Genomic DNA, 55,979 nt, shown 5'->3' on the forward strand with positions numbered 1-55,979 from the left:
AGTTCACGTTTGATTATGTGCACTTGAGGGATGGTGTGGAGAGTCTGGTGGCTCGTGGGAAGCAGCGGATCGCGTGTATGCGTGGTCCGAACAACGCGACCGTGCCGACCAGGGTGCCCGTACAGCTCCGTGAAGCACTCGTCCCTTACACGGCCAACCGTGCCGCGGAAACGGCGGCCAGGCAGTCGGCGGGAGGCTGACGTGGCAAACGAACGTCACCTGTGGCCGGTCCAGCCTTCGGAGCAGGACCCCGAGTCGCCCTCGCCGCAGGACCTGCGGGAGGTCATGTCCAGCTTCGCGACCGGCATCACCGTGCTCACCGCGGCGGGGGAGCACTGCCACGGCATGACCGCGAACGCCTTCAGCTCGGTGTCGCTGGACCCGCCGATGGTGTTGTGCTGCATCGCGCGCACCGCACAGATGCACGAGGCCATCCTGCGCAGCCGCCACTTCGGGGTCAACGTGCTCAGCGCCGAACAGGAGGGCGTGGCCCGCTACTTCGCCAGCCGCGGCCGGCCAAGGGGCCTGGCCCAGTTCGACGAGGTCGAGTGGTCGCCCGGCCGCCGCAGCGGCGCACCACTGCTGGCCGGTTCCCTTGCCTGGCTGGAATGTGAGCTCGCCGAGGTCTACCACGGCGGCGACCACTCGATCTTCCTGGGCAAGGTGCTGGAGGCGACCCGGCGCCCGGGCGACGCGCTGCTGTTCTTCGCAGGCGGTTTCCACCAGGGGATGCCCTCGCAACGCACCGCCTGATCCGAACTGGGAGGGGAGCCCGATGGAGCCGAACCACGTGGCATACCGCAAGGCCATCCACAGCGTGACGACACTGGTGGCGGAGTATCCAGCACCCGAGGACCTGCCGGTCCCGTCGTGTCCGGAATGGACGGTCCGCGACCTGGTCTCGCACCTGGTGGGCATCAGCGCGTTCGCGATCGGCCGGATGTCCGGCTGGGCCGAGGTGGAGCGTTCGTCCGCGGGGCTGCCTGTCGACGGCCTCCTGGAGGAGTGGGCCAAGATGGGGGAGCGGCTGGAGCAGCTGCTCGAGACGCACGGTGGCCGTCGCGGCAGCATCATGGTGATGGACGCGTTCACCCACGAGCTCGACCTCCGCTACGCCCTCGGCGCGCCGCTGCCGGTCGACCACCCGGCGTACGACCGGGCCTTCGAGATCGTGCTGAACGGTTTCTCCGCCGAGGTCGCCGCCCACAACCTGCCCGCGGTGCTCATCTCCGTCGACGGGCAGGAATGGCGGGCCGGTGTCGGCGAGCCGGTCGCGACCCTGTCCGGCGACCGTTACGACATCTACCGCTCGCTCGCCGGCAGGCGCACGCACGAGCAGATCACCCGGCTGGGCTGGAGCCGCGACTCGCACCGCTGGCTGCCGGCGTTCACGTGGGGCCCGTTCACACCGCCGACCCAGCCGGTGGAGAACCTGGTCACGGTTGCGTAGGAAGTGCGCTGAAGGACGCCATCGTCGCGCAGGAGGTCGCGACGATGGCGTCCTTCAGCGCGTGGCGCTCGTCAGTCCTGGCGCGTTCGTGCGCGGACCGATGTAGACGAGGCCGAAACTGTCGTAGCCGTTGACGCGCATCTTGATCACGACGTCACCCTCGAGCAGGACGAAGAACTCGTTCAGTCGGTACTCGTCGTCGAGGACGTCGTGGGTTCTGAACAGTGAGCGGTCGGTGGTCGCGAACAGGGCCGCGTACACCACATCCTTGTCCCGCGGGGTCGCGTCGTCCGCCCATTTCTCCAGCACCTCGATCCCGGTCTCCATGCGCAGAAGAGGACGGTTCGCGTTGTCGACTGGCTCGAGGGGGCGGTTCACTGACACCTGCTCTCACTGTTCCATAACACTGTTGTACTAGTCATAAGCTAGCGCTGTTATGTAACAATGTCAAGGTGCCGAGAAAAGCAGACCCGAACGTCCGGACCACACTGATCGACGTCGCCGCCAAGCTCCTTGCCGACGAGGGGCCACGCGCGCTGTCCACCAGGCGGATCGCGGCGGAGGCGGACACCTCGACGATGGCCGTCTACACCCATTTCGGCGGGATGAGCGGCCTGGTCCGCGAGATCGTCTACGAGGGCTTCGCCCGCCTGCAGACGTACTTCAGCCAGGTGCAGCAGACCGACGACCCCGTGGCCGACCTGTGTGTGCTCGGGCGGGCCTACCGCCGCAACGCACTGGAGAACTCCCACCTGTACGCGACCATGTTCGGCGGCGAGTCGCTGTCCGGGTTCGAGCTGACCGAGGACGATCGCCAGCACGGCAGGTACGTACTGATCAACATCGTCGACTGCGTGAGCCGGTGCATCGACGCGGAACGCTTCCGCCACGCGGACCCGGCGATGGTCGCGCACCACATGTGGTTCGCCATGCACGGCCTCGTCAACCTCGAACTGGGTGACTACCTCATCGAACCGTGGACAGCCGACGAGTGCTTCGAGAGCCAGCTCGTCTCACTGGTCGTTGGCGCGGGGGACGACCTCCCCCTTGCCACCGACGCGGTGGCCACATCCGCCAAGCGCGCCGAGGTCGAGCTGGGCCATGACCGCGCCACCCTGCCATAGGCGGCGTCAGACCTGAGCTTGTTGTTCAAGGATCCGGCTGGTGGCACCCGGTTAATCATGAACGCAGTCCTTGGTTGACCATTTCCTCTTGCGACAGAAGGAAGACCGACCAAGGCTGCGTGATCAGTGCCACAAGAAGGGCACCAAACCAAGAAGGACGGCTGTCTGCCAGGTCAGAGCTCCGATGACTGAACAGCAACGGCATCGATCCCAGACGCCCGCAGCTTGCGCGCCAGAAACTCCATTTCGGGCATGGTGCCAGAGTAAGCACCGGTCACGACCTCGTTCAGTACGGCCCTGACGCCGACCAGATCAAGGCCGAACTCGGCCCGCAGAACGCGCATGATCACGACATTGCGCGCGGAGGGACCTACCTGGAGCAGCGCTGGGCCACGCTCGGAGAGCAGCCGATTCCGAAGCTCAGCAGGCAGATCGCCACCGCAGGCAGCCACCGCATGCCCGCAGGCCGGGCACCTGGACTCCGTATCCCAGCGCAGTGAGCCGTTCACCAGGGACTGAACACCCCAGCATGCCAACTCCGCACCACAGTCCTGACAGCTGGCCGAGTACCTGATGGACGCAAAGACCGTCTGCTCCATCCCCCAAGGTTAAACAAGCTGAGGCGCTGTCCCGAACGACGCTTTCGGATCGTTGAACGTCATCGGCGCGTCTTTCGAGACATCGGCGATGCTAGCCGGCGATGGCCTGGCGTGCCCAGGTGTTGATCAGGAACCGGGGGTCGTCGATGGTCGTGTCGCCGGTGAGGATGGCGCGGTGCATCTCGCGGAGCCGTTGGGACGGGTCGACGCCGAGGTGTTCGCGGATCGTGGTCACCATCTCGTGGTAGACCTCCAGCGCTTGGCCGGGGCGCCCGGAGCGGTACAGGGCGAGCATGAACTGCGCGCGGAAGTTCTCCATGTACGGGTGGCGGGCGCACAGCGCGGCGAGCTCGCCGAGCACCTGGTGGTGCCGGCCCAGGTAGAGGTCCGAGTCGATGCGCAGTGTGAGGTCGGTCAGCCGGCGCTCGGTGAGCTGCATCGACTCGATCTCCAGGTGCGGGCCGGTGGCGACGTCGACCAGCACCGGCCCCCGCCACAGCCCGAGCGCCTCGGACAGCAACCCCTCGGCCTTCACGTGGTCGCCTGCCAGACCCGCCGCCCGGCCGGCCGCCGCGAGCCGGGCGTAACGGATCGAGTCCACCGCCTCCGGCTCGACCTGCAGCACGTACCCGGTGTGCTTGGTCACCAGTAGCTTCCTCGACCAGGCCGCCGCCTGGTCAGCGGGCAGCGCGTCGCGGATCAGCTTGCGCACGTGCATCACGTAGGTGTGCAGCGTGGTGGTGGCGCTGCGCGGCGCGTTGGTGGCCCACAGCTCCTCCTTGAGCGTCGAGCTCGTCACGAGTTGGCCGACGTTCATGGCCAGCATGGCCAGGAGCTGCCGCGGCTTGCTCGCCGTTGGCACCACCGACGTTCCGTCGACCGAGACCTCCAGTGCGCCGAGTACCTTGATTTCAGCTCGCATTTGGTCAGCTCATTTCGCCGGGCGTGGTACCTGTCTCTTCACGAAGCGTACGACCATATGGTGCGAGCGAAAATCTCCTGAAATGCGACCGCTCGGAAATACGCGAATATTGGGCAACGTGGGAGACGCCGACACGCGGTTGTGGTTGGCACGCTGGAGAGTCCGCGCGCTCAGGTGCTCTGGAGAACTGTCGAGTCGCGGATTACCAGGCGGCACGGCAGGGTGTGTGTGCCGGGTGCGGGTTCTCCGTTGATGGCGGCGAGAAGTAGGTCCGCGGCGGTGCGGCCGAGTTTCTCGAGTTCCATGTCCACACTCGTGAGTGGTGGTTGGCAGGCGAGTGCCATCACGTCCCAGTTGTCGAAGCCGACCAGTGCCACGTCGTCGGGGACGCGGCGGCCGGCCGCACGCAGTGTGTCGGCGGCGCCTCGGGCGATCTGGTCGCTGCCGCAGAAGACCGCGTCGAACTCACGGGACGTGCCGAGCAGGATCTGCACCGCCTGCCGGCCCCACGCCTCGCTCCACTCGCCGAACAGGGGCGGGCTCACCAGGTCGAGGCCGGTCTCGGCGAGACGGGCCTCGGTCGCCGCGGCGCGGATCGCGGCGGAGTGGTGGTGTTCCGGACCCGTGATGTGGGCGATCCGGCGCCTGCCGACGCCGACCAGGTGGTCGACGGCCTTGTGCGCGCCGCCCGCCTCGTCCGGCACGACCGAGCAGTCCCCGGGGTCGGCGGAGCTGATGAACGCGTACACCACCGGGATGGGCAGGCCGGTGCCGATCGGCGGGCGGGCCTGGGTGCGGCGGCCGGTGACGATGATGCCGTCGACCCGGCGGCTCAACAGGGTCCGCAGGTAGTACTGCTCCCGGATCGGATCGTCGCGGGCGTCGCACAGGAACACCGACATCTCGCCTGCGCCGAGCGCGTCCTCGGCGCCCATGAGCAGCGGGATGCTGAAGCGGCCGATGGTGTCGGTCGTGATCATGCCGACCGTGTAGGTACGGCCGGAGTTCAGCGCCACGGCCGCCTTGTTCGGCTGGAACCCCAACTGTTCCGCCGCGGACAGCACCCGGCGCCGGGTCTCCACGCGCAGTGAGCCGCGGCCGTTGAGCGCCTTGGACGCGGTGCCGACCGAGACCCCGGCCAGGTTGGCCACGTCGCTGATCGTGGCCGGCCGGCTGAGGTTTCCGGGGCTTTCCGCGACTTTCCTGGGTGGCATCATCGCATGCTACCTCCCGAAACCGCTTGATCAGGCCAAACCGAGTCTTGACACCGCCGCGCGGGCGCGCCTAGCGTGAGGAAACCGGTTTCCGAAGTTTCCTCGTCACTCCTCGAAGTTCCGCTCTGTTCGGGAGGCACGATGGGTTTACGAACGCCGACCGCTCTACTGGCGGGGTTACTGGTCCTCGCCGCGTGTCAGACGGGTCCGTCCACAGCGTCCGGTGACGACACCGGGTCGGTGGACGACGGCACGACGATCACCATGTGGACGCGGGCGCCAACCGCCACCTTCAGCCAGACCCTGATCGACGCGTACAACGCCAGCCACAAGAACAAGGTGGAGCTGACGGTCTTCCCCGCCGACTCCTACCAGCAGAAGGTCGGCACGGCCGCGGGCGCGAAGCAGCTGCCCGACGTGCTCGCCGCCGACGTGGTCTACGCACCGAACTACGCCTCGAAAGGCGTGTACCTCGACCTCACCGCCCGGGTGAACACGTTGCCGTTCAAGGACACGCTCGCGCCCGCGCACATGAAGACGGCCACCCACGATGGAAAGAACTACGGGGTGCCGCACGACATCGACCTCTCCGCGGTCTTCTACAACAAGGTGCTGTTCACCCGCGCCGGCCTGGACCCGGAGAAACCACCGACCACCATGGCCGAGATGGTCGACTACGCGGAGAAGATCTCCGCGCTCGGCGACGTCAGCGGCTACTTCTTCGGCGGCGCCTGTCCTGGCTGCCAGCTGTTCACGAGCTGGCCGATGATCTGGGCCTCCGGCGGCGAGGTGCTCAACGAGGAAGGCACCGCGTCCACAATAGACAACTCGACCGCCGCGCAGGTGTACGGGCTGCTGCGCAAGATGTACGCCGACGGTGTTGTCCCGCCTGCGGCGAAGAACGAGTCCGGGCCGACGTGGACGGAGCTGTTCGGCCAAGGCAAGATCGGCATCCAGCCGATGGGCGCCACCGGGCTGCAGGGCATCGAGGAAGGACCGAACCTGCAGGTCGGGGTCGCGCCGATCCCCGGGCTGAACGGCGGCAGCTCATCGTTCGTCGGCGGTGACGTGCTCGGCATCAGCTCCAACAGCCAGCACGCGGCCGCGGCGTGGGACTTCATCTCATGGACCCTGTCGGAGGACGCGCAGGTCGAGGTCATCGCGAAGAGCAAGAACATCACCGTTCGTTCCGACCTCGCCGACAACACCTACGCGAAGCAGGATCCGCGGCTCGGCGTGTTCAACAAGCTCGCGAGCGAGGGACAGACCCCGATCTCGGTCAACTTCGGCAAGACGTACAACGACCCGAACGGACCGTGGACGGCGACGGTGATCGACGCCGTGTTCGGCACAGCGGACCCGGCCACCGCGTTGCGCGAACACAACTCGGCCATCACCGAGTCACTGTCGAGCGGCGGCTGACCGTGGTGCAGCTTTCGCCGCCGAAGGCGTCGGTGCGGACCCCGACCGCACCGGCGCCGCGTCACCGGTGGGCGGCGGTCAACCGGAGCAGGCGGCGCCTTGGGCTGCTGTACTCGGCCCCGATGGCGGCGCTGGTGGTGGTGCTGTTCGTCGTGCCGCTCGTGTTGCTGCTGTGGATGTCGGTCAACCACTGGCCGCTGATCGGCGCGTCGAGCCCGAACGGCGTGGCCAACTTCGAGGCACTGCGGGATCCGTTGTTCCTGAGGGCGGTCTGGTTCACGCTCAAGTACACGGTGGTCACCACGGTCGTGCTCGGTCTGGTCGCGTTCGGACTGGCGTTGCTGGTCCAGCGGGACCGGCCGGGCGTCGGCGCGTTCCGCACCATCTTCTTCCTGCCCAGCGCGGTCGGCCTCGCGTCGACCAGCCTGCTGTTCTACGGCCTGTTCAACACCGAGGCCTCGCCGCTCAACGAGCTGGTGGGCTGGCTCGGCCTCGGCCAACCCGACTGGCTTGGCTCGAACGGCAGCACGCTCGGCTCGACCGTCGGCATGATCACGTGGCGGTTCGCCGGCTTCTACATGCTGATCCTCATGACCGGGCTCCAGAGCATCGACCCGGAGCTGTACGAGGCCGCGCGGATCGACGGCGCGAGTCGCCTGCAGATCCTGTGGCGGGTGACGCTGCCGCTGCTGCGGCCCACGCTCGCGCTCACCATGGTGCTGTCGGTGACGGGTTCCCTGCTGGCGTTCGACCAGTTCTTCATCCTCACCGGCGGCCGGCACGACACCGCGACCGTCGTCATCGACATCTACCGCGAGGCGTTCCTGTCACAGGACCTCGGCCGGGCGGCCGCGGTCTCGGTGGCGACCCTCGTCGTCCTGATCGTGCTCAACATCGCCCAGATGCGGCTGATCCGTCGGGAAGGGCGGTGATGGCCTTGCGCAGAACGGGTTTCTACGTCACCTGTGCCGCCCTTGCCGTGCTGTTCCTGCTGCCGATGCTGTGGACGGCGTACTCGTCGGTCAGCGGTGACGGCGTCGACAACTACCGCCGGCTCGCCGTCTACGGCGGTGGCCTGGGCCTCTACCTGTTCAACACGACGGTCGTCGCGGTGGTCGCGGTGGTCGTCACCGTCGTGACCACGACGCTGGGCGGCTACGCCATGGCGCGGCTCGCGTTTCCCGGACGGAACCTGCTTTTCCTGGTCACGCTGTCGATCCTCATGGTGCCGTACACGACGATCCTCGTTCCGCTGTACATCCTGCTCGGCTGGCTCGGCCTGCAGAACTCGCTCATCGGTCTCGGGCTCGTGATGGCCGTGCTCCAGCTGCCGTTCGGCCTGTTCATGATGCGCAACTCGTTCGAGGCGCTGCCGGTCGAGCTGGAGGAGGCGGCGCTCATCGACGGCTGCACGGTGAGCGGCGCGTTGCGGCGGGTGCTGCTGCGTGGCGCACTGCCCGGCATCGTCACCATCGCGTTGTTCTCGTTCCTCGCGTCGTGGAACGAGTTCGTCGCGCCGCTGATCTTCCTCACCGACGGGGAGAAGTTCACGCTCCCGGTCGCGTTGTTCAACCTCCAGTCCGGCAACCTCGGCTCGGTCGACTTCGGTGCACTGCAGGCGGGTGTCGTTACCTCCGCATTGCCGTGCGTGGCGGTTTTCCTGATCCTGCAACGGTACTACGTACGCGGTTTCACCTCGGGCGCCCTGAAGGGCTGAAGGAGCCACGATGACCGGACCCGTCCACCCCACGCCCGACGCGATCTCGACGCTCCGGCCACTTCCGCTGACCGACCTCACGTTCGCCTCCGACGGCTTCCTCGGCGCCTGGCAGCGGCGCAACGCCACCCGGTCGCTGCCGTACTGCATCGGCCAACTCGACGCCGCGGGCGCGCTGGACAACCTGCGCCGCGTCACCGGCGAGGCAGACGGCGAGTTCCAGAACATGTGGTTCGCGGACTCCGACGTCTACAAGACCCTCGAGGCCGCGGCATGGCAGCTGGGCCGGTCGCCGGACGACGCCGAACTACGGGCCTTTGTGGACACCACGGCGGCACTGCTGGCCAAGGCGCAGGGCGAGGACGGCTACCTCAACTCGTACCTGACGCTGGTCGAACCGGACCAGCGGTGGCGGAAGATGCACTGGAGCCACGAGCTGTACTGCGCCGGACATCTCGTCCAGGCCGCTGTGGCCGCGGCCCGTGCCGGCGTCGGCGCGGAGGTCGTCACGGTCGCCCGCCGCTTCGCCGACCTGATCGTCGAGCGGTTCAGCAAGGTCGACGACGTCGACGGGCACCCGGAGATCGAGACCGCGCTGGTGGAGCTGTACCGGGTGACGGGTCACCGGCCGTACCTGGACCAGGCCAAGCGGTTCGTGGACCTGCGTGGGCACGGGTTGCTCAACGACGAACACTTCGGTGCGGCCTACCTCCAGGACCACGTGCCGGTGCGGGAGGCGGACGGGGTGGCCGGGCATGTGGTGCGGCAGCTGTACCTGCTCGCCGGCGTCGTGGACGTCGCCGTGGAGACACACGACGAGGAGCTGCTGGCCGCCGCGCGCCGGCTGTGGGACGACGCGTACGGCGCCAAGACCTACCTCACGGGCGCGCAGGGATCGCGGCACCGCGACGAGGCGTTCGGCGACCCCTACGAGCTGCCGCCCGACCGCGCGTACGGCGAGACGTGTGCCGCGATCGCGGGTTTCCACTGGAACTGGCGGATGCTGCTGGCCAGCGGGGAGGCGAGGTACGGCGACGAGATGGAACAGGCGCTGTACAACGTGATCGCCGGCTCGACCGCCCTGGACGGCACGCACTTCTTCTACTCCAACACCCTGCACCTGCGCACCGGACATGACGGTTCGCACGAGGACGCGCCGTCGGGCCGCCTGCCGTGGTACTCGTGCTCGTGCTGCCCGCCCAACCTGGCCCGGCTGCTGGCTTCCCTGTCCGGCTACGCCGTCACCGCCGACCACAGTGGACTCCAGGTTCACCTGTACGCCGCCGGCGAGCTGCGCACCACCGTGGACGGGGTGGACGTCCACGTCGCCGTACGCACCGAGTACCCGTGGGACGGCCGGGTCGAGCTGACCGTGACCACGCCCGCGCTGATCACGCTGGCGCTGCGGATTCCCAGCTGGGCCACCGAAGCCCGGATCGACGGCCAGCCGGTCGCCGCCGGCGACGGCTACGCCGAGGTGCGCCGGGACTGGTCCGCCGGCGCCACCGTCATTCTCGACCTGCCCATGCCGCCCCGCGTCGTCCGCCCGCACCCGAGGATCGACGCCGTCCGTGGCTGTGTCGCGCTGGCCAGAGGGCCGCTCGTCTACGCGCTGGAGCAGGCCGACCTGCCGGACGGCGTCACGCTGGAGGACGTGCGGATCGACCCGACCGCGCCGATCATGACCGGTCGGTTGCCGGACGTCCCGCGCACGCTCATCGCGGGCGGCACGGTCTCCCCACCCGCGTCGGACGAGCTGTACTCGTCCGGTGTCGACACCGAGGAGCGCGGCGGCCCGCTCGCCTTCACCGCCATCCCGTATTTCCTGTGGGGCAACCGGAAACCAGGCCCGATGCGGGTCTGGCTCCCGGTCGCCGCCACGAGGTAGCCCCTGCAACCCTGCATGTAGGTGAGGTACCCGATGTCACGACGAGCCCTCGGGATCGCCGTCGCGGTCGCCATGTCGGCCGCACTCCTGTCCGCACTACCGGCCCAGGCAGCGGGCCATACGCTGGTGGTCAACGTGGCTGCCCCGTTCCGGCCGGTCACGCACGCCGCGTCCGGCGGGCTGTACGCGCTGGCCGAGAACAACCGGCCGGCCGACAGCACGCTGCTGCCCATCAAGATGCACACACTGACCCAGCCACCGCCCGGTGTCGGGCAGCGGCCCAACGGGCAACCCCCCGGGGGCGACGCCCTGCTGGTCGCCCCGCAGGCTGACCGGGTCGGCGCCGCCCAGGTGATCCGCATGCCGGACATCTACCCGAACTTCCCGTACCAGTGGGTCAGCTGGGACGACTGGCTGTCCAAGGTGGACACGATGGTGTCGCGGCGGCTGGCCGCCACCTCGGTCAGCAACGTGGTGGCGTGGGAGATCTGGAACGAGCCGGACTGGACCTGGAACACCGCGGCCGCCGGTGACTTCAACGCGGGCTGGACGAGGACCGTCCAACGCATCCGGACCCGCGACACCACCACCCCCGTCGCCGGCCCCGGGTACGCGGGCTGGGACGCCAACCGGATGCGCGCGTTCCTGACGAACGCACGCAACACCAACACCGTGCCGGACCTCGTGATCTGGCACGAGCTGAACCACTCCAGCGCGTCGATCGCCGGGAACGTCGCCGCCTACCGCTCGCTGGAGTCGTCGCTCGGCATCAGCCCGCGACCGATCTTCATCAACGAGTACGCCTGGACCGACGAGGTCGACGTGCCCGGCCGGGTCGCCAACTACATCGCGAAGCTCGAGCGTGCCAACGTGTGGGCCGCGGACCGCGCGTTCTGGTTCGAGTACGGGACGGTCAACGGCCTGACGGTCAACAACCAGCCGACCGGCACATGGTGGCTCTACAAGTGGTACGGAGACATGGCCGGCCGGATGGTGACCACGACCCCGCCCGCGCAGACCGGGATCGACGGGTTCGCCTCCTACGACGCCACGAGGCGGCGCGTGGACGTCGTGTTCGGCGACGAGTCGGGCACCAACTCCGTCCAACTCACCGGCCTCGGCGCGCTGGGGTCGAGTGTCCGGGTCACCCTGGAGTCGACGCCGTCGTCGGGTCGCTTCACCGCGGTGACCGCGCCGACCACGATCTCCAACACCACCGTCACGGTCGCCAACGGCCAGATCACGGTGCCGGTGCCGAACATGTCCGCGACGAGCGCATACCACCTCGTGGTCCAGCCCACCAGCGGTGTGCCCGCCTTCCAGCAGCGGTACGAGGCGGAGAACGCCTCAGTGTTCCGCGCGCAGCGGTTGACGAACTCGACCGCCTCCAACGGCGGCTACGTCGGGCGCATCGACAACGCCGGTGACCCACGCAGTGACAGCTACGTGGACTTCATCGTGAACGTGCCCACCGCACGCGCCTACACGATGGCGATCGGCTACGCGAACGGGACCGGCGCGACAGCGACCCACGGCCTGGCCTCCAACGGCGGCGGCTGGTCGACGGTGAGCTATCCGCCGACCGCCGGCTGGGCCCAGTTCGGCACGGTCTCCACGACGGTCAACCTCCGTGCCGGCTACAACGTGATCCGGCTGGCCAAGGGCGCGCCCTTCTTCAACGGTGCCACCGGTTTCGCCGAGCTGGACTACATCCAACTGACCTGATCCGCCACGCGAGAGCGCCGGCCCGTGTCCCGGGACGGCTTCTATCCACTAAATGTTAGCGCTAACATTTCGAGAGGACTCGATGATGCGTCCACTCCTTATCGTGCTGTGCCTCGTGGCCGGCATGCTCTCGGTGTTGTCCGCGGGGACCGCGGCCGCGGCGACCACGTTCACCAGCACGGTGGCCAACCAGGGCAACGGCAACTGCGCCACCGTCCCCGGCGGTGCCGGCACCAGCGCACTGCGGCTGACCCAGACGTCCTGCGACTCCAGTGCCAGCCAGTCGTTCACGTTCACCCCGCTGGCCGGCAGCGACGACACCTACAACGTCCGCACGCTGACCTCGGGCAGCTGCGTGGACATCAACGGAGCGTCCGGTTCGGACGGTGCGGCGGTGATCCAGTACGCGTGCCACACCGGCACGAACCAGCAGTTCCGGCTGCGGTCCGTGAGCGCCACCACCTTCCAGCTGGTGGCGGTCGGCTCCGGGAAGTGCGTCGCGCCATCGGGCGACAACCCGGCGAGCAACACCCAGCTGGTCCAACTGCCGTGTTCCACCGCGGGCAGCCGGGTCTGGCGGCTCGCCGGCTACCCGAGCGGCGGCGGGACACAGGACCCGCCGACCAGGACTGTTCGGGTATGGCTGCTGCGCCCGTCCGACGTGCCCTACGACCAGCGCTACCCGGACGGCATCGCCGCCGTGATGCGTGAGGCGCAGCGGTACTACCAGCAGGAGCTGGGCAGGACGTTCCGACTCAACGAACCCGTGGTGCAGGTCGTGACCGGCGAGCACGTCAAGAGCTGGTACGAGAACACGCCGAACGGCCCGGACCGCTACTGGTGGTCCGTGTTCAACATGCAGCAGGAGCTGCTGCGCAGGTTCAACATCGGGGCGCCGGACAACCGGTGGATCAACGTCGGGGAGGTCATCGCCGAAGGCCCTGGCGCGGGCGGCGGTGGCGGGAACGGCTGGGTCATCCTCTGCCAGCACGACGCGGACGGGGCCGCGGGTATCAACGGGCCGATGAACCGGTGGTACGGCGGCATGGTCCACGAGCTGGGCCACGCGTTCGGCCTGCCGGACTCCACGTCCACCGACGGCACACCGATGTCCGCGTCCTTCTACAACTACCCGAACACCCACTTCAACCAGAGTCAGAAGAACGCGATCCTGAACGGCCTCTACGGCAGTTTCCTGTTCTGAAAGGCGCGACGATGCGCGAGTCATTCTTCGACAGACGTACCCTGCTCAAGGCCGCCGGCACCATCACGGCCGGCGCGGCCCTGACACCGGCACTGGCCGGCACGGCCACCGCGGACCGCACCGACGTCGGCGTGTCCGTGTTCCCGTTCCCGCTGAGCGCGGTGCGCCTGTCCCCAGGCCCGTTCCTGGACAACATGAACCGTCAGCTGGCGTACTTCCGGTTCGTCGACGCCGACCGCCTGCTGCACACCTTCCGCACGAACGCCGGACTGTCCAGCTCCGCGCAACCGTGTGGTGGCTGGGAAAGCCCGACCACCGAGCTACGTGGACACTCGACCGGTCACCTGCTTTCCGGGCTGGCGATGGCCTACGCGAACACCGGCGATGTGCAGTACAAGACCAAGGGCGACTACCTGGTCAACGCGCTGGCCGCCTGCCAGGCCAGGTCGCCGGCGCAGGGCTTCCGCACCGGCTACCTGTCCGCCTTCCCGGAGAACTTCTTCGACCGCCTGGAAAGCGGCGGCTCGGTATGGGCGCCGTACTACACGCTGCACAAGATCTACGCGGGCCTGCTCGACCAGTACCAGCTGACGGGCAACCAGCAGGCGATGGACGTGTTGCTGCGCAAGGCCGCGTGGGTCAAGGCACGGACGGATCCCTTGTCCACCAGTCAGATGCAGCAGGTCCTGCGTACCGAGTTCGGCGGCATGCCCGAGGTGCTGGCCAATCTGTACCAGGTCACGGGCACCGCGGACCACCTGACCGCGGCACAGCGGTTCGACCACGCGCAGATCCTCGACCCGTTGGCCGCCAACCAGGACCGGCTCGCCGGCTTCCACGCCAACACCCAGATCCCCAAGATCATCGGGGCGATCCGGGAGTACCACGCGACCGGGAACACCCGCTACCGGGACATCGCGGTCAACTTCTGGCGGATCGTCATCGACCACCACACGTACGTGATCGGCGGCAACTCCAACGGCGAGTACTTCCAGACCCCGGACGCGATCGCGAGCCAGCTGTCGGACAGCACGTGCGAGGTTTGCAACACCTACAACATGCTCAAGCTGACCAGGCAGCTGTTCTTCACGTTCCCGAACACCGCAGAGTACATGGACTACTACGAGCTGGGACTGTACAACCAGATCCTCGGTGAGCAGGATCCCAACTCCGCGCGCGGGTACGTCACGTACTACAACCCGTTGCGTGCCGGCGGCATCAAGACCTACTCCAACGACTACAACAACTTCACCTGCGACCACGGCTCCGCCATGGAGTCCCAGGTGAAGTTCGCCGACAGCATCTACTTCCACTCCGGCGAGACGTTGTACGTGAACCTGTTCATCCCGTCCGTGCTGACCTGGCCGGGACGCGGGATCACGGTGCGGCAGGAGACCACGTACCCGACGTCACCGAGTACACGCCTCACCATCACCGGTGCCGGGCACATCGCGCTCAAGGTCCGCATTCCGAAGTGGACATCCGGGGCGGTGGTCCGGGTCAACGGTGTCGCACAGGGCGCCACCACGCCAGGCACGTACGCGACGATCGACCGGGTGTGGGCGTCCGGCGACGTCGTGGACGTGTCGGTGCCGGCGACGCTGACCTTCCCGCGTGCCAACGACGACGGCAATGTCGGCGCGGCGAAGTACGGTGCGATCGTGCTGGCCGGGCAGTACGGCACGACGAACCTGAACGCGCTGCCCACGTTGCAGACGGGCACGCTCGTCCAGGACAGTGCGAACCCGTTGCGTTTCACCGGCACGGCCAGCACGGGCGCGGTCACGCTGCTGCCGTACTACGCCACCCACGGCCAGCGGTACACGGTGTACTGGCGGCTCAGCGGTGGTGGCTCGTCCGGCACCTCGTACGAGGCGGAGGCGAGCGGCAACACGCTCGGCGGGCAGGCGGCCGTGCGGACCGCGTCCGGTGCGTCCGGCGGCGCGGTGGTGGGCTACGTCGGCAACGGCACGGCGAACTACCTGCAGTTCAACAACGTCACCGCCACGGCGGGCGCCCACCAGGTCGCGATCCACTACGCGTCCGGCGAGAACCGCTCACTGACCGTGAGCGTCAACGGCGGCGCGGCGACAACGGTGAACACCCCGAGCACAGGCGGCTGGAACACAGTCGGCTCGGTAACAACAACCCTGACACTGACAGCCGGCACGAACACGATCCGCGTGGCCAACCCAACAGGATGGGCCCCCGACCTAGACCGCATCGTGGTCAGTTGACTCGCGAGTCTCGCGTTCAGCCCCCGCGAGTCTCGCGGTCAGCACCCCCGAGTTTCGTTTTCGTGTACGCGCGGGGCGTTCCCGAAAACGTAACTCGCAGGGGCCGAACGCGCGACTCGCGGGGGCCGGAAGCGAGACTCGCGGGGTTAGCTTGCTGGTTCGCCCGAGGGGACCGGGAGTCTGGTGCCCGCTGCTGCCGGGGTGCCGAAGTTCGGGGTGCCGTCGGCGTTCCAGGTGAACTTCTGCGCGCGGGTGCTGCGGTTCATGTCGCAGCCACCGTTCGCGGAACTGTTGGCGTGGTAGACGATCCAGTCCTCCGTGCCGTCAGGGGACTTGAAGAACCCGTTGTGTCCTGGGGCGAACACGCCGGCGGCGTTGTTGCGTTGGAAGACCGGCTGACTGGACTTGACCCACGACGACTGCTGCAACGGGTCGCCGCCGTTGTAGGTCAGGATGCCGAGCTTGTAGTCGGGAGTGGAGCAGTGACTGGCCGAGAACACGATGAAGGTCCTGCCGTTGCGCTGGATGACCTCCGCGCCCTCGTTGACCGCACCGCCAACGGTTTCCCAGCTGAAGGTCGGCGTGGACAGGATGCGCCGGGTGCCGCTCGCGGTCCACGGGTTGGACAGCGGCCGGATGAAGTTCGGCTGCGATCCGTTGTAGAACGTGCCGAGCAGGTAGAGCTGGCCGTTCAGCTGCAGGATGCTCGGGTCGAGCTCCCACGTGTTGTCCTGCTGCGGGTCCAGCATGTCGGCCTTGAACGTGTACGGCCCCATCGGGTCGAGCCCGGCGCTCTCCAGCACGTGGATACGCTGGCTGCCGAGGTCGAACGGCTCCCGGCCGGCCGTGTAGTAGAAGTACCAGCGCTGCCCGTTGGGTCCGTTGAGCAGGTGGAACTCCGGCGCCCACATGGTGCCCGCGCCGTTGGGCCTGGTGAGGTTGAAGATGACGGTCTCCGGCGCGCTCGTCAGCCCGGCCAGCGTGCGCGACTTGCGCATGGTGATCGTCCGGTTCCACGTGGTCGTCGCCAGGTAGTAGAAACCGTTGTAGTACTGGAGCCACGGGTCCGGTCCACGCGCGACCAACGGGTTCGCGAACGTGGCCCCGCCGCCGGGACCGCTGGTGTAGTTGGGAATCCGCCAGACGCGGCTGGTCGCGGTGGAACAGGGCAGCTGCACCAGCGTGATGTTGTTCGCGGAGCTGTCCCCGGACGGCGCGACGCACTTCCCGGAACTGACCGCCACGACGTTGAACGTGTTGCCACCACTGACCGGCGCCAGCCGGAACTGTTGGTTCGTCCCGGAATGGCACGCGTACTGTATTACGGCCGCGTTGTCACCGCTGGACGCGCCGGAGATGTCGATACAGCTTCCGGCCGTCAATGTCCCGATCGAATAGACGTCACCGGACACCTGAGTGAACGCGAACGACTGGCTCGTGCCACCGTTGCACGACGACTGGGTGAGTTGCAGGGCGCTGGTGGGGGCGCCGCCGGGCACAGTGGTGCAGTTGTTGTTCCCTTGGTTGACGATGGTGCTGGTGAAAGCGACGGCCGCCTGGGCCTGCTCCGCGGGCACCCACGTGACCAGCGCGGCCGCCATTCCCACGACGGTGAGCCAGCGCAATGGTCTTGACCGGACAGGACGCATCATCGAGTCCTCTCGTCTTCGCGCAGAAAGGAAGTAGTCTGAAAGACAGCTAGCAGGGTGTACCGGTTCAGAATTCTACGGTACCCCGCACATATTGTGAAACGCGTGAATGCTCAGTCGCACTGGTGAGCATTTTGGATGATTTCGTGGTTTACCCGGGAAGGAGAGCTTCGTGCGATCTTTACGCGTGACCGCCGCTCTGGCGGCTTTCCTGGTCGCCCCGCTGTTGGCGCCGACCGTAGAAGCGACACCCCGGCCGCTGGTCCATTCGGCCGGCCGCACGGTGTTGGCGGACGGGGCACAGCGGTACAGCTGGCCGGGCGTCTACTTCGAGGGCCGTTTCCGTGGTACGGCAGTGGGAATCGTCCTCAACGACGCGGCCGCCGACTACGACGTCCAGATCGACGGCACGACCGTGGTCACCCTCGTGATGCCCGGTCAGACCACGCACTGGGTCAGGAACCTCCCCGCCGGCGTGCACGACGTCCGACTCGTCAAGCGTTCCGAAAGCCCGTGGGCGGTCAGTGAGTTCGGTGGTTTCGTGGCCGGTCCCGGCGGTGCCCTCCTCGGCGGCCCGCGCGCCAGGAGCCGCCAGATCGAGTACATCGGCGACTCCTACACCGCCGGCTACGGCAACATGTCGAACACCCGCGAGTGCACGGGGGAGGAGGTGCACCGGACCACCAACGCCGACCTCAGCTTCGGCGCCCTCACCGCGGACCGGCTCGACGCCGACTACCAGCTCAACGCGTTCTCCGGCCGTGGCGTGGTACGTAACTACAACGGCGGCGAGCCGGGCACGAGCTACCGCACCTACTACGACCGCGCACTGTTGAGCGTGGACGGCGACGTGTGGCCGAAACCGAGGAGCTGGCGGCCGCAGGTCGTGGTGATCGGGCTGGGCATCAACGACTTCTCGACCGCGATCAACCCCGGCGAGGCGTGGACCCCGGAGAGCCTGGCCGCCGCGTACCGCACCGCCTACCACGGCTTCCTGGACAAGATCCGCGCCAGGTACGGGCCCCGCACGTACGTCGTGGTGACCGCGACGCACATGTCCAACACCACGGCACTGACCGACCTGACCCGCCAGATCGTCCAGGAACGCAACGCGGCAGGCGACAACCGGGTCCGCCACTGGCACTACGACGGTCTCGACTATCTCGGCTGCCACTGGCACCCGTCACTACGCGACCACCAACTCATCGCGGACAAGCTCACGGCGTTTCTGGCAACGCTGCCGCTTCGTTGGTAGCTGTGCCGAACACCTCGTTGTTGCGGCCCTTGCGTTCCATGTAGGTGCCGTCCGGTTCGGCGAACCCGAACTTCCGGTAGAGCTCGTGCGCGTCGAGCGTGTGCAGCATCCACCGGAAGTACGGGCCCGGTCCTTCCTCGATCATGGCGTGCACGAGCGCCTTGCCGATGCCCAGCCCGCGGGCCTGTTCGACCACGAACACGTCGGCCAGGTAGGCCTGTGCCTCCCCGTCGGAGACGGCGCGTGCGTACCCGATCATGGCGCCGTCGGAGGTGCGATAGGCGGCGACCACCCGCCACGCGCCATCGAGCTGCCGCTCCACCTTCGCGCGGTCGCGGAAGCGTCCCCAGTAGGCCTTGGTGGACAGGAACTCCCAGAGCACGTCCCGGTCCACCCTTGTCCGGTCCTCGTCGATCTCGAACTCAGCCATGCGGGTCAATCTAGGCGAGCGGAAAGTTGCTCCGGAACAGATTTTCCGGGTCGTTGCCGTGCTTGATGTCGCGCAGGCGCGTGATCACCTCGGGCGCGAAGGCGTCCGCGACCGTCTCGCCGGGGTTGAGGAACGTGAAGGGCTTGCGGCCGCTGGTCGGGAGTGCCTCGGCGAGTGCCTGCTGTTTGGCGGTGACGGCGGCCGGGTCGGTGGGAATGCCGAACAGGTAAAGCATGTACGGCTCGGTGAGCGGGCCGTGCGGGCTGTCGGACGGCTGGGTGAACGCGCCGCCGAGGTGGCGGACCTGAACGCTGAGCAGTGGCGCGATCGGGTCGGCCAGCAGCGCCTTGGCCGTGGTGTCGGTCAGCTCCGTGAGCAGTTCGCCGCGCGACAGGCCCGGGCTCGGATCCGTCGGTTCCGAGGTGATCGAGCCAAGTTCGGAGACCGGCATGATCCGTCGGCTGTCGGACAGTGGCTGGGGGAGCCGGTCCAGCGGGGCGAGCAGCTCGCGTGCGTCGCGCTCGGCGCCGAGGTAGGTGGCGTCGAGCGCGACCATCGGGTCGGCGCCAGGGAAGTGCAGCAGGTCCAGCCAGACGGTCAGCTCGTTCGGTGCGGTGGCGGTGATCTCCCGGAAGACGTCCATGACCGCCGGTGCGTGGTCGCCGGTCCACAGGACGCGGCCGCCGTACAGGTGTGGCGCGGGGTGGAGGGCGAGTTCGAGTGCGGTGACGATCGCGAAGTCGCCGCCCGCGCCGCGGAGGGCCCAGAACAGGTCGGGGTCGGTGTCGGCGGTGACGTGCCGCTGCCGCCCGTCGGCATCGACGACGTCGAAGGCGGTGACGCTGTCGGCGACCCAGCCGTGGGCGCGGCCGAACCAGCTCAGCCCGCCACCGAGGGCGACACCGGTGACGCTGACGACGGGGGAGCTGCCGGGCAGCGCGGTCAGACCGTGGGGCGCCACGGCCGCCTGGAGCCGGCCGGACGGCACCCCCGCACCGACACGAGCGCGCCGGGCACCGGGGTCGACGTGCAGAGAGTCGAGCTTGCGGGTGCGGAGCAGGATCGTGCCGTCCGCGCGGCCGGTGGCGCCGTGCCCGTTGGGCTGGGTGGCGATGCTCAGGTTCGCGTCGCGGGCAAAACGGACGAGCGCGGCGACGTCATCGGCGTCGGCCGCCTCGACCACCGCCATCACCGGCTGCTCGATCGCGAGGTTCCACGGCCGCCGCACCTCGTCGAACCCGGGCTGACCCGGCAGCCAGACCTGACCGCGAACACTATTCTGGATAGTTGACATCTAGAATATCTCCCTAAACAAAGCCCTTCCGTACGGGAAGGGCTGCTTCAGACTCCGAGTGCGGTGAACCGGTTCACGGTGTTGTTGGGGGTCGCCGGTAGGTCTTCTCGACCTGGGCCTTCAGGTCGGCCAGCGTCTGGCCCGCCAGCTCCCGCCGCCAGGCCAGGTCGGCGCGCCGCATGGCCTGCGAGACGAGGCACGCCTGCCGATAGTCGACGGCCGCGTCGGCACCCGGCCCCTGCTTGAGCAACTGCTCACAGCGAAAGGCCTCGTCGCCCCCCTCGATGGCGACGACCACGTCGAGCAGTGTGATCTTCTCCGGGCTCCGCGCGAGCCGGAAGCCCCCGCGCGGTCCCGGCGTCGAAGAGACGATGCCGGCACGAGCCAGGGCCTGCAGCTGCTTGTTGAGGTAGGCGGCGGGCAGCTCGTAGTAGGCGGCCAACTTCGCCGCCGGCACCGCCTGCCCGGCCGGCAGCCAGGTCAGGTTGAGGCAGCTGTGCAGCGCCCACTCGACACCCTCGCTCATCCGCATATCTGGACACTACATATCCAGGATTAGTCACGCAAGATCAGGTCCAAGACGTGTCCGCCGTGATGCGGGCCAGTGTGCGGCGTCCCAGTTCGCTCATGACCGGGTTGCTCTCGGCGTAGTACCAGACAAGTCCCATCGCCTGTTCGAAGGCCCACGCCCTGCCACGCTCCCACTCGAGGTCGCCGCAGCCGAGTGCGGTCCGGAAGGCCTGTCGCGGACCGTCCTCCAGGAGGTGCCAGGCGCCCACGAGGTCCAGCGCGGGGTCGGCCGGTCCCAGCCCGCCGACGTCGATCACCCCGGTCAGGCGGCCGCCGGACACCAGCACGTTGCCGGGGATCAGGTCGCCGTGGCACATCACGTCGTGCGGCGTGGCGCGGGGGAGGTCCCGCATGATGTCCCACAACCGGCGCAGGGGCGGCACGTCCAGGAAAGGCTCGCTGTTGCGCAAGCACGTCCGCATCCAGCTGTCGTGCGACCGTAGATCACCGCCCCGCCCGCCGCCGCCGAACGTCCGGCCCCGTGTGTCGATCGCCCGCACCCCGAGGACGAACTCCGCCAGGTCGTGCGCGAACGCGACGGATCCACCCGGATCCTCGACGGTGGCGGGAATCCCCGGCAGCCAGGTCTGCACCGACCAGGGGAGCGGGTAGCCGGCGCCCGGCTCACCCAGCGCGACCGGCTCCGGCGTGGCGAACCGCGTCCGCCCGACCAGTTCGCGCGCCGCGTCCACCTCGGACTGAAGGGACCGCCGCACGGACCCGATGTCCTTCGGCTCCAACGGAAACCGGGCCGCGTACCGCGCGCCGACGCGGAAGATCGCGTGGACCGTCCCCTCCGCGACGACCGGTTCGACGGGCAGGCCACGCCACTCGGGGAACTGTTCGTCCACCAACTCGCGCACCGTCGTCGGCGACACGGTCAGCTGGCCGGCATGCATCTTCATACCGACATCCTGCCCACCAGGCGTGTTCAGCTCACCGTGACCGTCGCCATCATGGCCATGTCCTCGTGTTCCAGGTTGTGGCAGTGCATGACGAAGGCGCCCCGGTAGTCGGTGAACCGCACCGCGACCTCGACGACCTCGGCCGGTCGCACGTCGACGGTGTCCTTCCATCCCGTGTCGTACGGGCGGGGTGCGCGGCCGCTGCGGCGGAGGACCTGGAACGGGTCGAGGTGGACGTGGACGGGGTGGTGCACGTCGGAGACGAAGCGCCAGGTCTCCACTTCCCCCAGCCGTGAGTCGGCGAGGGAGGTCGCCGGGTGGAACGGCCTGCCGTTGATCGTCCAGCCCGTGTGGTCGTTCGTCCGGCCACGGGTGAACCTGAAGGTGCGTACCGGTGCGCCGGGTGGCGGGGTGAGGCGTTCGAACTCGGCCAGGCGATCGGGAATCCGACTGTCGTCGGCCGCCTGACGCACCACTGTGAACCGCATCACGTTGGCCGTGCCGCCCGAGCCGAGGCCGTTGACCATCGTGACCTCGGTGCCGACCGGCAGTTCGGAGAAGTCCACGACCACGTCGAACCGCTCCGCAGGCGCCATCTCGATCGCCTGGTGCCGGACGGGTGCGGCGAGCAGGCCGCCGTCGGAACCGATCTGGGTCAGTGGCAGGTCGGGGCCGTTCGGCACGGTGAGCGCGATTCGGTAGCGCCTCGCGTTCGAGGCGTTCAGCAGTCGGAGGCGGTAGCGGGCCGCGTCGACCTCGTGGACCGGCCACGGTGCGCCGTTGACGAGCACGACATCGCCGAGAACGCCTTCCATCCACTCGTCCTCGACGCCCGGCACCGACCGCATCTCCTGGTCCAGGCTGGGATAGCGGAACGAACCGTCCTCGGCGAAGGCGCGGTCGCAGATCATCAGCGGCAGTTCGCGGTCGCCGCTGGGCAGGGGCAGCGCGTCCTCGATCTCGTCGCGGACCAGGTGGAAGCCGGCGAGTCCTCGGTAGACCGCCGGGCCGGTGAAGTCCATGCGGTGGTCGTGATACCAGAGCGTGGCCGCCCGCTGGTCCATCGGATAGCGGTAGTCGCGCTCGCCCTCGACGGTGTCGCCGGTCAGCCCGTGGCCGGAGCGCCAGTCGCGGGTGTTCCCGACCGGCAGCACGAGGTCCAGTGGCCAGCCGTCGTGCTCGTGCGGGGTGTGTCCGCCGTGCAGGTGCACGACCGTGGGCACGTGTAACTCGTTGCGGTGCCGGACGATCACGGGCCGGCCCCGCCGGGTCTCGATCGTCGGGCCGGGGAAGATGCCGTCGTAGCCCAGGATCGGCGTGCGGACGCCGGGCAGGATCTCGGCCTGGGCCATCCGCTGGGTGATCTGGTAGAGGTCCTTGCCCATCGGCTTCGCCACCGGCGGGACCGGCAGCGGCACGCGGAACGGTTTCGGCAGCGGGAGTGCGCTGGTGAGCTGTTCCCCGGTCTGGCCTGACGCGCTGCCCAGCCCGCAGCCGGCGACGGCCGCGCCGGCGACGCCGAGCAACCCGAGGAACGACCGGCGTGACAGGCGGCTCATCGCGCACCTCCCCTGGGACGAGCGGCTGACGGTGACCACACCCAGATGGCCAGCAGCACCACCGACGTCACGATCGCGACCCCCAGCGGGATGTGGATCTGCAGCGTGCGGGCGTACCCCATGCCGACCTGCAGGCCGACCGAGAGGAACAGCACGACCATCGCCGGCAGCACCCACAGCCGGCCGCGCCGCAGGACGTAGACCAGCGACGCGGCGATGAGCACCATCCCGAACGCGGCCAGCGCGGAGCCGACGGCGGCGTGCACCGAGATCGCGTCGACGTCCCCGGTGAGGAACAACCCAGCCAGCACGGGTTGGCCGAGCACGGCCACGAGGTAGGCGGTGACCAGGATCCGGAGGACCAACAGCGAGAGCCGGGGCCGGCGCTCGGCTTCCGCCGGTCGAACGAGTGTGTCCATGTCCCGGGACGTTATATGTAGTCTTCCTACCGGTACATCAGGGCTTCCCCTGATTCTGTCCCCGACGCTTCCCCGCCACGCTTCGGTAGAATCCCTACCTATGAAACCCGCTGCCGTCCACGGCCACCTGGACGGGCTGATCCTCGCCGTGATCGAGGACGGTCCGCTGCACGGCTACGCGATCATCGAGGCGCTGCAGAACCGCAGCGGCGGCGCGCTGGACCTGCCGACCGGCACCGTCTATCCGGCGCTGCGCAGACTGGAACGGGCGGCGCTGCTGTCCGGCTCGTGGAGCACCGTCGGCGGCCGCGAACGACGCACCTACACCCTCACTCGTGCCGGACGGCACGCGCTGGCCACGCAGCGGGCGGAATGGAGCGAGTTCACGGCGGTGGTAGAGGCCGTGCTGCGCCCCGCGACGGGCACGGCATGAGGACGGCGGACCCGATCACCAGCCACGTGGCGGCGCTCGAACGCGCACTGCGGGGTCCACAGCGGACACGCCGAGGCATGATCGCCGAGGCACGTGCTGGGCTGATGGACGCCGCCGACGCCTACCGGGCAGACGGCCTGCCACCCGAGCAGGCGGCCGCCAGGGCCGTGCGTGACTTCGGCGCCGTCGGCGAGGTCGCACCGTCCTTTCAGGACGAGTTGACCGCCCGCCAGGGCCGGCACTCGGCGTTGCTGTTCACGTTGGTGTTCCCCGCGATGCTCTTCGGCTGGGACCTGCTGTGGTCGAGCGGCCTGGTGCGCCGTGGTTTCGACCCCGCGGCCCCGGGTCTCGTCGTGGCGCTGGCCAGACTGCAGGACGTGGTGACCGCACTCGTCGGTCTGGCGGCGATCGTGCTGCTCGTCGCCACCTTCCTGCGCAGCGTGCCCCCACGCCGCGTCACACGGGCGATCGGCCTGACCGGCACGGCAGGCGCGGTCGTCTGCGGCGGCCTCGCGGTGGCGATGAACGTGGCAGGCGGACACTCCACCGCCGTGTTGCTTGGCACGAACATGGCCGCGGTGGTCGCGTTCGCCGGCAGCGCGGCCGTGCTGGCCCTGATCATCTGGCAGTCGATCCGGACCCTCAGGGTCTGCTCAGACGCTGCGTAGTACCGACACGACGATGCCCAGCACGACCGCGTGGTCGCCGTCGATGACGTCGTAGTTCGGGTTGCGTGGTTCGAGGTAGACGTGGCCGCCGGTGCGCCGGTACACCTTGACCGTGGCCTCGCCGTCGATCATGGCGGCGACGATCTGGCCGGTGTGGGCCTCGTGTTGCTGGCGGATCACGACGATGTCGCCGTCGCAGATGGCGGCGTCGATCATCGAGTCGCCGCGGACTCGGAGGCCGAAGACGTTGCCCCGGCCGGTGAGTTCGCGGGGGAGCGTCATGATGTCGTCGACGTGTTCCTCGGCCGCGATGGGAACGCCGGCGGCGATGTCGCCGACCACCGGGACCGGCACCGAGTCCTCGGCTGTCTCCCGATCGACCGGCTGCTGCAGGAACGCGCGCACGTCGATCGGCCGGGACACCGTCTCGCTTCGCCGCAGGAAGCCCTTCTCCTCCAGGCTTGCCAGGTGCTTCGACACCGACGAGGTCGAGCGCAGTCCGACCGTGTCGCCGATCTGGCGGGTGCTCGGCGAGTACCCGTACCGGACCACCCAGTCCCGGATCGCGACCAGGATCCGCTGCTGCCGCGCCGGCAGCGTCGAGGTGTCCAGGTGCTCGAAAAGATCGTCGTAGGCGGTCACCGGCCGAATATAGCGGTGTGTCACCGGTGGGGCGCTGCCGACTTGTCCGTGTCGCTCTTCGGTCCGTAGGCGTCGAGGAACCGGTCGCGGAAGGTGTCCATCTTCCACTCCGGTGCGTCCGGGGCCGGGTTGATGCCGTTCTGCCAGCCCCAGCCGTCGATCCGGTTCATGACGGCCTGGTCCCGGGTGACGATGCTGATCGGCACGTCCCGGCTGCCTTCCTGGCTGGCGACGATGGGCGCCGGCTGGTGGTCGCCGAGGAAGACCAGCACGAGATCGTCGTCGCCGTAGGTCTCCACATAGGACAGGAGCGACTTCAGCGAGTAGGCGATCGAGTCGGTGTAGACGCCGCGGACCTTGGTGGGGTCGGGCCACACGTCGCCGGGTTGCGTGCCGGCTGCGGCCATCGGGTCGTAGATCGAGCCGTCGCCCACCTCGTCCCAGCCCACGATCTCGGGGATCGGCGTGAACGGGGTGTGGCTGGAGATGAGGTTGATCTGGGCCATGATCGGCTCGGGGTTGGGCGCCCGCTCGGTGCGCTCGAACTGTTCGAGGGTGTACTGGTCGGGCACGGTGGCGTAGGAGAACCGGGGACCGCGGTAGCCGACGTTGCGGGAGTCGTAGACCTTGTCGAAGTGGTACATGTTGCCGTCGGGCCAGTCCTCGGTGTTGGCCGGCACGACGCCGACGGTCCGCCAGCCTGCCCGGTTGAACGCGATGGACAGGGTCGTCCGGTCACGGCGGTTGAGGCTGTCGCGGCGCTGCTGGTTGTCGACCCACAACCCGGTCTGGAACGTGGCGTGCGCGAGCCAGCTGCCGCCGCCGAAAGTCGGGGACGTCAGAAACGCGCTGCGGGAGTCGAACCCGGCCGCGCGAAGCCGTTCCGTGCCGTCGTCCAGGATCTTGTCGATCTGCGCCGCGCCCTCGGAGCGCTCGATGGCGACCCGGCCGTAGCTCTCGACGAACACGAACATGACGTCCTTGCCGCGCAGCGCGGTCAGCAGGTCCTTGCCGGGGGTGTAGCGGTAGTCGTCCTTGGCGACCTCCGCGGAGAAGGTCTCGTCGTCCACCAGGCCCTGGCGCACCTGCCGCACGTCGTCGTACACGTGGTCGGCCGCGCTGCGGGCGGCGACCGGTTGTTCCGGCGCGAACCGCACCCCGGCCAGAGCGCAGACCAGCCAGAGCACGCCGAGCGTGGCCAGGATCCGCGTGGCGGCGGTGCGGTGCCCGACCGCGACGCGGGTCAGGCGCCGCACCGCCAGCGTCATGCCGACCAGCAGCGCGAGGACCAGCAGCGCGACGCCGACCACCGCGAGCACGGCGCCGACGTGACCGTACGAGGTCTCGACGAAGTCGACGGCGGGGACGAGGAAGGGCCAGTCGAACACCGGATGGAATGGCCGGTCGAACACCTCGTAGAAGCCCATGTCCAGGAACTTCACGATGGTGAGTAGGCCGAGCCCGGTGCCGATCAGCACGATCGCGACCCGCCGCGCCCGGACCGGCAGGACCAGCACGAGCGCGGCGCCCATGAGCCCTTCCACCGGGATGCGGGTGAACGCCCAGAGCGACAGCTGGCCCAGCTGGTTCGGGCCGACGAGCGCGACCAGCACCAGCAGTCCGGCCAGACCGGTGAACACCCACCCGGCCACGCGCCGTCGGTTGAGTTCGCCGGCCTTCTCCGCTGCCGGCTCCGCCGTCCGGTTCTGGGCCAGCCACCGGACGTCCTGCGCGAACGACCCGATCAGCGCCAACAGCGCCAACCCGGCGAGGACGACCGCGACCGAGGTGGGCAGCACCCCGGTGGCCACTGCCGTCAGGACGACCCCCTGCGCCGTCCCGACGACACTCCGTACCCGGCTCGGCGGCAACGGCGCACGCAGCCACGGCAGCACGCGCCCGACGCCGGCGAACACGTACCGCAGCAGTCCGATCGCCATGACCCACACGCCGACGAAGGTCGACGCGAACGCGCTGAGAACCAGGACGAAGACGGCGCCGACCTCCATGGCGAACCGGGTGTCGAACGCCTCGGTGGGCGGGGCGACGCTGCCGCCGAGCGCGGTCAGCGCCAGCACCGCCACGGAGAGCACGACGATCGCCATGACCGGGTCAGGTCGAGGGTCGGTGGTCTCCACGACCAGCGCGGCCACCCCGCCGACCAGCACGGCTCGTCCCAGCGTGAGCCTGCCGGCCGGCGTGAACGACCGCGCCTCGAACCGACGCAACCCGTCCGTGAGCGCGGCCCAGCCGAGCACCGCGAACGCGAGTCCGGCCAGCCAACCCGCCGGGCCGAGCCCGGTCGCCACGGTCAGCCCGACCAGCAGGATCAGAACCGCTTCCACTGCCGTGAGCATTGCCCGCACCGGAGATTGCGGTCGTCCTGGCACGCGTCCTCCCATGATCTGGTCTCGTACTCGATACGAGCCGACGCGTGACCGGGTTCTATTCAGGAATGAACCAAAGTAGTTGAATGTTGAACGTCTCGTGATCAGCAACTACCAGATGGCGGAGGCACTGTTCGAGTTCAGGGACTACGCGGGCGCCGCGAAGCTCCTGGTGGAGGTGGTCGAGGAGGCGCCGAACCTGGTCGCTCCCCGGTTGCTGCTGGCCCGCGCGTACTACCACTCGGCGCAGCTCGGACGTGCGGAGGAACAGTTGCGCGAGATCATCACCCGCGACCCGGTCGAGCCATACGCGCACCTCATGCTGGGCCGCACCCTGGAACGCCAGGGCCGCCACGACGAGGCCGCGCCGCTGCTGCGCTTGGCCGCCGCGTTCACTGGCGACTGAGCCGCGTCTTCTGTCAGCCGGCCACCGGACGGTGGCCGGCTGACGCTCCCCCTCATCCCCCAGCTTCGATCAACACACACGTCGTACCGGACAACACACGTCGTACCTGACCACTCACGGCGGTGTAGTGGAAGGTGTACTGCGCCGACGCGTTCGCCTCGGGATCAGCCGGATCCCGCCAGCCTGCCACCACCAGCGTCATGCCCTCGACGTCCGCCGGCCACAGGGTGAAGCTGCTGTTGCTGTCGGCGACCCCCATCACCACCGACCGCACCTGGGGCTGTTCCTCGTAGCGAGGAGGTGAGATCCGGCACTGCTTACCCGGCGGGCTGAAGTCGACCTCGGCCGTGATGCCGTGCGCCGCCAGCTCACGTTCCAGTCCTTCGGGATCTTCGAGGCGGTTGAGCATGACCGTGACCGTGCCGTCGTCGTTGTTCGTGACCGCGTAGGCCGGGGAGGTCCGGTCGCCGTACATGGCCGGGACACCGATCAGGAGTCCGGCCGCGAGCAGGCCGACGCCGGCGGTGGTGAGCGCGAGCCGCCCGCGTAGCAGGGCGCGCCGAGGGGGTGGCACGCTGGCCTGCTCGGCCACGACCTCGCGAAGCTCGGTCAGCAGGTTCTGTTCGAACTGTCCCAGCTGGTTCATGACGCGACCTCCGACGCGATGGCGATCTCGGTGATGGTTGGTGGAGTGAGGTGCTCGCGCAGGGCGCGTTTGGCCCGGTGCAGGCGCACGCGCGCGGTGACCGGCTGGATGTGCGGTGCGTGTGCGGCGTCGGTGACGGTGAGGCCGTCGAGCACGACCAACTCGAGCACCGCGCGCTCGCCCCCGCTGAGCTGGTCCATCGCGGCACCGAGCTTCCTGGCGTGTGCCTCGGCGTCGATCCGGTCCTCGATGCGGGCCACGTCCTCGCCGGTCAGCTCCCGCCGCCCGGCGGCCTGCTCGTGCGCCCGGTGCTCCCGTGCCCGGCGCCGCCGCTCGGCGGAGACGACGTTGTGCGCGACCCCGTACAGCCATCCGACGACGCTGCCGCGATCCGCCCGGTAGGTGTGCGCCGACCTGATCACCGCGAGGAACACCTCCGCGGTCAGGTCCGCGACAAGGTGCGGGTCCGCCGCTCGGCGTGCCACGAAGCGCTGCACCGCCTCGACGTGATCGCGGTAGAACGCCTCGAACCGGTCCGGATCTCGGCCTATGCCCGCCAGATCCTGGTTTTCCTCGGCCACCTGTGCCCTCCGTTCCCCTTTGCCCGTACTTGGGGCGGGGCGAACGGGAGCGTTACACGGGGTGGTCAGGTGAGGTCGTCGCGTGTGACCTGCTCGGGGCGCACATCGTGACGTAGCCCGCGCCACGCGGTGTGGCGGAGGCGGTGGTCGGTGGTGAACTGCCGGTAGACGACCTGGCCCACGAGCGTCGGCGCCACCCAGAGCGCGCCGCGGCGGTGGTCGGCGGGCACCTCGTCGTGGAAGGGGCTCGCCGGCCGTGCCAGCGGGGTCAGCAGGTCGAGCAGCTCGTCCAGCGCCCGCTCGGTGAAGCCGGTGCCCACGTCGCCGATGTAGTGAAGGTGGCCGTCGTGGTCGTGGGCGCCGAGCAGCAGCCCGCCGACACGGCCCGAGCGGTTGCCCCTGCCCGGCCGCCAGCCGCCGACCACCACGTCCTGCGTCTTGGTGATCGGTCGCTTGATCCAGTCGCGGCTGCGCCGGCCAGGGTGGTAGCGCGAGGCGAGCCGCTTCGCGACGAGCCCTTCCAGCCGCTGCTCCTCGACGAAGGCGAGCAACTCGGTGGGGTCGATGTCCTCCGCCGTGAAGTGGCGGGGGACCGCGACCCGCGGGTTCGTGAGGGGCAGGTCGGTCAGCAGCTCGCGGCGGCGGGCGTAGTGGGCGTCCAGCAGCACCTCGTCGCCCAGCTGGAGCAGGTCGAACGCGATGTAGGTGACCGGCGCGGCACGCAGCAGCTCGGTCGTGGGGCCGCGTTGGTGGCGGAACTGCATGAGGTGGAAGTCGGGCCTGCCGTCCGGGGCCAGCGCCACCAGCTCCCCGTCCAGCACCGCGGCCTGGCCGTCGAGGGCGTCGGTCATGACGCCCTGCATGTCCGGGTACACCATGGTGATCTCGTTGCCGAGCCGGCTGGTCAGCCGTGTCGTGCCGTTCGGGCCGACGCGCATGCAGCAGCGGAAGCCGTCCCACTTGGTCTCGTAGGCCCACCCGCTGCCGACCGGCAGCGGGCCTTCAGCGGCCAGCATGGGCGCGACCGGCGCGGGCACACCATCCACAGTGGACTCCTCTCGGAGCGAGGGTAACCCCGTAAGTCCAGGTCAGCGAGTGCCCGGCATAGTGGACGCGTGGCGAATGGTGTCGAGCTGGTCTCCGTGGCCGCGCCGGGGCGGCGATGTGAGGACTACGCGGCGGCGGTGGACGGGCTCGTGGTGGTGCTCGACGGGGTGACCCCGCCGCACGACGGTGATTCCGGATGCGTGCACGACGTGCCGTGGTTCGTCGACCTCCTCGGGCGCACGCTCCTCGAGGTCGGACAGCGGCACGGGTCGCTCGCGGACTGCCTCGCCGAGGCCATCGAGCGCACGGCCGCCGCGCACCGGACGACCTGCGACCTGTCCCACCCACGCACCCCGCAGGCCACCGTCGCGATGCTGCGCTGGGACGACGTTCGCGTGGAGCACCTGGTGCTCTCCGACGCCGCCGTGCTGCTCGGCGGCCAGGACGGCACGGTGACGGCGGTGCTCGACTCCCGCCTCGACGAGCTACGCGCCCGCCCCTACCTCGCCGCGCTACGGGCCGGGCCGGAGGTCGGCGCCTACCGCACCGCACTCGAGGCCCTGCGCAACGTCCCGGACGGCTTCCACACCGCGGCCGCCGACCCGGCAGTCGTCGCCCACGCTGTCACCGGGGCGACCCCGCGTGCCGCCGTGCGCGCCGCGGCCGCACTGACCGACGGCGCCACCCGCTGGCGGGACAAGTTCGACCTTGGTGACTGGGCCGACCTGCTCGAGGTGCTGCGCAGCGCCGGACCGGCGGCGCTCGTCGAGCAGGTGCGGACCGCCGAGACCGCGGACGCGGACCGCCGAAACTTCCGCCGCGGCAAGGTCTTCGACGACGCGTCCGCCGCGTACGTCGACCTCGGTGACGGGGTTTAGCTCGGACCGACAACTCGCTCGTCGCCATCCACACCGGCGAGGCCCCGCGGTTTCGCATGCCCCAATTCCGCACGGCCTACGTCGTCTCCGGGCTATCGCTCGCACCCGTCGTGATCAGGACACGTCGCGTCGTACCGCGATCCAGGTGCCCGCGGTCGCGAAGACCAGGCCGTAGGCGACCAGGAGCAGGCCGCCCTGCCAGGGTTCGAGGAGTGTGACGCCCGGTTGTTGCGCGCCGACGAGTGCGCTGTTCGCGCCGCCCGGGAAGTACTTGTAGTAGTCCCGGATCGTCGGTAGCGCGGACACGAAGCCCTCGACGATGAACAGGTACACGAGTGCCCCGACGATCGCGGCGATCTGGTTGCGGATCAGGGCGCCGAGGCCGACGCCGAGCAGCGCGTACACCGCGACGCCGGCGACCACCCCGGCGAGGGTGCCGGGGATCCCGTTCTCGGTCAGCGACAGGTCGATGTCCCGCGCCGACACCCACGGCAGCGCGATCGCGATGGCCAGCAGGACGACGGCGACGCCGTACCCGATGCCGGCCAGCGCGTACGTGACGAGCTTGCTGATCACCACCCGGCCGCGGTGGGGCGTGGCGAGGAAGGTCGGCGTGACGGTCTGGTGCCGGAACTCGCCGGTGATCCCGATGATGCCGAGGATGAGCACGAAGACCCCGGCGGACCCGGCCACCGCGAACAGGTTGCGCTGACCCGTCTCGGTGGACAACGACGGGTTCGGGTTTCCCTCCGTGCCGTCGAAGCCGATCGTGAAGCTCATGAAGATGGCCGTGATGGCGAACGCGCCCAGCAGCAGCCACAGCCACAGCTTGGTCGTGAACAGCTTGCGGATCTCGCCGCGGACCAGGCGGGTCATGGCGTGCCTCCGAAGTGGTCGACGGGTCCAGCATCGGCGGTCAGTGCGAAGAAGATGTCCTCGAGGTCGCCTCGTTCGGTGGTGAGCTCGTGCAGCTCGATCCGCTCGACGAACGCCAGATGGCCGACCTCCTCGGTGGTCAGGCCGGAGACCCGCAACGCCCCGTCCCGCCGCTCGACCTCGATCTCCGCCGGCAGCACGCCCGCGAGCCGGTCCAGTTCCGGGCCACGCACGATGACGCTGTGCCCGTGGTGATCGGCCAGTTCACTGATCGTGCCCTGGCGCACCAGCGAACCGCGGTTGATGATCACCACGTTGTCGACGGTCTGCTCGACCTCGCTGAGCACGTGGCTGGAGACGAGGACCGTGCGGCCCTGTTCGGCCATTGTTCGCAGAAAGCGCCGCAGCCAGGCGATGCCCTCCGGGTCGAGCCCGTTGGCCGGCTCGTCGAGGATGAGCACCCTGGGGTCGCCGAGAAGCGCGGCGGCCAGCCCGAGCCGCTGTCGCATGCCCATCGAGTAGCCACGGACCCTCTGGTTGGCCGCCTTGCCCAACCCGACGAGGTCCAGCACGTCGTCGGCACGCCGATCCGGGAACCCGTTGACCGTGCAGTACACCCGCAGGTGGTTGCGTCCGGTGCGGGCCGGGTGAAAGGACGACGCCTCGAGCATCGCGCCGACCGTCTCCGCGGGCCGCGCCAGGTCGCGGTACGCGCGCCCGCCGATGGTCGCCGTGCCGCCGTTCGGCCCGACCAGTCCAAGCAGGCAGCGCAGTGTGGTGGTCTTGCCGGCGCCGTTCGGCCCGAGAAAGCCGGTGATCGTGCCGGTGGGGACCGAGAAACTCAGGTTGTCGACGGCCTTGACCGTGCCGAACGTCTTGGTCAGCCCGGACACCTCGATCCGGCCTTCTTCAGTAGTCACCGAACCTCCCCAGTTTGGCGATACGTCATCCTGCACCCGTAACCGAGTTGGTGCCAGCGGAAACCACACACTTACCCGCGGCACACCTCGCGATTGGTTGACTTGTCGCCTACTCGAACCGGAGCGACCCTGGGGGTGCGATGAGTCTGAGCGGGTTCAGTGCTCCGTGGTGGTTGCTGCTGTTCGCCGTGGTCGCCGCCCTGGCCGTCGGGTACGTGGCGGTGACGCGGGGTCGCAAGCGGCGGATGATGCGGTTCGCGAACCTCGAACTGCTCGAACAGGTGGCGCCGAAGGAGCCGGGGTGGAGCCGGCACCTGCCCGCGGCGTTGCTGATCGCGGCGCTGAGCCTGTTCGTCCTCGGGATGGCCGGGCCGACGGCCGAGCAGAAGGTCCCGCGCAACCGCGCCACGGTGATGCTGGTGATCGACGTGTCGTTGTCGATGGAGGCCGTCGACGTGCGACCGAGCCGGCTCGCCGCGGCCCAGGCAGCCGCCACGTCGTTCGTGGAGGGGATGACGCCGGGCGTGAACCTCGGGTTGGTCTCGTTCGCCGGGACCGCGACGGTACGGGTGTCGCCGACGACAGAACGCGCCGGTGTGGTGAAGGCGATCCAGGACCTGGAGCTGGCCGAGTCCACCGCCACCGGTGAGGCGCTTTTCGCCGCCCTGCAAGCGATCGACGGTTTCTCCTCGGTGGTCGGCGGGGCGCAGGGCCCACCACCGGCCCGGATCGTGCTGATGACCGACGGCAAGCAGACCGTGCCGAACGGCGACCCGAACGACCCGCGCGGCGCCTACACCGCGGCACGCAAGGCCAAGGAGCGTGCCATCCCGATCTCCACGATCTCCTTCGGCACCGAGGCCGGCGTGGTCACGATCAACGGCAAGGACCTGGAGGTCCCGGTCGACGACGTCGCGATGGCGGAGATCGCGCGGCTGTCCGAAGGCGAGTTCCACAAGGCGGCGACCGCGGACGAGCTGAAACGGGTCTACGCCACCCTCGGCGAACAGATCGGTTACGAGATCAAACACGCCGATGCGAGCCGCCCGTGGCTGATGCTGGGCACAATGGTGCTCATCGGCGCGGCGAGCAGCTCGTTGCTGATCAGCCAGCGCATGCCATGACCCCGGGAGTCGAGGGGGTTCGGTGCGATTCAGAGTGCTCGGACCGGTCGAGGTGCGGCACGAGGACCGACTGATCTCTCTTGGCAGCGGCCGGCGGCGGTTCGTCCTCGCGCTGTTGCTCCTCAACGCGGACCGGCTGACCCCGTTGAGCCAGCTGGTCGACGCGCTGTGGGAGATCCCGCCGCCGACGGCCAAAGCCCAGCTGCACAACGTGATCAGCGATCTGCGCCGCCGGTTGGGGGAGCCCGACCTGATCGTCACGCACGCGGCGGGCTACGAGCTGCGTCTCGGCTCGCACGACCTGGACCTGTCCACGTTTCGCCGGCTGGTCGAGCAGGCGCAGCGGGTGGCGTCGGACGGCGATCACCCGCGTGCCGCCATATTGCTCGCGCGGGCAAGGGACCTGTGGCGTGGCCCGGCGCTGGCGGACGCGGCGGGTGACTCCGTGCCGGCCGTCCGCCAGGCGCTGCACGAGGAGCGACTCGCCGCCACCGAGGCCGGGTTCGACGCGACGATGATGTCCGGCCGCTACGACGACGTGCTGCGTGAGGTCGACGAGCTGATCGCCGAGTACCCGTACCGGGAACGGCTGCACGAGATCAAGATGATGGCGCTGGCCTGCGCCGGTCGGCGCGCCGACGCACTGGCCGTCTACCGGGAGGTCTACCAGCGGCTCACCGAGGACCTCGGCGTCGAACCGGGGCGCTCGCTGCGGCAGCTCCACGAGCGGATCCTCCGCGGCGAGAGCACGGCACCGACCCGCGTCACGGTTCTGCCCAAGCCACAACAACTTCCGGCCGGACCGATCGTCTTCGCTGGCCGGGACAAGCTCCTCACGGACATCTGCGCGGCCCTCCAGGTCACTGCCCTGGCCGTCCTCGTCGGGCCGGGCGGCGTCGGGAAGACGACCCTGGCGCTGGCCGCCGCCCATCGGTTCGCCGAGTCGTTCCCCGACGGGCAGCTCTACGCCGATCTGCGTGGCAGCCATTCCGCCGCCGTCGACCCGCACACCGCGATCGGGCGGCTCCTGCGCACGTTGGGGGTGACCAGCGTTCCCGACGACCGGGAGGAACGGATCGCCCTCTACCGCAGCCATCTCGCGGAACGCCGCATGCTGCTCGTGCTCGACGACGCCGCCGGTGAGGAGCAGGTACGCCCGCTGTTGCCAGGAACGGCCACCTGCGCCGTGCTGGTCACGTCCCGTCGGCAGCTCGCCGGCCTGGTCGGCGCCACGCGGTGGACCGTGCCGGTGCTGTCCGGGGACGACGCCGTGCGGCTGCTGGCAGCCCTGGTGGGCACCGAACGTGCCGGACACGAACCGGAAGCCGCCGTGGCGATCACGGACCTGTGCGGGCGGCTGCCGCTCGCGGTGTGCGTGGCCGCGGGACGGTTGTCGGCGCGGACCGAGTGGACGCTCGAGGAGTTCCGGCAGCGCCTCGCCGAGGAGCGTGGCCGCCTCGACGAGCTGACCGTCGGCGACCTGGACGTGCGCGCGAGCATCGCGCTCAGCTACCAGGCGCTCGAGCCGCCGCTGCGTGGCCTGTTCCGGTTGCTGGGCCTCGTGTCGGCGCCGGACTGGCCGATCTGGGTGGCCGAGCGGCTCTTCGGGGGCGAACCGGTCGCCAGGATGCTCGACCAGCTCGTCGACACGCACCTGATCGAGCCGCTCGGCCTCGACGTGGCCGGGCAACCACGGTTCCGGCTGCACGACCTCATCGCGGACTTCGCCAGGGAACGCGCGCTCGCCGAGGACGAGCCGGCGGCACGCGACGCCGCGCTCACCGGTCTCCTGACCGACTGGCTGTCGTTGGCCGGCATGGCCGACGAGCGGCTCGGCCACGGCATGCTGTACGCCGACGGCCTCGACGGCCCGCCCGCACCGCCGCGAACTCCCGCCGCCGTAAGGGAAAACCCGGCCGCGTGGTTCGACGCCGAACGGGTGAGCCTCGCCCATGCCGTGGACGAGGCCCGCCGGTTGGGCGAGGCCGGGCTCGCCGGAAGGCTGGCGTTGCGGCTGTCCGGGTACCTCAGCATGCGTTCCTACGACGACGACCGGGAGCACACGCTGCGCGGCGCGCTGGCCTCCGTTCGCGGGCACGACCTCGACGACGTCCTGATGCGCCTGCTCGGCGCGCTGTTCGCGGCGCGTGCTCAACGGGACCAGTACGCCGAGCTGCCCGCGCTCGCCGAGGAGGAACTGGCCGTGGCGAGACGGCTGGGGGACAGGCGCGGCGAGTTCCAGGCACTCACACACGCGGGCAGGGCGGCCCGCATGCTCGGCCGTTACGACGAGGCGGCGAACTGGCTGGCACAGGCCCTCGCCGCGGCGCGTGGCTCGGGAGCGCCGCCACAACTGGTTTCCCGTGCCCTGTATGCCTTTGCCACCCTGCAGGCCGACCGTGGCCGGTCCTCGGCGGCCCTTCCTCTGCTGGAGGAGGCCGTTGCCATCGCCCGCGAGGAGGGAAGTGCCCGCCTGACGGCCATGCAGCTGCACAGCCACGGGCTCAGGCTGATGGAGGTGGGCCGGCTCGCCGAGGCCGAACAGGCACTCGCCGAGGCACTGGCGACGACCCGCGACATCGGCGACGACCGAGGAACCGCGTGGCTCCAGCAGGCTCTGGCCGACGTGGACCTGAGGTCGGCGCGGTGGCCTGCCGCCGCGGACCGGCTCGACCGCTCCCTGGCGGCGATGCGCCGGGTGGCTGACCAGGAAGGCATCGCCGAGGTCCTGCGCTCGCTCGGTGACCTGGCCGTCGGGCAGGGCCGGCCCGCGGACGCCATCGAGGCACTGCGGGAGTCGCTGGCCATCTGGCGTCAGCTCGGCGCCCGCCTCGAGCAGGCACGCACCCTGCTGCGCCTCGACCTGGTCCTGCACGCGGTGGGAGACGCCGACGAGGCGGCCGCCTGCCGACGCGAGGGCAGGCGCGTCCTCACCGAGCTCGACCTCGACGAGAGCAGCCTGCGGTTCCCGCCGTTCCTCACGCAACGTAGTTAGCGACCGGTTAGTGCTGACGGGCAGTATTGGGTGAGTAGGGGAAACACATACCACAGGGGGATCACATGGGTATGAAACGTGGGCCGAAAGGGGTGGTGGTGGCGGCCGTGCTGGCTGCCGCCGCGTTACTTGGCGGCGCCAGCACGGCTATCGCCGAGCCGACCAACGGACGGGAGTGGGTCACGCGGGAGGTGCCTCCGCCGGGCTGGTGCCACTGCGACAACCCGAACGACCCGCCGTCAGAGCCATCACGGCGCGGCGACGGCGGTGTCCTCGACTGCGCTGGATGCGGTGGCGCGGTGACGGCCTGACCCGCTGCGGCCCGGCCTGGGGGCGGGCCGCAGCCCCGGCCGGCTACTCGGTGACCACCCGGTTCGTGAGAGTGCCAAGGCCCTCGACCGCCACGGTGATCGTGTTTCCAGGCTCGACCGGACGGACACCCTCCGGGGTGCCGGTGAGGATCACGTCGCCGGGGCGGAGCGTGGTGAACCGGGTGATGTACTCGATCAGGTAAGGGATCGGGAAGATCAGGTCCTTGGTGCGGCCGTCCTGCCGGCGTTCGCCGTCGACCGTGCACGAGACGGCGACGTCGGTGGGGTCGAAGTCGGTCTCCACCCACGGGCCGACCGGGCAGAAGGTGTCGAAGCCCTTGCCGCGGGTCCACTGGCCGTCGGACTTCTGGATGTCGCGGGCGGTGACGTCGTTGCCGCAGGTGTAGCCGCCGATGACGTCCCACGCGTCGGCGGCGGCCACGTTCCGCGCGGTACGGCCGATCACCAGCACCAGCTCGGCCTCCGGGTCGACCCGCCCCGACAGCGCCGGGTACACCACGTCCGCGCCGGGGCCGACCACCGCGGACGGCGGCTTGAGGAACAGCAGCGGCTCGTCGGGCACCTTGTTGCCGAACTCCTCTGCGTGCGACCGGTAGTTGCGCCCGACACACAGCACCGTGCTCGGCGTGACGGGGGCGAGCAGCCGCAGCTCCGCCGCTGGGCCGACGGCGTCCGATGTGGACAGCAGGTCGACGAACGGGGTGCCCCGCGCGGCGTTCACGACGCCATGCTCGAGGTCTCCTTCGAGAACTCCCCAGGCGGCGCCGTCTGCGGTCTCGTAGCGAACGATCTTCACGCGAAGTCCCTTTCGTCAGCAGCCGTTGTACTCGTTCGTCCACAGTGCACCCTCGGCCGCGTCGCCCGACGCCGGGGTGATTCCCACGTCGTGCATCGTGGTGAGCGTGGTCCGGATGGCCGCCATGTCGAAACAGCCGTCCGTGGACAGCGCGGGCAGCAACGCCTCCAGCGTGCGCCGGAGGATCGACACGTCGTCCTCCGACATGCGTTCGGCGATCTGCTCCGCCGTGGTGGCGGGGTCCCCCTTCACCTTCGCCATCGCGGTGTTCAGCGCCCTGGTGAACGCGCGGACCGTGTCCGGGTTCGCGCTCGCCCACTCACGGTTGGCGGCGAAACCGGTGTAGGCGAAGTCCGACAGCGCCGGCACGTCGCCGGCCGCGCCGTCGATGAGGATCGTGCCGAAGCCTTCGGCCTCCGCGACGTACGGCGTCGGCGGCGAGAGTTGGTAGGCGTCGATCTGGTCGGTCTCCAGCGCGGCCAGCAGCGACGAGCCGTCGCCGATGGCGATGATCTCCGCGTCCTTCTCGGGATCGAGCCCGGCCTCACGCAGGTAGTAACGCAGGTACCGGTCCGACGCGGCGCCCGGCGAGGTCACCCCGAGCCGCAGTCCGCGCAGCGCGGCGTACCGCTCCTCGAGCGGTGATTCCCGTGTCACCCCCCGTTCTTTCGCGTCGTCCGGGTCCATCACCAGCGCGAGCGTCACCCGCCTCACCAGGTTGTGCACCATGACCAGGCCGTCCTCGCCCTCTTCCGCGAGCGTGACCAGGTCGTCGAACCCGATGTCCGCGATCTGCGCGCTCCCCGACACGGCGGCCGCGACACCGTCCGCGCCGCTCTGCAGCTCGACGATGTTGACGGAAAGGCCTTCCCGCTCAAAGGTTCCGTCCCGCTCGGCGACGTACATCGCGGCGAGGAACGCGCTCGGTAGCGACGCCACGGTGATCTCGGTCTGGCCCGAGCCGGCACAGCCGGCGAGGGTCAGCGCGACAACGCCGGCGACCGCGAGTCCTCTCATGACGATCCCTCCTTGACGTCGATCTCCTGCTGCCAGCGAAGTGCGTGCCGCAGTGGGCGGAGCATGAGGTTCATCAACAGCACGATCGCGCTGAGCGAGAGCACTCCGGCGAGCACGCCGGCGGTCGAGTAGCTCGCCGCCGACGCGCGGGTGAGGTAACCGAGGCCGCGGTTGGCCGAGATGAACTCGCCGGTGACCGCGCCGATCATGGCCGCCGGCAGGGTGATCCGCAGCGCGGCCAGGATGAACGGCAGGGCGCTCGGCAGCATGATGGTGCGGAGCTGGGCGCGGCGGGACGCGCCCAGCACGCGGGTCGTGTCGAGCAGTCCCCGTGGCACCTGGTGGAAGCCGGCCACGGTGTTGATGAACACGATGAAGAACACGAAGTACGCCGCGATCAGGATCTTCGGGGTCATCCCGAGGCCGAACCAGAGGATGAACACCGGTCCCATGGCGACGGCGGGCACCGAGTAGGCGACGAGGAAGTACGGCTCCACGATCCGGTAGGCCAGGCGCAGCAGGCCGAGCGGCCAGGCGACGAGCACGCCCGCCGCCGCGCCGAGCAGGTAACCAGCGACCGCGGCGGTGACCGTGAACTGGCCGTGGTACCACAGCTCTCCGGTGGTCACCCATTCGGCGAGGGTCTCGGCGATCTCGGTAGGGGAGCTGAGAAAGAACGGTCGGATCAGGGGACCCGAGGCGAGTTCCCAGGCGGCGAGCACGGCCGCGAGAATGCCGAACCGGGTCAGCAGCAGGAACCTGCGGTGCGCGTGCTGGGCGGCGCGGTGCTCACGTCGCGTGTTCTCCAGAACCGTGGCGCCGTTCATCCGTGGACCTGTCCTTCGTGCCATGGCAGGAGACGGGACTCGACGAGCCGGAGCAACCCGTTGGCGGTCATCACGACCGCGGCGATGACCACGATGCCGGCGAACACGGTGGCGATGTCGAACGCCCGCGAGGCACGGGCGACCAGGTAGCCGAGCCCCTGCGTCGAGGCGACGAACTCGGACAGCACCGCGCCCTCGATGGCCCGGGTGAACGTGATCCGGACGCTGGCCACGATGGCCGGGGCCGCGGCGGGCAGCGTCACCTTCACCAGCAGGTCCCGCCGGCTCGCCCCGAGCACCCGGCACACCCGCAGCAGATCCGGCCGCACCCCGCGGATCCCGGTCGCCGTGTTGACGAAGACGATGAAATAGACCAGAAGCGCGGCCATGATGACCTTCGGTGTGGTGCCGAGGCCGAACCACAGGATGAACAGCGGCGCCAGTGCGATCTTCGGGATCGAGTAGAACCCCACGAGGAACGGCTCGAACACCTCGTACCCGCGCCGGCTTCCGGCCAGCGCGAACGCGCTCACCAGTCCCGCGCAGGCGCCGATGACGAAGCCGGCGCCAGCCTCGGCGATCGTGACCGACAGGTGCTCGGCCAGCTCACCACCGGCGAGTAACTCCCCGATCCGGCCAACGACGGTGACGGGATCGCTGACGTACCTCGGGTTCACCAGCAACCCCAACCCGAACTGCCAGAACAACAGCAGCGCGACACCGAGCGTGGCGGTGCCGGTCCACACGAACGCGCGCTGCCGGCGTCGGTGCCGGCGCTCGTCGGCAGCCACCCGGTCGAGTACGGCCCGGGCCTGTCCGGCATCCCGGACCGCGGGTTCCGCGAGGGTCACTGTTCCGCCTCCCCGGAATTCAATGTGTTGGTTGCGTTGGCGGAGGGAGGGTTCTGTTTGGTCACGTACTTGTGGCTGGCTTGCGTCACGTTCCCCTGAGGTGCGGCTGCGAAGCACTCGACCCGAGTTGACCTCGAGGCAGGCACAAGGAGCGTCACGAGCCGATCTCCGCGCGGATGTCCGCCCACAGCGCCTCGTGCAGCTCGGCGAAACCCGGCGCGTCATGGATGCGGAACGGATCCCGGGGTCGTGGGATGTCCACTGTGTACTCGCGCTTGATGCGGCCCGGGTTGGCTGTGAACACCAGGATCCGGTCGGACAGTGCGATGGCCTCGACGAGGTCGTGGGTCACGAACAGCACGGTCGGGCGGGAGCGGTGCCACAGCTTGAGCAGCTCGGCCTGCAGGATCACCCGTGTCTGCGCGTCCAGCGGACCGAACGGCTCGTCCATGAGCACGACGTCGTTGTCATAGACCAGGGTGCGGACGATGCTGGCACGTTTGCGCATGCCACCGGACAGTTCGTGCGGGTAGTGGTTCTCGAAACCGTTCAGCCCCACGAGGTCGATGAACTCGCTGGTTCGCTCGCACCGCTCGCCACGGGGCACCCCGCGCAGTTCCAGGCTGAGCTCCACGTTGCGGCGTAGCGACCGCCATGGCAGCAGGTTGTCGTCCTGCGTGATGTAGCCGACCTTGGTGTTGACCCCGTGTACAGGCGTGCCGTGGTGCGACACCGTGCCGTCGGACGGGGTGTCGAGCCCGGCGATCAGGTTGAGGCAGGTCGACTTGCCGCAGCCGGACGGGCCGACCAGGCTCACGAACTCCCCGGCACGTGCCTCGAACGCGACGTCCTCCAACGCCAGCACGGGCTCACCGCGCCGGCTCCGGGAGACGAACGCCTTGAAGACGTGGTCGAAGCTCACCGCGCTGGTCCGCGTGGTCTGGTACATGGTGGCTCCCAACGGTCAAGCGGTAGCGCCACTGTCCTTTTCAGACTCTTCGACGAGCGTGCTCACGGTGTTGCCCACCGAGAGCTTGTGCCAGAGGGCGAGCTTCGCCGCCCGCTCGGCGTCGCGGGCACGCAGTGCGGCCATGATTTCTTCGTGTTCGGCCTGTGACGCGGCCAGCCGGCCGGGCACCATCCGGAAGACCCGCTGGAAACCGGAGTGGCGCTGCCAGATGTCCATGGTCAGCTCGCGCAGCATCTCGTTGCCGCACGCGGCGATGATCGTCCCGTGGAACTCCTGGTTCAGCTCGGAGAACCGGGGACCGTCCTGCGCCGCGACGGCTTCCCGCATGCGGACCATCAGCTCGTCGAGCACGGCCAGTTCGGTGTCGGTGATGCGGCCGGCGGCGAGACCGGTGGCGATGCTCTCCAGGTGTCCGCGGATGAAGTAGGTCTCCTCGATCTCCCGCGCGGTCAACGTGGTCACCCGCGCGCCGCGGTAGGGGAGCATCTCGACCAGCCCGTCACGCTCGAGCATCCGCAGCGCCTCGCGGACGGGAATGTCGCTGGCGTCGAACTGGTTCGCGAGCTGTCGCAGGACCAGACGAGTGCCGGAGAGCAGCTCGTTGCTGAGGATTCGCTCCCGCAGCGTGCGGTAGATCGCCTGCGACTTCAGGTCCGACATGACCCGCTCCCAGTGTGACGCCCGTCACGAGAAATCGTATCATATATGAATTCCCGCCGAACAGGTCTGAGCGGATCGGTACCGTGCGGGCATGAAGGAGAGGTTGGCGGCGGGCGAGGTGGTCGACCTCGATGGCGACCGGATCTCCGCCTCTCTGATCCGGGAACTCCTGGTCCGCGCCGACGACCTGGATCCCCGGGGCGTCCGGGTCCACAACGCGCGGATCGACGGGCAGCTCGACCTGTGTGACGTGACGGCGAAGCGGCCGCTGGTGCTGCGTGACTGCCATGCCGACGCGCCGCTCCTGCTTGACCGCGCGCAGCTGTCCGCGCTCGATCTGACGGGCCTCGTCGCACCCGCGGTCAGCGCGCCCTGGCTCCGGCTCGACCACTACCTGTACCTGTCACGGGCCCGACTGGACGGCGGGACCGAGGACTGGGCGGTCGACCTGGCCGAGGCGAACATCGGCGGCCACATCAGCATGTCCGACTCGCATTTCCTCAGCGAGACCCAGTTCTCCTTGCACGCGCCCAAGTTGCGGACCGGCAGCCAGGTGTTCCTGTCGAACGTCCGCGCGGTCGGCACGGTTCGGCTCGACGGCGCGCGGCTGGGCGGCAACCTGCGCTGTGACGGCGCGCATCTGACCTCGGACACGGACGCCGCGTTCCTCGGCGTCGATCTGCACGTCGACGAGAGTGTGTTTCTCGCACACGGGTTCCGCGCCAGCTCGATGTCGGCGGGCTACGCCGCGGTACGAATCCGAGGCGCACGCATCGGTGGTCAGTTGGTGCTGCGCGGCGGGCGGGCGACCGGTCCGATCGCACTGGATGTCAAGCACGTCCAGTGCGGCATGGAGGTGCTCTTCCCGGTGGACTTCGCCCATGGCGCCGTCGATCTCGACGGCCTCACCTACACCGGCCTGCCGCGCGACTCCTCGCTGGACGAGTGGCTCGACCTCCTCGCCAACCGAACACGGCAGTACGCGAGCCAGCCCTACCACCAGCTCGCCGCCGCGCATCAGGCCGCCGGCCACGAACGGGACGTGCGCCGGATCCGCATCTCCCAGCAGCGGGACCTGTCACGTCGGGGCCAGCTCACGCGCCGGGGCCGGATCTGGCACCGCGTCACCGGCCTGACCGTCGGCTACGGGTACCGGCCGTCGGCGGCGCTGCTGTGGCTGGCCGCCACGTTGGCGATCGCGATCCTCGTGATCGTCGGGGTGGCGGGCCCTGCGGGTCTCGTCCGTGGGGCGACCGGCCCGTGCTCGGTCGTGGAGCAGGTCGGCGTCGGGCTCAACGCGGCGACCCCGCTCATCAAACCGGACACGCAGCAGCGGTGTCAGATCGTCACGTCGACCGGGCTGGGACAGTTCGTGGTCGTCGCGACATGGATCCTGCAAGGATTCACCTGGGCATTCGCGACGCTGTTCATCGCGGGCTTCACGGGCCTGGTCCGGAAGTCGACCTGACACCGCGTCCTGTCGGCATGAAGTTGGCAATGATTTGTCCAGTTACCTGGTGGTTCACTCGTTCTAGTGAATGCGTTCGACCAGAAGTGTGGAATTTCTGGTGTAGACACCCAGAACGAGTGTCGCTTGGGGACGAAGGAGGTGTCGTTTGTGGTCCATTCTTTCCACGCTACGTGTACCGGGTGCGGCGGATATTCCCCCGCTGACCTGCGGGATCAGTGTGAAACTGACCCGATCGACGGATCCCGGGACTCCGCCAAACGGCGGCGCTGCACGTGCATATGATCTTGAAGCGCTCAGAATGAAGAGTTGTGGAACGGTCAGCCGGTACTCCACGCTCTCCGCCGTGACAAACCTAAGGCCCGGAGTCTCCGGGCACTGGATCCCCGCCGGGAAAAACGAAAAGCTGCCTTCTCCGATTGTCGAGGAGGGCGCGTTCCGGCCAGCGCCACTGCACGAGGACGTCAAGCTGAAGCACCGGACGTTTCAGGCCGCGTCCGACGCTCAGGAGGAACTCGGCAGGTTGGACGAGGCGGCGGCGCGTTTACCGAACCGCGACGTCCTGGTGCGGGTGACCCAACTGCGCGAGGCGAGCGCCTCGCTCGACCTCGCCGGTCTGTTCTTCTCCCTGTCGGAGATCATGGCGATGGACCTGCCCGATGCCGACGTCGAGACCCGGGTCGACCCCGGCGTTCTCCGTCTGCGCCGCGCCGACGAGGACGCCGTCGAGCGGATCCTCGCCGGCGAACCGATCGGGCGCACGCTTCTTGGCCGCACCGCACGCATTCTCGCCGATCTCCCGGTGCTCGAACCGGATGACGACGCCGGCCTGATGAACCGGATCCCGTGGCGGGCGGGAGACGGCTGGCTCGGTGGCCCTGGGCCGGAGGACGCCTATCTCCTGTGCGTCCCGCCGGGACCGGAGCTGCGGGCCGGCATCGCCGAGTCCGTGACGTGGCTGGACGCCGACAGTGACCTGCCGCTGGTCGCGCGGCTCGCGTTGGCGCACTACCAGCTGACCGTGCTGAACCCGGTGGCGCACAGCGCACACCTCGCCCGCCTGCTGATCTCGCTCGGCTGCATCCAGCAGAAGGCGTTGCGGAACCCGATCCTCGCGCCGTCGATGTGGTTCTCCCACGCGAACGAGGAGTACCGGCGACAGATCCGCAACGTCGTCAGCCACGGTGACTTCGACTCGTGGGTGGTCTTCTTCGCCGACGGGGTGCGCGAGCTGTGCACGAGCCAGGTCGAGCTCGTCTACATGCTGCAGGACATCGGGGACAAGCAGTTGAGCAAGCTCAACCGCCGCAACGACGGGATCACGCGGCTCGTCAACTCGCTCATCGGCAACCCGGTGTTCAACATCGGGCTCGCCATGAAGCTCAGCGGGCTGAGCGAACGTCACGTCCGGACCATCGTCACACGGCTGGAACAGGCGAAGGTCGTGCGCAGGCTGGACCGGAACCGGTGGGCGCGCAAGAAGAACCAGCAGGTGGTGCGCGAGGTTCCCGATGTCGTCAAGGCGATCGGCATGTTCGACCACCTTCCGTTCCGGCGCGACAAGAGCGTGTTCGACAAGCAGCCGTGAGGAAAGCGCCATGCCCAGGTACCAGCATCCCCACCGCTGCCATCGACTCGGGTGCCGCCGCTGCCGCAAACGTTCCAGAGGGATCGGTCCGGTGCAGATCGTGGTGGCGCTCATCCAGTTGCTGAGCGCCCTGTTGAACCATCTCCGCGAATAGCGGCTCGCGCGTTCGCCGCCGCGGCGAGCAGCTCACGCGCCTGTTCCGCGGCGCCGTCGTCCACGTCGATCAGCTCGGCGAGTGCCTGGCTGTAACACGGCATCGCCGACGCCGGCTCGCCAAGCCGATCCCAGCAGCGTCCGAGCGTCATCAATGCCCTGGCGTGACGCGGGCCGCGCGCGGGCGGCAACACCTCGCACGCGCGCTGCAGGAAATGCCCGGCGTCGGCGTGCCGGTCCGCCTGGATCATGGTGGTGGTGATCTCGGCGAGCGCCTCGGCGAGCCCCAACTGGTCACCCTGCTCCTCGCGCAGGCTGACCAGCTCGTGGAAGACGGTGAGCGCCCTGCCGAACGAACCGGTCGCCCGCCGCAGGTCGCCGACCGCCCGGAGCAGCTCGGCGGCACGTTCCTGGTCACCGAGCTGCTCGGCGATCGCGAACGCCCGCCGCCACTGGCGATCGGCGACATGGGAGTCGCCGGCCTTCGCGTACGCGGCGCCGCTCAGGCGAAGCAGCTCGACGAGTCCGTCCACGTCACCGCCGGCGATGGCGGCGTCCTCCCCGGCCTCGGCGAGCGAGCGCCACCAGCTCCGATCGCTCCCCGGCGGCCCGGACCGCCATGCGACGCCGGCGAGCCGGACCGCCACGTTAACGAGACCGTCCTGGCCGGCCGAGCGCACCGTGGCCACGATGTCCGCGCCACGGCACGGTTTGCCGGTGGTCAACAGGTCAGCCAGGCGGTTCGCACGTGCGTCGGTGCCAAGGCTCTCGTAGGACTGTGCCCACGCCTGCGCCACGCGACGCCCCTTTCACTGCTCGCATCGACTCACCAGCATGCTGGAAACCGGGGCATATCCGAAGCCGAACCACCCGGCCGGACGAATGCCGTCGATATGTCTCGTAACCTCCGGCACGCCGCCTACGATCCTGTTGCAAAGGCTGGTGGAGCGGAGGCGCGATGGCGGATTCGACCGTGCGGGTGGAGACCATGGAGATCACCGAGTCGGGTGGCCGGCAGATCGCGAACAAGACCAAGGCCGCCGAGCTGCTGTCGCAGCGACGAGGTGATATCCAGGCCGCTGTCGCGGAAGCCGCCGAGGTGGTGCAGGAATCCGTTGACAAGATTTCGACCAGGAAGGGATGGCGGGTTTCCCGGGTCGAGGCGAACTTCGGTGTCAAGCTGAAGGCCGACGCGGGTGTGATCCTGACCAGGGTCGGGGCGGAGGCGTCCTTCGACGTGCGGATCGTGGTCGAGAAAGCATAACCGGAATGGCGGACTTCCCCTGGGTTCGGATATATCACCACGGCGTCAACCGCGGTGGGGGAATTCTGCTCACCTCACAGCTCGTGGTGACGGCCGCCCACTGTGTCCCGGGAGCGTGCGTCGGTCATCCGGACGACGAGGTCACCGCGTCGATGGGCCACGGCGCGGCGCAGGTGCCGGCGAGGTTGGTGGAGCGCCTCGACGCCAAGGATCTCGCGTTGCTCAAGCTGTCCCAGCCGATGGCCGCGATGGTGCGGCTGCCGTGGGCGAGCCGTTGCCGGCGTGGCGACGGCTGGTTCGCGCCGTCCCGGCCCACGATGTCCGACCCGGAACTGGACGGCTCCGTGACCGGGACCATGACCTACGAGTGCGTATCCGGTGGGGTCGTCGAAGCGGTCCAGCTGACCACGCAGGCACATCTCGGGAACTACGAGGGCTATTCCGGCGGCCCGGTGTTCCTCGCGCCCGAGGAGGCGAACAAGGTCATCGGCATCCTGATCGAGCAGTATCCCGACCGCATCGACCTCGACCGTGCGTCCAACACGTTGTTCGCGGCCGCCATCGAAGGCGTCATCGAGCAGTTCGACACCCTGAGCACCGGGTACCTGCTGCGGTCGCTGTTCGAGCATTCGGTTCCGGAGAAACCCCGGGACGAGGTGCGGAAAACCGTGCCGCTCGACGAATCTGGCTGGGCCGCCGCGGAGCGTGCGGCGGCGACCGTGTTGGGCTGGCACGCCGGTTTCGACGTGGTCGATCCGGAGATCCGCTCGGTTCACCAGGCCCTGGTGAGCAAATGGGTGACCCGGCACGCGGACGAGGCTGGTGATCTCTGATGTCCGAGCCCTTCCGCGCGATGCTCGTCATGCTCCACCGGTCACTGGTCTCGACTTTCAGCGCGCCGAAGGAAGACCTGCCGCGACGCCAGGGTGACTGTTCGAGCCTCGCCCGGCGAATCGCCGAGTTCCGATTGGACGAGACGACTCCGACCTGGGACGAGCGACTCGTGGAGCATTGCCTGTCGGCGGCGGTGCTTCTCGAGCACCTGGGCGAGCGGGAGGCGGCATCCGTGCTGCTGGCCGCGTGCCGTCGGTCCGCCGAGCACGATCCGGTCACCCTTGCCAGGTTCACCAGTGCCGAGCTGCTGATCAACACGAGGCGAGGCGCGCAGGGGCAGCTGCTCGGGCCATGGGTCGCGTCGGGCGCGCCAGGGGAGGTCGCGGCGCGGCTGACGACGAACGTCACGCTGTCCGGCCGATACGACCATGCCCTTCCTGGCGGGGAGGAAACGACCTCACTGCTGGGGGAGGAGGCGTTTGCCGGCGGCTCGGTCGCGCACTTCGCGCTGACCTCGTTCGCCTTCGACAACGCGATCTTCGCCGCCCGGCTGACCGATGCCCGTGCCGCGCTCGGTCGCCTGGAACACCTCGCCGCCGCGATCATGACCGACCTGGGCGAGAGCCATCCCTATCTCGGACTGGTCTTGCTGGCTCTGTCCTCGGCGAAATGCGCCCTCGCCGCGGTCGAGGGGAACCTCCAGGACCTCCGCCGGTACGCGGACGTGCTGGCCGTCGCGGTCCAGCGCGCCTCCGCCCAGCTCGGTCCAGAGCACGCCCAGACCATCGGCGGACTGGCGAACCTCACCCACATCGAGTTCGAGATCGCGTTGGCGTCCGGCTCCCCTCACGAGGTGCGGTGGTGCGTCGAGAACCTCACCTGGCTGGAACGACATGCCGGAAGCGTGTTCGGGAGCGGCCACCCCACCACCGTCATCCTGGCGATGAACGCCGCGGTCGCCCAACTGGAGAGCGCGCGTCAGCAACGCTCGGTCGCGATGATCCAGGACGCCGAGTCGCAACTGCTGGCGGTGGCGCGACGGTCAGAGGACCGCTTCGGGTCTTTCCACCCGTGCACCGCGATCGCACGGTCCAACGCGGCGTCGGCAGGCTTCGACGTGGCCCGCGCGCGACGTTCCCGGCCACACCTGGAGCGCATGGTCACCGTGCTCGAGGACACGGTCAGCCAGGTCAGCAACTCGCTGGGGGCGGGCCATGCGACCGCCCGCGCCCTCACCCGTCAGCTGCGCGCCTGCCACCGCCTCCTCGCCAGCGACACCCCGTGGACCGAAGGAGCCGGCGGCGGCACGGGAACCATCGTCCGCACGGTCGAGGACGAGATGTGGGGCCTCGACGACGACTACGTCCCGGTCTACGAAACGTCCCCGCCGACGGGCCGGGGGAGGGCTGCCGACGAGTCCGAGGCGCCCATCGTGGTGATCGACGGAAAGGTCAAGCGCCTCGAGCCGGGTGATGTCGTCGAGTGCCTCGTCACCAGGGTCACGGCCGATGGGGTGCTGGTGGACATCAACGGCCTGACCGAAGGGCTGATCCCCGCGGGGGAGCTGTCGCTTCGGCAGAGCGTCCGACCCGAGGACGTGGTGAGCGTCGGCGACACGGTCGAGACCATGGTGCTGCGCGGCCGGGGCGCGTCGGGCCTGATGCGGCTGTCCCTGAGGATGGCGCGGCACGAGCGCGCCTGGAACATCATCGCGAAGTTGGAGGCGGCCGGCGAGCCTGTCAGGGGCAAGGTCGTCGCGGTGGTCGAGGACGGTCTGTTCCTTGATCTCGACATCGGCCTTAGGGCTTTCCTGCCCGCGTCGGCCGTGGAGCTGCACAGCGTGCCTGACCTCCGGTCGTACGCCGGTCGTGAACTCGAAGCGAAGATCGTTGAGCTGGACAGGAGCCTTGGCAACGTGGTCCTGTCCCGCGGTGTCTGGCTGGCACTGCGGTCGGTCAGGACGCGTGGCAAGCGCCTCACCGAGTTGCGGCAGGGCGATGTCCGCAGGGGTGTCGTCTCCCTGGTGGTCAACTTCGGCGCGTTCGTGGACCTGGGCGGCGTCGACGGTCTGGTGGACGTCTCGGAGCTGTCCTGGAGGCACATCGACCACCCGTCCGAGGTCGTCGAGGTCGGCCAGGAGGTCAGGGTCGAGGTGCTCGACGTGGACATGGACCGAGAGCCGGTGTCCCTGTCGCTGAAGGCACTTCAGGAAGATCCATGGCCCCGGTTCACCCGCGGGACACCTCAGTTCGTGTTGTGCGAGGTCACCAGGTTGGCGCCGTTCGGTGTGTTCGTTCGTGTGGGCGACGACGTCGACGGTCTGATCCACATCGCCGAGCTGGCCGAGCATCGCGTGGCGATCCCGCAAGAGGTCGTGCGTGTGGGGGAACAGGTCGCGGCCAAGATCATCGGCCTCGAGCCGGAACAGCGTCGGGTCCTGCTGTCCCTGAAGCAGGCCATGGATCCTGGCCGAAAGCCGCTCAGCCAGCGCGAGTGGGAGATACTGCGCCTGGTCGCCGAGGGACGGAGCCAGCGCGAAGTCGCCACTACTGTGCACATGCCTCAGAGCGCCGTCGCCCTGGCCGTGAGCCAAATAAACCGCAAGCTCGGGTTGCGTGACGAGGAGCCCTGAGTGGTGGGCTCGCGTCCCGTGCGGAGGCGAGCCCACCGTGTGTCTACAGGGTGTCGACGACCCAGCCGGCTGGGACGAGGTAGTGGTAGGAGTGGAAGTACGTGGTCGTGGCGCCACCGATGATGATGCCGACCACCTTCAGGCCTGCCGCGTCGAAGGCGATCACCGGGCCGCCGCTGTCGCCGGGGTTGGACAGGGCGGAACCGTTGGTGGACACGGCCTCGTCGAGGAAGCACGTGGTGATGCCGTCGCTGAAGGTGACACACACGTCGATCGCGTTGACCCGGCCAGCGCAGTTCTCGCCCGTGGTCGCGCCGTTGGTGCACACGCCGAGGCCGACGCCCGACAGGATCGTGCCCTTGATCGGCAGGCCGACGTCGCTGGTCGGGCCGCCGGTGTACATCCACGCCTCGTAGGCGCGGCCGCCGATGCGGGCGAAGTCGAGCCCGTTCTGGGCCAGCTGCTGCTCGACGACCGTGCCGACCAGGTCGCCGTTGTTGGTGACCGTCGCGCCGAGTGAGCCGCAGTGCCCTGCGCTGACCATCCGGCGCTGGATCGGCGCGCTGACCGTACGGATGATGAACCCGCTGGTGCAGCCGCCGCCGGGGCTGAAGATGATCCGGATGCCGGCGGTCCACGGCTCGAAGTCGTCGATGCGGGAGGCGCGTTCCTGCCGGGCGGCGACGTGCAGGGTCACCATGTCACCGAACAGCGCGGCGGCGGTGTTTCTGATTTCCGGGGTCAGTGCGGTGACGCCGACCGCGACCCGGTTGGTTCGGACGTCGGTGTACCACTTCGAGAGCACCTTCCCGGCGACCGCCTGCCAGGTCGGGTCGGTGGCGACCCGCTGCCGCACGGCGTCGAGCTCCGCGAGGCTGTGCCGCACCTGCCGGAGTTCCACGCGCCACCCGTTGGCGCGCTGGTCGGTCAGCGAGCCGAGCCGGGTGCGGGCGGCACGCTCACCGGCGGCGTCGTCGTAGCGGATGGTCGCCGTGCCGGTCTTCTCGTCGAAGCTGATCCCGCCGAACGTCCCACGGGCGTTGTCCACCAACGAGATCAGCTCGTTGGCGTGGCCCCGGTCCTGGCCGGTGACCTTCGGTTGGTCGGCAAGCTCGCGTTGGCCGGTGGCACCGGCGGGCAGGGCGCCCGCGAGGACGAGGGCCGCCGCCAGTACCGGCACCGCGAGCATCCGTCTGGTTTTCGATTTCATTCCGGAACTTCTCTCAATCTCCGCTGATTGGCTGGCGCAGCGTTTGCGCGCAGGAGACAGGTATAGTCGGTTCGCGGGTTGACCAGCTGCACCGTTGATTAGTGGACAACAATTCCGATCAATCGAAGGGCTGATCAAATGGGTAGGCCGGAGCGGCCCATCGACCCCGACGCCGGACCCCTCCAACGTTTCGCCTGGGAGCTGCGACAGTTGCGGCAGCGGGCCGGCGGCGTCAGCTACCGGCAGCTCGCCAGGCGCGCACACTACTCCGCCACCGCACTCTCGGGTGCCGCCTCCGGTGAGCAACTGCCCAGCAGGGCGGTCACGCTGGCCTACGTGGCGGCGTGCGGCGGCGACCGGGAAGAGTGGGCGGCCCGCTGGGCGGCGGTGGCCGGACAACTCGGCACGCGGACTCGCGGCGGCATGCGAAACGGTGTTGTCCAGTCGGCCCCGTACCTCGGACTCTCCGCTTTTCAACCGGAGGACGCGGATCTTTTCTTCGGCCGTGAAGAATTGATCGACGACATGCTGGCACGGTTGGCCGATGGGCCTTTCCTGGCATTGTTCGGCGCGTCGGGAACCGGCAAGACCTCGCTGCTGCGCGCGGGTTTGTTGGCCGCGGTGCGGGCCGGCCGGGGGCCGTGTGACTGGACGCCGGTCCTGCTCACGCCGGGGCGGCGGCCGCTTGAGGAACTGGCCGTCCAGATCGCGGCGCTGCACCGGATCTCGCCGGGGTCGCTGCACACCGACCTCGTGGCCAACCCGGACAACCTCGACCTGGCGATCCGGCAGGCGATGGCCAGCCGTTCCCCGCACGCCCGGGCGCTGTTGGTCGTCGACCAGTTCGAGGAGATCTTCACGCTGTGCCGCGACGAGCGCGAGCGGGCCGGTTTCGTCACCGCTCTCCTCCGCGCCGCCGGTGGGGCCCGTGGCAGGGCACGGGTCGTGCTCGGCGTGCGGGCCGATTTCTATGGCAGCTGCACGGACTTCCCCGACCTGCTCGCGACGCTCCCCGGCGCACAGATGTTGCTGGACCCGATGAACCGGGACGATCTGCGAGCGGCGATCCTCGGCCCGGCGAGGGCGGCGGGGCTGACCGTCGAGCCAGAGCTGGTGGCCACCGTCGTCGCCGACGTCGAGGGACGGCCGGGGGCGCTGCCGTTGATGTCCCACGCGTTGCTGGAGACGTGGCGCAGGCGGAGCCGCCGGACCCTCACACTGGCCGGCTACCAGGACGCCGGTGGTGTACCCGGGGCGGTCGCGAAGACCGCCGAGCAGGCGTACGCCGAGCTGGGTGCGGCCCAGCAACACATCGCCAAGAACGTGTTCCTCCGGTTGACCGCACTGGGCGAGGGCATGGAGGACACCGGCCGCCGCGTCGACCGTCACGAGCTGATGTCCGATGTGGACAACGAGCTGGTGCTCGACCGGTTGGCGCGGGCTCGTTTGGTGACCCTGGACTCGTGCCGCGTCGAGCTCGTGCACGACACGCTCATCCGCGAGTGGCCCCGCTTCCGCCAGTGGCTGTCCGAGGAACGCGAGACCGTGCGCGTGCACCGTCGGCTCACCGAGGCCGCGGCGGAATGGGCGGACAGCGGCCACGACGCCGGTTACCTCTACCGCGGCGCGCGGCTGGCGGTGTGGTTGGAGCGACCGAGCGCGGACCTCAACGAACAGGAACGTGCTTTCCTCACGACGAGCCGCCAACGCGAGGCGCGCGAGCTGACCGCACGGCGCCGCCGGGTGCGTGCCCTGGTTGTCGTGTTGTGCCTCGCCCTGGTCGTCATCAGCGTGCTCGCCGTCCTCGCCGTCATACAACGAGACGAGGCACGGGACCAACGAACCTTCCAATCGCGGCACTACCACCCAGTCGAGAAACACGCGCCCAACCTGCCGCAACACGAGAACCGCCAGAAACATCAAGACTCGTCTGTTCGGCCCATTGCCTTCCCATCGCACTAGTGGAACGTTCTGATCATGCGTGTCACTCCCTTGCTCGCGGCCGTCGTGCTCGGTCTGCTCGGCGTGCCAGCCGCGGCGACCGCCGACGATGTCGCTGCTGGCCCACATGGTCCGAACCCCTACCTGTCCTGGCTTCCCGACCCATCACAGGCTGACTACGCGGGTTGGCGGAAGTACCTGACCGAACAGACCGAGACCCGACGATCCACAGTGGACCGTTCAGCGCCGGTCGTGCACGAGGGAAGCGGGCCGAACGACACCCTGGCGGAGGCCCAGCCGTTGCCGAACTTCGGCACTGGCGCCGGCGCCGGGAACGTGGCACGCATCCTCGGAAGCCTGGCCCCCGACGCGGCCGATGTCGACGTCTACCGGTTCGATCTGCGTGCGGGAGACGTGTTCGCCGCCCAGGTCACCGGTGCCGGGCGGCAGTTGGCGATCTTCGACCCGGCCGGGGTCCAGATGCAGGGCTCGGCGCAGGACTTCTCCGCTCTCTACCCGGCATCGTCCCCGCTGCCGCGCGGCGGCAACGCCATCGCCGACCACGTGGCGAGCGTCGGCGGAACACATTATCTCGCGGTCTCGGACGGCGACGGCGACTACGAGGTGGCCGTCCAGGCGCATCGGCCGCCGCTCGAGCGGGAGCGGGTGCCGCAGGTCGTCTTCCTCGACTTCGACGGTGCCCAGGTGGACATGGGGATCTTCGACGTCGAGCCGAGTCCCGGGGTGCGCACGCTCAGCCCGTTCTCGACCTTCCTCAGTGGTTGGGGACTGTCCACAGCGGACGAACCGGCGCTGGTTCGGCAGATTGTCCGCACCGTGCGGGAGAATCTGGCCGAGGACGTCGCCGCCCACGGTAACAATCCCACCACCCGGCTTCTGGTGCTCAACTCCTTCGACCACCCCGACCTGTTCGGGCGGGAGAACGTGAGCCGCGTGGTTGTCGGTGGCGCGACGACGGAAGCGGGGTTCACCACCGTCGGCATCGCACAGTCCATCGACCCCGGCAACTTCGCCAACGAGGAGACCGCGCTGGTGATGCAGGACTTCCTCAGCCAGCCGGCCGGGCCCGCCGTCTCTCTCAACACCTACCTCGGGCCGCAGAGCGATCGGATCGCGTTCATCGGGCGGGCCATCGGCAACGTGGTCGCCCACGAGATCGGGCACTACATCGGCAGCTGGCACACCGACAACACCAACACCACGGTGAACCTCATGGACGCCGGTGGCGCCGGGATCCCCGGGTTCTTCGGCGTCGGCCCGGACGGTGTCGGTGGCACCGCCGACGACACCGACACCGACCTGACCACGGACGTCTTCCGGCCGCTCGAAGGGTTCACCGGTGTCGAGGACAGCCTCAACCGGTCCGCCTTCGGGTTGTCGGGATTCCGGCGGGGTGCCTGACCAGGCGGTACGGTCGGCTGATGACTGAGTCCGCACGAGACCTGCTGGCGGCGGTGCGTGCCGAGCTGGCACCGGGGGACAGCGAGAACCGCCTGGTGCCGTTGATCGAACGCGGTGACGCACCGCTGTCGGTGTTCGGCACGCTCGCCGCCGAGGAATCGCACATCGTGCGCAGTGACTGGCGCAGCCTGCACCTGCTGGCCTCACGGTCCGAGGAGCCGGCGGCACGGGAGTTCTTCGCCGGTCTCGCACAGGGCGAAGGGCTCGTGCTGGCGAAACTCCCGGCGCTCGCCGCGGCCGGTGGGCTCGACGAGGCGGCGTTGCGGGCCTACGAACCGAAGGCCGGGTGCCAGGCGTACCCGGCCTTCTTCGCATGGCTGGCGCTGAACGGGGAACCCGCCGACGTCATCGTGGGAATCGTCGCCAACTTCGCCGCATGGGGCGACTACTGTGCCCGGATCGCCGCCGCCATGCGAGACAGGTACGGCCTCGGCGACGACGCGTGCGGGTTCTTCGACTTCTTCGCCACCCCCGTGCCGGAACTCGTCGAGCTGGCCGAGCAGGCGGTCCAGGCGGGGATGGCCGCCGGCCGCTGCGACGAGCGGACCGCCCGCCGGTACGGCCGGCTCTTCCAGGCCTACGAACTGATGTTCTGGAACAGCATCGCGGAAATCTAGCGCCGTACAGCAGGGTTGCCCCGCCGGGAGGCCGACGACGAACTCGCCGACGCTGACCTCGGCCGGGTAGTCGAGTCCGAACGCCGCGGTCGCGACCTCGTCGTCGCCCGTCGCGACCGCGCACGGCGCGAGCCCGAGCACCGTGGCGACG

52 protein-coding genes and 3 pseudogenes are annotated in these 55,979 nt (G+C 69.1%); 29 read left to right on the forward strand and 26 right to left on the reverse strand.

Translation table 11 applies throughout. From position 1 onward, the window contains the following. The 3 genes and pseudogenes from VF106_RS17125 to VF106_RS17135 form a co-directional block, all read left to right on the forward strand. A pseudogene (locus tag VF106_RS17125) lies at window positions 1-200 on the forward strand (acyl-CoA thioesterase); the annotation flags it as partial. 85 nt (window positions 201-285) lie between these two features. Then, window positions 286-753 (forward strand): flavin reductase family protein, encoded by a 468-nt coding sequence (locus VF106_RS17130; RefSeq protein WP_330840774.1) that lies wholly within the window; start codon window positions 286-288, stop codon window positions 751-753. Between the two features lie 22 nt (window positions 754-775). Continuing rightward, the gene (locus tag VF106_RS17135; protein ID WP_330840723.1) at window positions 776-1,450 is read left to right on the forward strand and encodes a maleylpyruvate isomerase family mycothiol-dependent enzyme; all 675 of its coding nucleotides are present in this window, start codon (window positions 776-778) and stop codon (window positions 1,448-1,450) included. Window positions 1,451-1,504: 54 nt separating this feature from the next. Here VF106_RS17135 and VF106_RS17140 read toward each other — a convergent pair whose 3' ends face one another. Continuing rightward, entirely contained in the window at window positions 1,505-1,777 is a 273-nt protein-coding gene (locus VF106_RS17140) for a DUF6235 family protein (RefSeq protein WP_330840724.1), read from the reverse strand. A 125-nt stretch (window positions 1,778-1,902) separates the two neighbouring features. Here VF106_RS17140 and VF106_RS17145 point away from each other — a divergent pair, with 125 nt between their 5' ends. Further along, window positions 1,903-2,574 carry a TetR/AcrR family transcriptional regulator gene (locus VF106_RS17145; protein WP_330840725.1) on the forward strand — a complete coding sequence of 224 codons (672 nt, stop codon included), beginning with the start codon at window positions 1,903-1,905 and terminating at the stop codon, window positions 2,572-2,574. A gap of 173 nt (window positions 2,575-2,747) precedes the next feature. Here VF106_RS17145 and VF106_RS17150 read toward each other — a convergent pair whose 3' ends face one another. From VF106_RS17150 to VF106_RS17160, 3 genes are all read right to left on the reverse strand, one after another. After that, window positions 2,748-3,173, reverse strand: a complete 426-nt coding sequence (locus tag VF106_RS17150) for a hypothetical protein (protein ID WP_330840726.1) — start codon at window positions 3,171-3,173, stop codon at window positions 2,748-2,750. 91 nt (window positions 3,174-3,264) lie between these two features. Further along, window positions 3,265-4,095: an AfsR/SARP family transcriptional regulator gene (locus VF106_RS17155; RefSeq protein ID WP_330840727.1), complete on the reverse strand. Its 831-nt coding sequence runs from the start codon at window positions 4,093-4,095 to the stop codon at window positions 3,265-3,267. 170 nt (window positions 4,096-4,265) lie between these two features. Then, window positions 4,266-5,309, reverse strand: coding sequence for a LacI family DNA-binding transcriptional regulator (locus VF106_RS17160; RefSeq protein ID WP_330840728.1), 1,044 nt, complete (start codon window positions 5,307-5,309; stop codon window positions 4,266-4,268). 141 nt (window positions 5,310-5,450) lie between these two features. Here VF106_RS17160 and VF106_RS17165 point away from each other — a divergent pair, with 141 nt between their 5' ends. The 7 genes from VF106_RS17165 to VF106_RS17195 all read left to right on the forward strand — a co-directional run bounded on the left by VF106_RS17165 (window position 5,451) and on the right by VF106_RS17195 (window position 15,502). After that, window positions 5,451-6,731: an ABC transporter substrate-binding protein gene (locus tag VF106_RS17165; protein WP_330840729.1), complete on the forward strand. Its 1,281-nt coding sequence runs from the start codon at window positions 5,451-5,453 to the stop codon at window positions 6,729-6,731. A gap of 2 nt (window positions 6,732-6,733) precedes the next feature. Beyond that, on the forward strand, window positions 6,734-7,663 hold the full coding sequence (locus VF106_RS17170; RefSeq protein WP_330840730.1) for a carbohydrate ABC transporter permease: 930 nt from the start codon (window positions 6,734-6,736) through the stop codon (window positions 7,661-7,663). Then, window positions 7,663-8,448: a carbohydrate ABC transporter permease gene (locus tag VF106_RS17175; RefSeq protein ID WP_330840731.1), complete on the forward strand. Its 786-nt coding sequence runs from the start codon at window positions 7,663-7,665 to the stop codon at window positions 8,446-8,448. Before VF106_RS17170 ends, VF106_RS17175 begins: the two co-directional genes overlap by 1 nt. A 10-nt stretch (window positions 8,449-8,458) precedes the next feature. Continuing rightward, entirely contained in the window at window positions 8,459-10,336 is a 1,878-nt protein-coding gene (locus VF106_RS17180; RefSeq protein WP_330840732.1) for a glycoside hydrolase family 127 protein, read from the forward strand. 33 nt (window positions 10,337-10,369) lie between these two features. Further along, complete coding sequence (locus tag VF106_RS17185; RefSeq protein ID WP_330840733.1) at window positions 10,370-12,061, forward strand: carbohydrate-binding protein; 1,692 nt, start codon at window positions 10,370-10,372, stop codon at window positions 12,059-12,061. Window positions 12,062-12,146: 85 nt separating this feature from the next. Continuing rightward, window positions 12,147-13,265: an RICIN domain-containing protein gene (locus VF106_RS17190; RefSeq protein ID WP_330840734.1), complete on the forward strand. Its 1,119-nt coding sequence runs from the start codon at window positions 12,147-12,149 to the stop codon at window positions 13,263-13,265. An 11-nt stretch (window positions 13,266-13,276) separates the two neighbouring features. Further along, window positions 13,277-15,502 carry a beta-L-arabinofuranosidase domain-containing protein gene (locus VF106_RS17195; protein ID WP_330840735.1) on the forward strand — a complete coding sequence of 742 codons (2,226 nt, stop codon included), beginning with the start codon at window positions 13,277-13,279 and terminating at the stop codon, window positions 15,500-15,502. A 146-nt stretch (window positions 15,503-15,648) separates the two neighbouring features. On the opposite strand, the gene VF106_RS17200 is transcribed toward VF106_RS17195, so the two are convergent. After that, window positions 15,649-17,103 (reverse strand): family 43 glycosylhydrolase, encoded by a 1,455-nt coding sequence (locus VF106_RS17200; protein WP_330840736.1) that lies wholly within the window; start codon window positions 17,101-17,103, stop codon window positions 15,649-15,651. Window positions 17,104-17,323: 220 nt separating this feature from the next. Here VF106_RS17200 and VF106_RS17205 point away from each other — a divergent pair, with 220 nt between their 5' ends. Continuing rightward, window positions 17,324-18,406, forward strand: coding sequence for an SGNH/GDSL hydrolase family protein (locus tag VF106_RS17205; RefSeq protein ID WP_330840737.1), 1,083 nt, complete (start codon window positions 17,324-17,326; stop codon window positions 18,404-18,406). On the opposite strand, the gene VF106_RS17210 is transcribed toward VF106_RS17205, so the two are convergent. The 6 genes from VF106_RS17210 to VF106_RS17235 form a co-directional block, all read right to left on the reverse strand. Beyond that, window positions 18,369-18,836 (reverse strand): GNAT family N-acetyltransferase, encoded by a 468-nt coding sequence (locus VF106_RS17210; protein ID WP_330840738.1) that lies wholly within the window; start codon window positions 18,834-18,836, stop codon window positions 18,369-18,371. The genes VF106_RS17205 and VF106_RS17210 overlap by 38 nt on opposite strands. Window positions 18,837-18,846: 10 nt before the next feature. Then, the gene (locus VF106_RS17215) at window positions 18,847-20,130 is read right to left on the reverse strand and encodes an FAD-binding oxidoreductase (RefSeq protein ID WP_330840739.1); all 1,284 of its coding nucleotides are present in this window, start codon (window positions 20,128-20,130) and stop codon (window positions 18,847-18,849) included. Window positions 20,131-20,203: 73 nt separating this feature from the next. Further along, window positions 20,204-20,662 carry an RrF2 family transcriptional regulator gene (locus tag VF106_RS17220; RefSeq protein ID WP_330840740.1) on the reverse strand — a complete coding sequence of 153 codons (459 nt, stop codon included), beginning with the start codon at window positions 20,660-20,662 and terminating at the stop codon, window positions 20,204-20,206. 37 nt (window positions 20,663-20,699) lie between these two features. After that, the gene (locus VF106_RS17225) at window positions 20,700-21,605 is read right to left on the reverse strand and encodes an aminoglycoside phosphotransferase family protein (RefSeq protein ID WP_330840741.1); all 906 of its coding nucleotides are present in this window, start codon (window positions 21,603-21,605) and stop codon (window positions 20,700-20,702) included. 26 nt (window positions 21,606-21,631) lie between these two features. Then, window positions 21,632-23,164 (reverse strand): multicopper oxidase family protein, encoded by a 1,533-nt coding sequence (locus tag VF106_RS17230; protein ID WP_330840742.1) that lies wholly within the window; start codon window positions 23,162-23,164, stop codon window positions 21,632-21,634. Next, complete coding sequence (locus VF106_RS17235; protein WP_330840743.1) at window positions 23,161-23,583, reverse strand: hypothetical protein; 423 nt, start codon at window positions 23,581-23,583, stop codon at window positions 23,161-23,163. Before VF106_RS17235 ends, VF106_RS17230 begins: the two co-directional genes overlap by 4 nt. Before the next feature lie 100 nt (window positions 23,584-23,683). Here VF106_RS17235 and VF106_RS17240 point away from each other — a divergent pair, with 100 nt between their 5' ends. After that, the gene (locus tag VF106_RS17240) at window positions 23,684-24,016 is read left to right on the forward strand and encodes a PadR family transcriptional regulator (protein WP_330840744.1); all 333 of its coding nucleotides are present in this window, start codon (window positions 23,684-23,686) and stop codon (window positions 24,014-24,016) included. Continuing rightward, a complete protein-coding gene (locus tag VF106_RS17245) occupies window positions 24,013-24,684 on the forward strand; it encodes a permease prefix domain 1-containing protein (RefSeq protein ID WP_330840745.1) in 672 nt (223 codons plus the stop codon). The genes VF106_RS17240 and VF106_RS17245 overlap by 4 nt, the downstream gene beginning before the upstream one ends. On the opposite strand, the gene lexA is transcribed toward VF106_RS17245, so the two are convergent. Both lexA and VF106_RS17255 read right to left on the reverse strand, forming a co-directional pair. Continuing rightward, a complete protein-coding gene (gene lexA / locus VF106_RS17250; protein ID WP_330840746.1) occupies window positions 24,670-25,326 on the reverse strand; it encodes a transcriptional repressor LexA in 657 nt (218 codons plus the stop codon). The two genes, VF106_RS17245 and lexA, sit on opposite strands and share 15 nt — an antisense overlap. 20 nt (window positions 25,327-25,346) lie before the next feature. Further along, the gene (locus VF106_RS17255) at window positions 25,347-27,671 is read right to left on the reverse strand and encodes a sulfatase-like hydrolase/transferase (protein WP_330840747.1); all 2,325 of its coding nucleotides are present in this window, start codon (window positions 27,669-27,671) and stop codon (window positions 25,347-25,349) included. A gap of 124 nt (window positions 27,672-27,795) precedes the next feature. On the opposite strand from VF106_RS17255, the gene VF106_RS17260 reads away from it, so the two are divergent. Further along, window positions 27,796-28,119: a tetratricopeptide repeat protein gene (locus VF106_RS17260; protein WP_330840748.1), complete on the forward strand. Its 324-nt coding sequence runs from the start codon at window positions 27,796-27,798 to the stop codon at window positions 28,117-28,119. Between the two features lie 52 nt (window positions 28,120-28,171). Here the strand turns inward: VF106_RS17260 and VF106_RS17265 are convergent, their stop codons facing one another. The 3 genes from VF106_RS17265 to ligD form a co-directional block, all read right to left on the reverse strand. Next, window positions 28,172-28,765: a hypothetical protein gene (locus tag VF106_RS17265; protein ID WP_330840749.1), complete on the reverse strand. Its 594-nt coding sequence runs from the start codon at window positions 28,763-28,765 to the stop codon at window positions 28,172-28,174. After that, the gene (locus tag VF106_RS17270) at window positions 28,762-29,346 is read right to left on the reverse strand and encodes an RNA polymerase sigma factor (protein WP_330840750.1); all 585 of its coding nucleotides are present in this window, start codon (window positions 29,344-29,346) and stop codon (window positions 28,762-28,764) included. Before VF106_RS17270 ends, VF106_RS17265 begins: the two co-directional genes overlap by 4 nt. A gap of 65 nt (window positions 29,347-29,411) precedes the next feature. Then, the gene (gene ligD / locus VF106_RS17275) at window positions 29,412-30,392 is read right to left on the reverse strand and encodes a non-homologous end-joining DNA ligase (RefSeq protein WP_330840751.1); all 981 of its coding nucleotides are present in this window, start codon (window positions 30,390-30,392) and stop codon (window positions 29,412-29,414) included. 69 nt (window positions 30,393-30,461) lie between these two features. Here ligD and VF106_RS17280 point away from each other — a divergent pair, with 69 nt between their 5' ends. Then, entirely contained in the window at window positions 30,462-31,271 is an 810-nt protein-coding gene (locus tag VF106_RS17280; protein WP_330840752.1) for a hypothetical protein, read from the forward strand. A gap of 114 nt (window positions 31,272-31,385) precedes the next feature. Here the strand turns inward: VF106_RS17280 and VF106_RS17285 are convergent, their stop codons facing one another. Then, complete coding sequence (locus VF106_RS17285; RefSeq protein ID WP_330840753.1) at window positions 31,386-32,147, reverse strand: hypothetical protein; 762 nt, start codon at window positions 32,145-32,147, stop codon at window positions 31,386-31,388. Continuing rightward, window positions 32,144-33,067, reverse strand: coding sequence for an ABC transporter ATP-binding protein (locus VF106_RS17290; protein WP_330840754.1), 924 nt, complete (start codon window positions 33,065-33,067; stop codon window positions 32,144-32,146). Before VF106_RS17290 ends, VF106_RS17285 begins: the two co-directional genes overlap by 4 nt. 140 nt (window positions 33,068-33,207) lie before the next feature. On the opposite strand from VF106_RS17290, the gene VF106_RS17295 reads away from it, so the two are divergent. From VF106_RS17295 to VF106_RS17305, 3 genes are all read left to right on the forward strand, one after another. After that, on the forward strand, window positions 33,208-34,191 hold the full coding sequence (locus VF106_RS17295; protein WP_330840755.1) for a VWA domain-containing protein: 984 nt from the start codon (window positions 33,208-33,210) through the stop codon (window positions 34,189-34,191). A 22-nt stretch (window positions 34,192-34,213) separates the two neighbouring features. After that, window positions 34,214-37,186, forward strand: a complete 2,973-nt coding sequence (locus VF106_RS17300) for an AfsR/SARP family transcriptional regulator (protein WP_330840756.1) — start codon at window positions 34,214-34,216, stop codon at window positions 37,184-37,186. Between the two features lie 65 nt (window positions 37,187-37,251). Continuing rightward, window positions 37,252-37,497, forward strand: a complete 246-nt coding sequence (locus tag VF106_RS17305; protein ID WP_330840757.1) for a hypothetical protein — start codon at window positions 37,252-37,254, stop codon at window positions 37,495-37,497. 43 nt (window positions 37,498-37,540) lie between these two features. Here VF106_RS17305 and VF106_RS17310 read toward each other — a convergent pair whose 3' ends face one another. From VF106_RS17310 to VF106_RS17335, 6 genes are all read right to left on the reverse strand, one after another. Next, complete coding sequence (locus tag VF106_RS17310; protein ID WP_330840758.1) at window positions 37,541-38,314, reverse strand: fumarylacetoacetate hydrolase family protein; 774 nt, start codon at window positions 38,312-38,314, stop codon at window positions 37,541-37,543. A 15-nt stretch (window positions 38,315-38,329) separates the two neighbouring features. After that, complete coding sequence (locus VF106_RS17315; RefSeq protein WP_330840759.1) at window positions 38,330-39,331, reverse strand: ABC transporter substrate-binding protein; 1,002 nt, start codon at window positions 39,329-39,331, stop codon at window positions 38,330-38,332. Continuing rightward, on the reverse strand, window positions 39,328-40,158 hold the full coding sequence (locus tag VF106_RS17320; RefSeq protein ID WP_330840760.1) for an ABC transporter permease: 831 nt from the start codon (window positions 40,156-40,158) through the stop codon (window positions 39,328-39,330). The genes VF106_RS17315 and VF106_RS17320 overlap by 4 nt, the downstream gene beginning before the upstream one ends. Further along, a complete protein-coding gene (locus VF106_RS17325) occupies window positions 40,155-41,009 on the reverse strand; it encodes an ABC transporter permease (protein WP_330840761.1) in 855 nt (284 codons plus the stop codon). The genes VF106_RS17320 and VF106_RS17325 overlap by 4 nt, the downstream gene beginning before the upstream one ends. Before the next feature lie 154 nt (window positions 41,010-41,163). Beyond that, window positions 41,164-41,958, reverse strand: a complete 795-nt coding sequence (locus tag VF106_RS17330; protein WP_330840762.1) for an ABC transporter ATP-binding protein — start codon at window positions 41,956-41,958, stop codon at window positions 41,164-41,166. Window positions 41,959-41,973: 15 nt separating this feature from the next. Further along, on the reverse strand, window positions 41,974-42,639 hold the full coding sequence (locus tag VF106_RS17335; RefSeq protein ID WP_330840763.1) for a GntR family transcriptional regulator: 666 nt from the start codon (window positions 42,637-42,639) through the stop codon (window positions 41,974-41,976). Between the two features lie 91 nt (window positions 42,640-42,730). Here VF106_RS17335 and VF106_RS17340 point away from each other — a divergent pair, with 91 nt between their 5' ends. Together VF106_RS17340 and VF106_RS17345 are read left to right on the forward strand one after the other, a co-directional pair. Continuing rightward, on the forward strand, window positions 42,731-44,107 hold the full coding sequence (locus VF106_RS17340; protein ID WP_330840764.1) for a hypothetical protein: 1,377 nt from the start codon (window positions 42,731-42,733) through the stop codon (window positions 44,105-44,107). A gap of 346 nt (window positions 44,108-44,453) precedes the next feature. Further along, on the forward strand, window positions 44,454-45,695 hold the full coding sequence (locus VF106_RS17345) for a Fic family protein (protein WP_330840765.1): 1,242 nt from the start codon (window positions 44,454-44,456) through the stop codon (window positions 45,693-45,695). A gap of 110 nt (window positions 45,696-45,805) precedes the next feature. Here the strand turns inward: VF106_RS17345 and VF106_RS17350 are convergent, their stop codons facing one another. Beyond that, complete coding sequence (locus VF106_RS17350; RefSeq protein ID WP_330840766.1) at window positions 45,806-46,645, reverse strand: tetratricopeptide repeat protein; 840 nt, start codon at window positions 46,643-46,645, stop codon at window positions 45,806-45,808. Window positions 46,646-46,806: 161 nt separating this feature from the next. Here VF106_RS17350 and VF106_RS17355 point away from each other — a divergent pair, with 161 nt between their 5' ends. From VF106_RS17355 to VF106_RS50900, 5 genes and pseudogenes are all read left to right on the forward strand, one after another. Next, the gene (locus VF106_RS17355) at window positions 46,807-47,112 is read left to right on the forward strand and encodes a CU044_2847 family protein (protein ID WP_330840767.1); all 306 of its coding nucleotides are present in this window, start codon (window positions 46,807-46,809) and stop codon (window positions 47,110-47,112) included. Between the two features lie 5 nt (window positions 47,113-47,117). After that, window positions 47,118-47,945, forward strand: a complete 828-nt coding sequence (locus VF106_RS17360) for a trypsin-like serine peptidase (RefSeq protein ID WP_330840768.1) — start codon at window positions 47,118-47,120, stop codon at window positions 47,943-47,945. Between the two features lie 1,340 nt (window positions 47,946-49,285). Next, window positions 49,286-49,864, forward strand: a pseudogene (locus VF106_RS51185) (S1 RNA-binding domain-containing protein); the annotation flags it as partial. Beyond that, window positions 49,862-50,404: pseudogene (locus VF106_RS51190) on the forward strand (S1 RNA-binding domain-containing protein); the annotation flags it as partial. The pseudogenes VF106_RS51185 and VF106_RS51190, both read left to right, overlap by 3 nt. Next, on the forward strand, window positions 50,405-50,578 hold the full coding sequence (locus VF106_RS50900; protein WP_414639000.1) for a LuxR C-terminal-related transcriptional regulator: 174 nt from the start codon (window positions 50,405-50,407) through the stop codon (window positions 50,576-50,578). Between the two features lie 43 nt (window positions 50,579-50,621). Here the strand turns inward: VF106_RS50900 and VF106_RS17370 are convergent, their stop codons facing one another. Then, window positions 50,622-51,788 (reverse strand): S1 family peptidase, encoded by a 1,167-nt coding sequence (locus VF106_RS17370; protein WP_330840770.1) that lies wholly within the window; start codon window positions 51,786-51,788, stop codon window positions 50,622-50,624. A gap of 138 nt (window positions 51,789-51,926) precedes the next feature. Here VF106_RS17370 and VF106_RS17375 point away from each other — a divergent pair, with 138 nt between their 5' ends. Genes VF106_RS17375 through VF106_RS17385 form a run of 3 tightly spaced genes read left to right on the forward strand, consistent with a single transcriptional unit; the run spans window position 51,927 to window position 55,828 of the window. Then, a complete protein-coding gene (locus VF106_RS17375; RefSeq protein WP_330840771.1) occupies window positions 51,927-53,750 on the forward strand; it encodes a helix-turn-helix transcriptional regulator in 1,824 nt (607 codons plus the stop codon). 15 nt (window positions 53,751-53,765) lie between these two features. After that, a complete protein-coding gene (locus VF106_RS17380) occupies window positions 53,766-55,151 on the forward strand; it encodes a hypothetical protein (protein ID WP_330840772.1) in 1,386 nt (461 codons plus the stop codon). A gap of 20 nt (window positions 55,152-55,171) precedes the next feature. After that, complete coding sequence (locus VF106_RS17385) at window positions 55,172-55,828, forward strand: thiaminase II/PqqC family protein (RefSeq protein WP_330840773.1); 657 nt, start codon at window positions 55,172-55,174, stop codon at window positions 55,826-55,828. Window positions 55,829-55,979: the final 151 nt, after the last annotated feature.

The organism is Actinophytocola sp., assembly GCF_036378875.1.
Lineage (GTDB): Bacteria > Actinomycetota > Actinomycetes > Mycobacteriales > Pseudonocardiaceae > Actinophytocola.

What these genes read in the sequence shown, in the direction of transcription:
- VF106_RS17130 (WP_330840774.1), top strand. Translation starts at nt 286, where the DNA reads ATGTCCAGCTTCGCGACCGGCATCACCGTGCTCACCGCGGCGGGGGAG.
- VF106_RS17135 (WP_330840723.1), top strand. Translation starts at nt 776, where the DNA reads ATGGAGCCGAACCACGTGGCATACCGCAAGGCCATCCACAGCGTGACG.
- VF106_RS17140 (WP_330840724.1), bottom strand. Translation starts at nt 1,777, where the DNA reads ATGGAGACCGGGATCGAGGTGCTGGAGAAATGGGCGGACGACGCGACC.
- VF106_RS17150 (WP_330840726.1), bottom strand. Translation starts at nt 3,173, where the DNA reads ATGGAGCAGACGGTCTTTGCGTCCATCAGGTACTCGGCCAGCTGTCAG.
- VF106_RS17155 (WP_330840727.1), bottom strand. Translation starts at nt 4,095, where the DNA reads ATGCGAGCTGAAATCAAGGTACTCGGCGCACTGGAGGTCTCGGTCGAC.
- VF106_RS17160 (WP_330840728.1), bottom strand. Translation starts at nt 5,309, where the DNA reads ATGCCACCCAGGAAAGTCGCGGAAAGCCCCGGAAACCTCAGCCGGCCG.
- VF106_RS17165 (WP_330840729.1), top strand. Translation starts at nt 5,451, where the DNA reads ATGGGTTTACGAACGCCGACCGCTCTACTGGCGGGGTTACTGGTCCTC.
- VF106_RS17175 (WP_330840731.1), top strand. Translation starts at nt 7,663, where the DNA reads ATGGCCTTGCGCAGAACGGGTTTCTACGTCACCTGTGCCGCCCTTGCC.
- VF106_RS17180 (WP_330840732.1), top strand. Translation starts at nt 8,459, where the DNA reads ATGACCGGACCCGTCCACCCCACGCCCGACGCGATCTCGACGCTCCGG.
- VF106_RS17185 (WP_330840733.1), top strand. Translation starts at nt 10,370, where the DNA reads ATGTCACGACGAGCCCTCGGGATCGCCGTCGCGGTCGCCATGTCGGCC.
- VF106_RS17190 (WP_330840734.1), top strand. Translation starts at nt 12,147, where the DNA reads ATGCGTCCACTCCTTATCGTGCTGTGCCTCGTGGCCGGCATGCTCTCG.
- VF106_RS17195 (WP_330840735.1), top strand. Translation starts at nt 13,277, where the DNA reads ATGCGCGAGTCATTCTTCGACAGACGTACCCTGCTCAAGGCCGCCGGC.
- VF106_RS17200 (WP_330840736.1), bottom strand. Translation starts at nt 17,103, where the DNA reads ATGGCGGCCGCGCTGGTCACGTGGGTGCCCGCGGAGCAGGCCCAGGCG.
- VF106_RS17210 (WP_330840738.1), bottom strand. Translation starts at nt 18,836, where the DNA reads ATGGCTGAGTTCGAGATCGACGAGGACCGGACAAGGGTGGACCGGGAC.
- VF106_RS17215 (WP_330840739.1), bottom strand. Translation starts at nt 20,130, where the DNA reads ATGTCAACTATCCAGAATAGTGTTCGCGGTCAGGTCTGGCTGCCGGGT.
- VF106_RS17220 (WP_330840740.1), bottom strand. Translation starts at nt 20,662, where the DNA reads ATGCGGATGAGCGAGGGTGTCGAGTGGGCGCTGCACAGCTGCCTCAAC.
- VF106_RS17225 (WP_330840741.1), bottom strand. Translation starts at nt 21,605, where the DNA reads ATGAAGATGCATGCCGGCCAGCTGACCGTGTCGCCGACGACGGTGCGC.
- VF106_RS17230 (WP_330840742.1), bottom strand. Translation starts at nt 23,164, where the DNA reads ATGAGCCGCCTGTCACGCCGGTCGTTCCTCGGGTTGCTCGGCGTCGCC.
- VF106_RS17235 (WP_330840743.1), bottom strand. Translation starts at nt 23,583, where the DNA reads ATGGACACACTCGTTCGACCGGCGGAAGCCGAGCGCCGGCCCCGGCTC.
- VF106_RS17240 (WP_330840744.1), top strand. Translation starts at nt 23,684, where the DNA reads ATGAAACCCGCTGCCGTCCACGGCCACCTGGACGGGCTGATCCTCGCC.
- VF106_RS17245 (WP_330840745.1), top strand. Translation starts at nt 24,013, where the DNA reads ATGAGGACGGCGGACCCGATCACCAGCCACGTGGCGGCGCTCGAACGC.
- VF106_RS17265 (WP_330840749.1), bottom strand. Translation starts at nt 28,765, where the DNA reads ATGAACCAGCTGGGACAGTTCGAACAGAACCTGCTGACCGAGCTTCGC.
- VF106_RS17285 (WP_330840753.1), bottom strand. Translation starts at nt 32,147, where the DNA reads ATGACCCGCCTGGTCCGCGGCGAGATCCGCAAGCTGTTCACGACCAAG.
- VF106_RS17295 (WP_330840755.1), top strand. Translation starts at nt 33,208, where the DNA reads ATGAGTCTGAGCGGGTTCAGTGCTCCGTGGTGGTTGCTGCTGTTCGCC.
- VF106_RS17305 (WP_330840757.1), top strand. Translation starts at nt 37,252, where the DNA reads ATGGGTATGAAACGTGGGCCGAAAGGGGTGGTGGTGGCGGCCGTGCTG.
- VF106_RS17315 (WP_330840759.1), bottom strand. Translation starts at nt 39,331, where the DNA reads ATGAGAGGACTCGCGGTCGCCGGCGTTGTCGCGCTGACCCTCGCCGGC.
- VF106_RS17320 (WP_330840760.1), bottom strand. Translation starts at nt 40,158, where the DNA reads ATGAACGGCGCCACGGTTCTGGAGAACACGCGACGTGAGCACCGCGCC.
- VF106_RS17330 (WP_330840762.1), bottom strand. Translation starts at nt 41,958, where the DNA reads ATGTACCAGACCACGCGGACCAGCGCGGTGAGCTTCGACCACGTCTTC.
- VF106_RS17335 (WP_330840763.1), bottom strand. Translation starts at nt 42,639, where the DNA reads ATGTCGGACCTGAAGTCGCAGGCGATCTACCGCACGCTGCGGGAGCGA.
- VF106_RS17340 (WP_330840764.1), top strand. Translation starts at nt 42,731, where the DNA reads ATGAAGGAGAGGTTGGCGGCGGGCGAGGTGGTCGACCTCGATGGCGAC.
- VF106_RS17355 (WP_330840767.1), top strand. Translation starts at nt 46,807, where the DNA reads ATGGCGGATTCGACCGTGCGGGTGGAGACCATGGAGATCACCGAGTCG.
- VF106_RS17360 (WP_330840768.1), top strand. Translation starts at nt 47,118, where the DNA reads ATGGCGGACTTCCCCTGGGTTCGGATATATCACCACGGCGTCAACCGC.
- VF106_RS50900 (WP_414639000.1), top strand. Translation starts at nt 50,405, where the DNA reads ATGGATCCTGGCCGAAAGCCGCTCAGCCAGCGCGAGTGGGAGATACTG.
- VF106_RS17370 (WP_330840770.1), bottom strand. Translation starts at nt 51,788, where the DNA reads ATGAAATCGAAAACCAGACGGATGCTCGCGGTGCCGGTACTGGCGGCG.
- VF106_RS17375 (WP_330840771.1), top strand. Translation starts at nt 51,927, where the DNA reads ATGGGTAGGCCGGAGCGGCCCATCGACCCCGACGCCGGACCCCTCCAA.
- VF106_RS17380 (WP_330840772.1), top strand. Translation starts at nt 53,766, where the DNA reads ATGCGTGTCACTCCCTTGCTCGCGGCCGTCGTGCTCGGTCTGCTCGGC.
- VF106_RS17385 (WP_330840773.1), top strand. Translation starts at nt 55,172, where the DNA reads ATGACTGAGTCCGCACGAGACCTGCTGGCGGCGGTGCGTGCCGAGCTG.